Here is a 57,369-nt window from a genome sequence, read left to right as displayed (position 1 = left end):
CTCGGCCCGAGCACGAGCGCGCTCAGGAGGGCGAGCGCCCAGAACGCGGGGATGAGGAACTTCGTCTGCAGGGAGATCGCGGTGACGACGCCCGCCCAGACCAGCAGCCCGTCACTGCGGGTGCGGACCCAGCGGACGACCAGCCAGACGATCACCGTCCAGAGGAACGGATCGAGGACATAGGTGCCGGTCCAGTGGCTGACGATGATCACCCCGGACGCCGCGTAGAGCCCGGCCGCGAGCACCTGTGCGCCGCGTCCACCACCCAGTTCCCTGGCGATCAGGGCGGTGACGACCACCCCCGCCGCCGCGGCCAGCGTCATCGGCAGGCGCAGCATCACCAGCGAACCGGGGAACAGCGAGTCCATCGCCCCGGCCAGCGCCGGGATCGACGGCGGCTGGTCGAAATAGCCCCACGCCAGGTGTTCCCGTCCCGCCATCAGGAAGTACAGCTCGTCGAAGCCGTGCGCGTACCGGCCGCTCGTGGCCAGTAGCGCGGCTCCGGCCAGCGTGGCGACGGCGAACACCGGCAGGCCGGCGAAAGCCGCTTCCCGCACCTGTCCAGTTTGGACTGTCTGAGTCGCGTTGCTCATGATCCCCAGTCCACCGCGAACGCACCGCCCGGGAAACCGGGTAAGGAGGGTGACCGGATAACCGAAAGTTGCGGATCCCCGGCGTCAGTGTCCCCGGCTGGTTACCGTCGTCCCGTGGAGAAAAGCAGGCCGTTCCGGCCCGGTCCGGTCGACACCTTGTGGCTCACGCTGGCGTCGCTCGCGTTCGTGGGCCTGGACATCTCGCTGTACGTGTTCGGCGAGCCGACGACCGGCTGGGCGGGGCCCGCCGCCGGTGTCACCATGCAGGTGCTGCTCGATCTCTCGCTGATCCTGCTGTTCCGGTTCCCGCGGCTGATCGCGGGCCTGGTCACCGCGGGCGCGCTGCTGATGCTCGCCTCCGACCTGTTCTCCCCCGGGCTGCTGGTGCCGGAGCGGCAGCTGACGCTGATGACCGTCCCGACGATCACCCCGGTGGTACTGAGCCAGCTGGCCCGCCTGATGGACCGGCGGACGCTGCTCTGGCTGACCGCGATCCTGGTAATCTGCGCGTCCCGGCCGTGGGACGCGCAGTGGAACACCACCCCGTTCGGTTTGCTCGGCACGGCGTTCCCCACCGCGATCTCGCTGTACTTCGAGGCGCGGCGCCAGTTGCTGCGCTCGCTGCGGGACCGTGCCGAACGCGCCGAACGCGAGCAGCACCTGCTGGCCGAACGCGCCCGCGCCGAGGAACGGCGGAAGCTGGCCGAGGAGATGCACGACGTCGTCACCCACCGGCTGAGCCTGATGGTGCTGCACGCCGGCGCGCTCGGCGTCGTCTCGGCCGACGAAGCGGTGCGGGCCTCCGCCGAGGACATCCGGCGTGAGGGCGCGCTGGCACTGGACGAACTGCGCGATCTCGTCGGTGTGCTGCGCAACGGCGCGAACGCCGAGCCGCGCACGCTCACCGACGGCACGGCCGGCGACCCGGCGACACTGGTCGCGGAATCGGCGTCGGTGGGCATCCCGACCGAACTGACCGTGCACGGCGATCCCGGGCGGATCTCCCCGGCCGTCGCCCGCACCGCGTACCGCGTCGTGCAGGAAGCGCTGACGAACGTCCGCAAGCACGCGCCCGGCTCGAACGTCACCGTCGAACTCCGCTATCACGCGGGTGGTCTGGACGTGACGGTGGAGAACACGCGACGCGGTGCCGCGCCGGATCCGGCGCTGGCGGGCAGCGGGTCCGGCGCGGGGCTGGCCGGGCTGCGGCAACGCGTCGAGCTGATCGGCGGCCGGTTCGACGCGGGCCCGATGGCGGGCGGCGGGTACCGCGTCGATGCGATACTGCCCGCCTACGTCCCGACGACGGAGGGAAACGCGTGATCCGGGTGGTCGTCGTCGACGATGAACCGATGGTCTGCGCGCATCTGCGGACGATCCTCGGTTCCGCGGCCGACATCGAGGTGGTGGCGCAGGCACAGGACGGCGCCGAGGCGGTCGAAGCCGTGGTCCGGCACCGGCCGCGGGTGGTGCTGATGGACCTGCGGATGCCCGGCGTCGACGGGCTGACCGCCATCGAGCGGATCGCGAAACTCCCGGAACCGCCCGCCGTCGTCGCGCTGACGACGTTCGACGCGGACACCTACGTCATCCGCGCGCTGCGGGCAGGCGCAGCCGGGTTCCTGGTGAAGTCGACGCCGCCCGAGGACCTCATCGGGCTGGTCCGCGTCGCCGCCGACGGGCACACCGTGCTCTCCCCCGAAGCGGCGCAACGACTGGTGGCGATGTCGGCCGACGGACGGCGTCGCGGCGACGACGCGCGCCGGAAGACCGGAGGGCTGACAGAGCGGGAAAGAGACGTCATGACCTGTCTTGGCGAAGGGCTGTCCAATGCGGACATCGCGGCGCGGCTGCACCTGGCCGAGGCGACGGTGAAGAGCTACGTGTCGCGGATGCTGGTCAAACTGGACTGCGCGAACCGGACCCAGGCCGGGCTGCTGGCGCACGAGGCCGGTCTGGTCAAGCGCTGAGCTGCCCGTCGTGGCTCTTGCGGGAGTCGAGGACTTCGCCCATGTGGACGCGGGCCCACCGATCGAGCATCTCCAGTGGTTCGGCGAGATTGCGCCCGAGCGCGGTCAGCTCGTATTCGACGTGCGGCGGGATCTCCGGGTACGCGGTGCGCGTCAGGATGCCGTCGCGGACGAGGCTGCGGAGCGTCTGGGTGAGGACCTTCTGCGAGATGCCGCGCACCCGCTTGCCGATCTCGGTGAACCGGAGCGGGCCGTCGCCGAGCACACCGACGATCAGCACGGTCCACTGGTCGCCGATGCGGTCGAGCAGCGCGCGGGTGGGACAGTCGGGGTCGTACGGGTCTCCGAGCACGTGACCTCCTCACTCTCCCTGGGAGAGTAACATGCCTAGCGAGAGGGAGCGGGCTGCATCAGCGCTTCGAACAGCAGGATCAAGTGACGTCGGCCGCGCTCCCAGCGGGCTTCCAGTTCGGCCTGGTCACGGGTCGCCCAGCTGGCGATGAGGATGCCGCGGACGACGTCCATCGCCGTGTACACCGCGTGCAGGAACTCCGGATGCGCCGAATGGCCCGGAAGCAGCGCCTTGCCGAATTCGACAAGGCTGCTCGTCGCGATCGGCTCGACCACCGCCATCTGCGCACGCAGATCCGGGTCGGTGCGCGAGGCCACCCACAGTTCCACGGTCGCCGAGAAGACCGGGCCCTGATGCATCTCCCACATCAGCTGCAACGCGTCCCCGACCGGATCGGCCGACGCCTTGAGCCGGTCGATCTCCGCCATCGCGACCTCGGTGCGCCTGGCCGCGAGATGCCGGATCGCGGAGGTGACGAGATCGGTCTTGGTCGGGAAGTGATGCACCTGCGCACCGCGGGTCACCCCGGCGAGGTCTGCGACACGAGTGGTCGTGGTGCCCGCGTAGCCGTACTCGACGAGACAGTCGATCGTGGCGTCGAGCAGCCTGACGCGCATCGCGGCGCTGCGTTCCTCCTGCGTACGTCGTGGGGCTGGCATGCGCCTACTTTATGGGGCGCCGCGCGAGGAAGCGGCAGAGGGCGGGTCCCGTCTGGCATGTCGCGAAAGCCACTTTCGGGACATCTGACGTCTCGAAAGTGGCTTTCGCGACAACCACAGCGCCGGGGCCGTCGCCTATCGCAACCAGAGGACTAATTGCGGGGAGCGATCGGGACCGTAAGCGAGGTTCCAGCGAGATCGAAGGTCACCCGGGCGCCGGTCGCGGGCAGGGCCGGGTCGACCATGTCCGCGTCCGTCCCGCCGAGGACGAGCGCCAGCCGGTGCCCGGCGGGGACGACGTGGTCGAGGCTGCTCAACCGGAACGTCATCGTGTACGCCTTGCCTGGCACCACCGCTCGCCAGAGCGAGCGGTGGTGGCCGAGGTCGGCCCGGCCGGTCGCCACGATCCGGGTGTCCACAGTGGTCAGATCGGCGACGGTGTCGAGGAAACACCCGCTGTCCGCGGCCGTTCCCGCGCCCCAGCAGGAGCGGCTCGTCAGGTTCTGGAGGCCGAGTGCGGAGAACTTCGTGTTCCGCACCGTCGCGGGACCGTAGTCGCCCAGCATCGCGCCGAGCGCGCGCTCGGTTTGTCCGAGCGGCGGTCACCGTCACCGTGGCGGTTCCGGCGACCCGGGTGTCCGCACGCACAGGTTCACCCGCGAAGACGAGACGTTCCGGGCTGGCCTGCGACGGGTTCTCCACTCTTTGCGACACCCCGGGCGGTCGCGAACCTCGATGCCAGGGCCGAGGACCGGCGCAAAAGAAGCACAACGACTTCGCCGGCAACGCTGCTGGTCGAGCGGCCACCCGGCGAGGTCCCGGTCATCGCCGATCCGCGAAGGCTTCGCCAAGTCGTCGACGGGCTGGCCGAGAACACCCTTCGGGTGACTCCGGCAGGCGCTCCGGTCGTGTTCTCCCTGACGTCTTTCGAGGAGCAGGCGCGCCTGGCGGGTCCGGGCTGGCACCGGAGGATTACCCGGTCGCGTCCGGCCGCGGGGTGCTGAACAAGCGGTACCGCGACAGCCGCCCGGTCGGTTCGGCATCGGGCTCGCGCTGGCCAACGGTCTGGTCACCCGGATGGGCGGGACGCCGACCGCGGGCACGCACCGGAAGGCGGAGCCGCGTTCACGGTGACTTTCCGGTTAGGGTGATCACGTGGAGATGTTGCACCTGCGGTACTTCGTGGCCGTCGCGGAGGAACTGAACTTCTCCCAGGCGGCCAGGAAACTGCATATGGCCGCCTCCCCGCTGAGCCAGCGCGTCAAGGATCTCGAACACGAACTCGGCCACAAGCTGTTCGACCGCAGCACGCACCACGTGACGCTCACCGCGGCGGGCGCGGCGCTGCTGCCCATCGCGCGGGACGTCCTCGAACAGGTCAACGCCATTCCCTGGCGGCTGCGGGAAGCGGTGAAACCGCGGCGGAGCACGGTGTTCGTCGGGATGCCCGCCGGGGTGCACCCGGCACTGCGGGAGCGGGTCAAACGGCTCGAAGAACACTGTCACGACCGGTTCGAACTCAAACGCTGGCCGGGGACGACCCCCGACCTGGTCGCCGCGGTGCACGAGGGCAAACTCGCGTTGTCGCTGGTCCGGATGCCGGTGACCGATCCCGCGCTGGAGATGATCCCGGTGCAGGTCGAGCGGCTCGGCGCCGTCGTGCCCGCCGGCCGGTTCGCCGGGCGGGAAACGGTGGACATCGCCGAACTGAGTGATCTGTCCTACATCGCGTCCGCCTCGGAAAGCATTCCGGCCTATTCGGACGATATGGACCGCACCTTGTTCAACGCGGGGATCAAGAAAAGGCTCAAAGTCGGCGGAACCGAATATTCGGGCATTTCAGAATTGGTGGCGAACGGTTCGTCGTTCTCGATCACGATGCTCGATCCGGCCAGTCCGATGCACCTGTTCCTCGTCGACGGCGCCACCATCCTGCCGTTCACGGATTTCCGGCCCCGGCTGGAGACCGCCCTGGTCTGGCGCCGCGACCGCGCGGAGGACGGCGACCTCGCCGGACTCGTCGAAGGTGTCCGCGAGATCTTCGCCGAACCGCTTTCGACCTGAGCGGGAAGGTGCCGCATGCGGGTGAGATGGCGATCTGGGGTGGCGCGGCACCGCTGTCGCCTGATCACACGAATCACGCTTCGCCCCGGCTCCAACCCGGCGAACGAGCCGGTCACCGTGCTGAGCCGAGATCGACGATACAGGAATCGGTTCCGCCCTCTCCTGGATATTTACTTCTCACCAGAGCCCAATGGGGACACCAGAATGGTATGACCACTGTGGTCATACCATTCTTCTTTTCTTGATCATTCCCTTTATCACTATTCGCGCCTAACTTCGAAGGTAGAGCGAACAACGGCGAAGGGAAGCAATGATGACTCAGACCGCCACCGGACCACTGGACGGCGTTCGCGTGATCGACCTCTCGACGGTGGTCATGGGCCCGTATGCCGCGCAGATCCTCGGCGACCTCGGCGCCGACGTGATCAAGATCGAGTCCCCCGCCGACACCGTCCGGGTGGGCAAATTCCGCACGACGCCGGGAATGACCGCGCTCAACCTGAACGTGAACCGCAACAAACGCAGCGTCGCCCTCAACCTCAAGGACGAGGAGCAGCGCGAACAGGCACTCGAACTGATCGACACCGCCGACGTGCTCATCACCAACATGCGACCGGGCGCGCTGAGCAGGCTCGGCATGAACTACGCCGACGTCGCCGCGCGCAACCCCGGCCTGGTCTACGCCCACGCGCAGGGCTTCCGCAGCGACTCCGACCGCGCGGGCCACGCCGCCTACGACGAGACCGTGCAGGCCGCGTCCGGCCTGGTCGATATCGCGAACCGCGCGCTGGGCAAGCCGGTGTACCTGCCGACGATCATCGGCGACAAGGTCTCCTCCCTGACCATCGCCTACACCGTGCTCGCGGCGCTGGTGCACCGTGACAAGACCGGCGAGGGCCAGCGCGTCGAGATCCCGATGACCGACACGCTGATCGCGTTCAACCTCGTCGAACACCTGGCCGGGCACGTTTTCGAGCCCGCGGAAAGCCCGACCGGCTTCGGCCCGTCGATGAACCCCGGACACAAGGCCGTGCACACCAAGGACGGCATGGCCTGCGTGATCCCCTACAACCCGCAGAACTTCCGCGACTTCTTCCAGGCCGCGGGACGGCCGGACCTGACCGAGGACCCGCGGGTCAACGGCGACGCCATCGACGGCGCCGACCACGAAGCGCTCGCCGAGATGATCGCCGACTGCGCCCCGGCACTGACCACCGAAGAGTGGACCGAGGTCTGCGCGAAGCACAGCATCCCGATGGCCCCGGTCCTGGAACTGGACACCGCACAGGACGACGAGTACGTCCGCGACGGCCACCTGCTCGACGTCGTCGAGCACCCGAGCGAGGGCGCGATCCGCACCATCGGCATCCCGGTGAAGTTCTCCGCGACCCCCGGTTCCGTGCGGCGCCTGGCTCCCCTGCCGGGCCAGGACACCGAAGACGTCCTGCGCGAACTCACTTCTGTGAACTGAGGAAGACCATGAGCATCAACGAAGTAAGGACCGAAAAGGTCGGCGGCACCCTGCTGATCACGATCGACCGGCCGCAGGCCCGCAACGCGGTGAACGCCGCCGTCGCGGCCGGTCTGGCCGAAGCACTCGACCTCCTGGAATCCGATCCCGCGCTGCGGGCCGGGGTCCTGACCGGCGCGGACGGTTCGTTCAGCGCGGGCATGGACCTCAAGGCCGCGTTGAAGGGCGAGTCGCCCGAGATCCCCGGCCGCGGATTCGGCGGGCTGACCGAGGCCGAGTTGTCGAAACCGCTGATCGCCGCCGTCGAAGGCTGGGCCATGGGCGGCGGGTTCGAACTGGCGCTGGGCTGCGACCTGATCGTCGCCGCCGAAGACGCGAAGTTCGGGTTGCCCGAGGTGAAGCGCGGGCTGATCGCCGCCGGCGGTGGCGTGATCCGGCTGCCGAAGCGGATCCCGCACCACCTGGCGATGGAGTTCCTACTCACCGGCGAGCCGATCAGCGCCGAGCGCGCCGGAAGCCTTGGCCTGGTGAACCGCATCGTCCCGGCCGGTGAGGCCGCCGCCGTCGCACTGCAACTCGCCGAACAGGTCGCCGCCAACGCTCCCCTGGCGCTGGCACTGGTCAAGAAGATCGTCCGCGCCGCCGACGGCGTTCCGGACGCGCAAGCGTTTGCCACCCAGCGTTCGGAGTTGCCGGCGCTGATGAAGTCGGCCGACGTCCGCGAGGGCATGCAGGCCTTCGCCGAACGCCGCGCTCCACAGTGGACTTCAAGTGAGAGGACTGGTGAGTGACATGAAGCAGCAAGAAGTTCTCCAGCACGTGACCACCCCGCTCACGAACCCGGCGTACGCGCCGGTGGTGCCCCGGTTCACCAACCGCGAGTACCTCAACATCGTCTACCGCACCGACGCCGACGCCCTGCGCGCCGTCGTCCCGGAGCCCCTGGAAATCGACGAGCCGCTGGTGCGGTTCGAGGTGATGAAGATGGGCGACGTCAGCGGCTACGGGCCCTACACCGAGTCCGGCCAGGCGATCCCGGTGAGCTTCGAGGGCGAGCGCGGCGAATACCTGCACGCGATGTACCTCGACAACTTCCCGGCCACCGCGTCCGGCCGCGAGATCAGCGCCTACCCGAAGACCATCGGCTCGCCGGAGTTGTTCGCCGAGAACGGCGCACTCGTCGGGACACTCGACTACGGCAGCCAGCGCGTCGCGACCGCGACAATGGGCTACAAGCACCACCGGCTGGACGTCCGCGAAGCCGAAGCCCAGATCACGGTGCCGACGTTCATGCTCAAGACCATCCCGGACTACGACGGTTCGCCGCGGGTCTTCGAATTGGTCCGCACCGAGATCACCGACGTGGTGGTCAAGGAAGCGTGGACCGGACCCGCGCGGCTGCAACTGTTCCAGCACGTCCTGGCGCCGCTCGCCGATCTCCCCGTGCTGGAGGTCGTCGCCGCGAGCCACATCCTCACCGACCTGACACTCGCCCCGGTCAAACCGGTCTTCGACTACCTGAAGGGAGCGCGGTCATGACTTTTCGCACCGCCGCGGTGATCGGCGCGGGGACCATCGGCCTTTCGTGGACGGTGTTGTTCGCCTCGCACGGGATGGACGTCTGGGTCTCGGACCCGCGGCCGGACCTCGCCGACGCCGTCACCGGCGCACTGGAGGCCTACGCCCCGCATCTCGGCCAGGACGCCGCGGCCCTCGCCCCTCGCGTCCACCTCGCCACTGATATCACGGAAGCCGTCCGGCACGCCGATGTCGTACAGGAGAACGGACCCGAGAACGTCGAGTTCAAGAAGGACCTGTTCGCGACGCTGGTCCGCGAGGCGCCGTCGCACGCACTGCTGCTCAGCTCGTCTTCGGCGATCCCCTCGACGGCGTTCGCGGCGGACCTCGGCGACGCGTCGCGTGTCCTGATCGGGCACCCGTTCAACCCGCCGCACCTGATCCCGCTGGTCGAGGTCGTGCCCGGCGAGCGAACGAGTGCCGAGTCGGTGGACCGGGCCGTGGAGTTCTACCGGTTCGTCGGCCGCACGCCGGTGGTGGAACGCAAGGAGATCCCCGGCTTCGTCGGCAACCGGCTGCAGAACGCGCTGAGCCGCGAGGCGATCTACCTGGTGGAACAGGGCGTCGTTTCCCCGTCCGAAGTGGACACGGTGATGACGAACTCGCTCGGCATCCGCTGGTCGACCGTCGGGCCGTTCCTCGGCTCGCACCTGGGCGGCGGCCCCGGTGGCTACCGGCACATGGCCGAGCACATCGGCAAGTCGATGAAGAAGATGTGGGCGGGCCTCGGGCAGCCCTCGCAGGACCCGGAAGAACAGGAACGGCTCATCGAAGCCGTGGAATCCGCTTACGGCTCCTCCACGTACTCGGAACTCGCCGAGACGCGCGACCGCAAGCAGCTCGCGGTTCTGTCCGCTTTGGACAGTGCCCGGACGGAGGAGAACTGAGATGACCAGCACACTGAAAGAGCAGCTGACCGCCGACTTCTACGGCTACGAAGCCCTGCTGCCGGACGAGGAGCGCAAGCTGCTGCTCAAGGCACGCGATTTCATGCGCACCGAGGTCAAACCGCTCGTGAACGAGTACTGGGCGAAGGGTGAGTTCCCGCACGAGCTCGTCGGCAAGTTCCGTGAGCAGGGCCTCGCCGGGCTGCCCTACGAGGGCTACGGCGAGCACCTCCCGGCCACCAGCCACCTGCTCAGCGGCATGATGGCGATGGAGATGACCCGCACGGATCCCTCCGTGGCCACGTTCTTCGGTGTCCACAACGGACTCGCGATGTACAGCATCTACTCGGGTGGCGACCAGGAGCAGCGCGATCGCTGGCTCCCGTCGATGGCCGCGATGGACAAGATCGGCGCGTTCGCGATGACCGAGCCGCTCGGCGGTTCCGACGTCGCGGGCGGCATGCGCACCACGGCTCGACGTGAGGGTGACACCTGGATCCTCAACGGCGCCAAGAAGTGGATCGGGAACGCGACCTTCGCGGACCTGGTCATCGTGTGGGCCCGCGACGAGGGCGACAACAACGTCAAGGGTTTCGTCGTCGAGAAGGACTCACCCGGGTTCGTCCCGGTCAAGATCGAGAACAAGTTCGCGTTCCGGATCGTGGAGAACGCGGAGATCACGCTGACCGACGTCCGGGTGCCGGAGGCCAACCGGCTGCAGGGCATCGACTCGTTCCGCGACGTCGCGGAGATCCTGCGCGCGACCCGTGGCGGGGTGGCCTGGCAGGGACTGGGCGTGATGATCGGCGCCTACGAACTCGCGCTGGACTACGCCAAGGAGCGCGAGCAGTTCGGCCGTCCGATCGCGCGGTTCCAGATGGTGCAGGACATGCTGGTGAAGAGCCTCGGCAACATCACCGCGTCGTGGGGCATGCTGGTGCAACTGGCACGGCTGCAGGACGCGGGGATCTTCAAGGACGAGCACTCGTCGCTGGCCAAGGCGTTCGTTACCTCGCGGATGCGAGAGGTCGTCGCCTGGGGCCGGGAGATCTTCGGCGGCAACGGGATCGTGCTGGACAACGACATCATGCGGTTCTTCACCGACGCCGAGGCGATCTACTCGTTCGAAGGCACGCGCGAGATGAACACGCTGATCGTCGGAAAGGCCATCACCGGGCAAAGCGCTTTCGTGTGATCTGACGGACGACACGCGTGACTGGCCGTTCCCACGGTGCCTCGGTTGATGCCTCAAGGAGGCATGGGGACACGCGCCCTCTCGCGGTGCCGGGCCATGGTGGCTGACTGGGTGGATTTTGGGACGTCAGATGTCCCAAAATCCACACAGTCCTGCCGTACCGGCCCGATCGTGACAGTGAGCGGCCTGACGAGAAGGGGCCTTCACGTACTTAGCTGACGCAGCCGGCCGGCTCAGGCGGCACGGAAGACGACGAAGGCGGAGCGGCGACAGAGGAGGTCGCCGCGACCGGCTTGATCCCGATCCCGCCGGTCGGCTCCCCCACCGCGGCGACGCTCGTGGACGTCAGCGCGGACTCCACGAACGCCTTCACCTCGGCCGGGTCCACCTTCACCGCGTCGCCGTCGGACGGCGTCGGCAGGGAAAGGCTCTGGACCGGGATGGTCTGGAACTTCAGCGCTCCCGAACTCATCCCCCGCAGCTGTCGCGCGAAGCTCACCACATCCCAGCCGCGGTCGAGTACGACCGAGCCCTGGATCGCGCCTGCCAGGGCGCTCAGCCTCGCGGGATCGGTGAAGGTCCCGGCGTCCAGCATGGTCTTGGCCATGCTGGAGAGGAACGCCTGCTGCCGCGCGATGCGGTCGAGGTCGCTGGGCAGTCCATGCCGCTGCCGCACGAAAGCGAGCGCCTGTGGCCCGGAAAGCAACTGCTTCCCCGCGGGGAACGAAGCCCCGGAGCGCTTGTCCTGCACCGGTTCTTTGAGGCAGACCTCGACCCCGCCGACGGCTTCGCTCAGTGCGGAGAACCCGGCGAGGTTGACGGCGGCGTAGTGGTTGATGGACAGCCCGGTGAACTGCTCGATCGTCTGGATCGTGAGTTTGGCGGCCGCTTCGTTGGCCTTGACCTCGAGCTGCGCGCCGGTCAGGCCCTGTGCGCGCAGCGAACTCATCGCGGCGTTCTTGCCGCGGCTGTACGCCGAGTTGATCTTGTGCTTGCCGAAGCCACCCACGATGTCCACATAGGAATCGCGCGGGATGGAGATGGCAGTGGCCGCGGCCCCGCCCGCCGGGATGTGGACGACGATCATCGTGTCGGTGGTGTCGCCACCGGCGTCGCCGGCACCGGCGTGCAACGCGTCGAGGACGTTCTGCGGCAACGGATTCCCGTTGGTGTCGGTACGCGAGTCGATTCCGACGAGCAGGATGTTCTGCGCCACCTTCAGCGGCTCACCCGCCGGGCCGACGGGCACCTGGGCGGAGGGCGCGATCACATCGGCCGTGACGATCGCTTCGTCCAAACGACTCAACTGGGTCCACGCGTAACCCGTGATCCCCAGTACCGCCGTCGACACCAGGCCCAGTGCGACGCGGCCGCCGATCCGCCGTCCCCGCGACGTCAGCAGCACGACCTTCTCCCCGCTTCCGTGAACGATCCCCCACGTTCGAGGATCACCGCGTTAGCTGGGAATTACCTGAGAAACGTGTCATGAACGGGTCTTAAAGCCCGTTCGGACCAGCGAAAGTGATCAAGCAGACAACCCGTCGCGACACCGAGTGCCGGACTGACCGCGCTGCGCTTCCTATCGGGGCATCCGGCGCCAGATCGCGCGCGGCACCACCCGCATCACGGCGAACACCAGCCTCAGCAGTCCTGGCACCCACACCGTGTCCCGGCGCTTCCGGAGCGCGGCGACCGTCGCGTCGGCGACCTGATCGGGTGTGCTCGAGAACGGCGCCGGCGACATGCCCTCGGTCATCCGGCCGATCACGAAACCGGGCCGGACGAGCAGCAGGTGCACACCGGTGCCGTGCAGGGCGTCCGCCAGACCGCTCGCGAAACCGTCGAGGCCCGCCTTGGCCGATCCGTAGACGTAGTTCGCCCGCCGGACCCGCACCCCGGCGACCGACGAGAACACCACCAGGCTTCCGCTTCCTTGCTCACGAAGCACAGTGGCCACCTGAGTCAGCACACTCACGTGAGCCACATAGTCGATGTGCACGATCGCGACGGCGTGCCCGGCGTCCGCTTCGGCACGCGCCTGGTCGCCGAGAATCCCGAAAGCGGTGAGGACGACGTCCAGTGGTCCGTGCTCCGCGACGACCTTCTCGAGGAACGGACCGTGCCCGGCGAGGTCGTCGGCGTCGAACTCGACCGCGTCGACCGTCTCCGCGCCCGCGGCCTGTACTCGCTCGGACTCGGCTCCGAGGTCCGCACTCCGTCGCGCGGCCAGCACGATCTTGCGCGCCCCGCCCCTGGCGAGCCGCTCCGCGACCGCGAGGCCGATCTCGCTTCGCCCGCCCAGTACCAGCACCGTTCCGCTCACCCGCCGCAGTCTGCCAGGCGAGTCCCGGCCGTCCGGCAGTGGCACGGTTCACAAACTGCAATTTTGCAGTCTCTGCATCTTTAGGCGTATCGTGATGCTCGTGTCCGAACCCGTCAAAGGTCTCCGCGAGCGCAAGCGGCTGGAAACCCACCGCGCACTGGCGACCACCGCCGTCCGGCTCGTCGCCGAACGCGGTCTGGACCAAGTGACGGTCGAGGACATCAGCGCGGCGGCAGGGGTCTCGTCGCGCACCTTCTTCAACTACTTCGCGTCCAAAGAGGACGCTGTCGTCATCGCGCACGCCGACACCGCCGAGCGATCGCGGCGCACCATCGAAAAATTCCTTGCCACGCCGAAGGAAGTCGGCACTCCGCGCGCTTTCGTCGATGCACTGAAAGAGGAAATCGCCCACATCGACGAAAACCGCGAAGAGTGGCTCGGCCGAATGAAGGCGATCCACGAGAACGCCACCCTGCATTCGCGCGCGGTGGCTATGAATCACGACACCGTCGCGCCGACGATCGAGGCCATCGCGCGGCGCGCCGGCGTGGATCCCAAGGCGGATCTGTACCCGACGTTGCTGCTGTCCACGCTCGGCGGCGCGGTCAACGCCGCGCTCATCCTCTGGTACCAGCAGGACGGCCGGGTGTCCGCGCTCGAGCTACTGGACGAAGCCGTCGAAATGCTTCTCGCGGGGCTCCCGGAGCCCGGCGGCCGCGCGCACTGACGCGCCCGGCACCACAGAAACACGAAGGGGGACAGCTGTGTCCGTATCCATGACCGAACCACGAGAACCGGACGCCGCACCGGGCTCGATGGGCCGCAAACAGGTTCTCGAAGCCATGTCGGGGCTGATGATGGGCATGTTCGTGGCCATCCTCGCCTCGACGGTGGTCGCGAACGCCTTGCCGCGCATCGTTTCCGAACTCGGGGGCTCCCAGTCGTCCTACACCTGGGTGGTCACCACCGAACTGCTCGCGATGACCGCGACGGTTCCGCTCTGGGGCAAACTTTCCGACCTGTACAACAAGAAACTGCTGATCCAGCTCTCACTCGGGCTGTTCGTGGTCGGTTCGCTGGTCGCCGGGTTCGCGGGCAACATCGAGCTCCTGATCGGCAGCCGGGTCGCGCAGGGCATCGGCGCGGGCGGGCTCACCGCGCTCGCGCAGGTGATCATGGCGGCCATCGTCTCGCCACGTGAACTCGGAAAGTACTCGGGGATCTTCGGTGCCGTGTTCGCCGTCGGGACCATCGCGGGCCCGCTGATCGGCGGCGTCATGGTGGACACCTCGTGGCTCGGCTGGCGCTGGTGCTTCTTCCTCGGCGTCCCGTTCGCGATCGCGGCGATCCTGCTGCTGCAGCGCACCCTGAACCTGCCGACGATCCGGCGTGAGGTGAAGGTCGACTACCTCGGCGCGTTCCTGATCATGGCGGGCGTCTCGACACTGCTGGTCTGGTCTTCACTGGCCGGGCACCAGTTCGCGTGGGGTTCGTGGTGGACGGCCTGCCTGGTGACCGCGGGAGTGGTCATCCTCGCCCTCGCCGTCTACGTCGAATCGAAGGTGGCCGAGCCGATCCTGCCGCTGGGCCTGTTCCGCAACCGCACGATCACGCTGACCACCCTCGCGAGTTTCCTCGTCGGTGTCGCGATGTTCGGCGGGACAGTGTTCCTGTCGCAGTATTTCCAGCTGTCACTCGGCAAGTCGCCGACGGTCGCGGGGCTGCTGAGCCTGCCGATGATCTTCGGCCTCCTCGTCTCCTCCACGGTTTCGGGCCAGCTGATCAGCCGGACCGGCAAGTGGAAGAGCCACCTGCTGCTCGGGTCAGCCCTGATGACCGTGGGCCTCGCTCTGCTGGGCACGCTCGACGCGAAGACGAACCTCGTCGTACTCGGTGCGTACATGGTGGTCCTCGGGGTCGGCGTCGGCATGCTGATGCAGAACCTGGTCCTGGTGGCGCAGAACGACGTCGGCGCACACGATCTCGGCACGGCGACCTCCACGCTGTCGTTCTTCCGCAGTCTCGGCGGCTCGATCGGCGTGAGCGCGCTGGGCGCCGTGCTCGCGAACCGGGTCACCGCCCTGACCACCGAGGGCATCGGCCCGCTGCCTCAGGGTGGCGAGGGCGGCAACGCGGTGCCGAACATCGCCACGTTGCCCGAACCGGTCGCGAACGTCGTCCGCGAGGCCTACGGGGAGGCGACCAGCGAGTTGTTCCTGATCAGCGCGCCGATCGCGCTGCTGGTGATCGTCGCCGTCGCCTTCCTCAAGCACAAGCCGTTGAAGACCCAGTCTGGGAACGAGCGACTGGCCGAGGAGACCGTGGCGGACGCGGTCGCCTGACCCACCACGAAGAGGGGCCCGGTTCGCCGAACCGGGCCCCTCTTTTTTCGCGCACGAGATCCACAGAGGAAATTCAGTCGCGCGTTTGAGTGGTTTCAGGCGGCATTGCCGACGCGAACCAGGCGGCGCCGTTCACTGCCGGTCAGCCCGCCGAAAACGCCATCAGCCAGTCCGTTGTCCAGCGCGAAGGCCAGGCAGGCCGAAGTGACCGGGCACCGCGCGCAGACGGCTTTCGCCATGGCTGCCTGCCGTGCTCCGGGACCGGTCTCGGTGACCGGGAAGAACAGTTCGGGATCCTCACCTTGGCAAGCGGCCTCGCTCAGGGCACTCACCATCCTCGTTTCCATTTTCCTATCACCTCCTTTTCTCCGATTTTCCCTTCCGCGTCAAACGACTTCCGTTCGCAGCCGGGTAACCACGCACGGCGGGAACTCAAACATCACCTTTACCGAAACGTTACACTTGGCGGTCCGCTCACCGCACCTGTCCTGATGAGGGCATGCGCGTCAGGCGACTGAGAGCGGTGAGTGCGGGTGATGAGCCACGACGAGTTCGACGACTTCTTCCACGCCGAATTCGCGCTGCTCACCGGCTTTCTCTGCAAGGCGGGGTTCGCACTCGATCCGGCGCGGGACGCGGCGGCGGAGGCGATGCTCAACGCCTACGAGGACTGGCGGACCATCACCCAGCCGAAAATTTGGGTCCGCCGCGTCGGGCACCGGCGAGCGAAGGAGCAGACCGCGGTCCGGGGGAACTGGGCCTTCACCGACGCCGGCAGGGAGGACAAGCTCACGGTTCTCGCCGACGAGGCGTCGTCCGTCCTGACCATGCTGGGGCGGCTGCCGAAACGCCAGCAGCTCGGCATGGCCTGGGCACTGGACGGCTTCACGTCACGGGAGATCGCCGGGGTGCTCGGGATCGCGGACGAGGCGGTCAGCGCGACCTTGCGCCACGCGCGCGGCCGGCTGGAGGAGCACGACCCCGAGTTCGTCGGCCACCTGGACAACGCCAACGGAGCCTTCGTCGACGCGCTGAGGGTGGGGCTCGACGTCGAAGACACCCTGTCCCGGATCAAGAACCGCGCGATGATCCGGGAACTCGCACTGGTGGAGCCGGGCGCTCCGGCGAAGGCGGAGCCCGAACAGGTGACGCCGACCCACTGGCACTCCCTCGACGCGCCCGTCGAGGCCGCCGGACAAGGTGACCGCCGGGCGCTGGAGCACCTGCTGGCCACCATCCGCCCGCTCGTGATCAAGTACTGCCGGGCGCGGATCGGCAGACAGGAACGGACGTACGCCTCCGCGGACGACGTCGCGCAGGAGGTCTGCGTGGCGATCCTCCGCGCACTGCCCTCCTACCGCGAACGAGGACGGCCGTTCCTCGCCTTCGTCTACGGCATCGCCCAGCACAAGGTCGCCGACGCCCGCCGTGCCGCCGCCCGCAACCGCTCCGAGCCCGTCGCCGAAGTCCCCGACGGGGTCTCGGATTCAGCGGGCCCGGAACAGCACGCACTGCACAACGAATTGAGCGACCGGATGGGTGAGCTGCTGCGGATCCTGCCCGCCAAACAGCGCGAGATCGTCGTCCTGCGCATCGTCGTCGGTTTGTCGGCGGAGGAAACGGCCAAGTCGGTCGGTTCGACGGCGGGCGCGGTACGCGTCGCCCAGCACCGCGCTTTGACGCGACTCCGCAAAATCTTGCTGGAAAACCCGTGAGCGGTGCGCCTGCCACGTCTGACCAGCAAGATCTTGCCGCTCCGGCACAGCCGAGTGGGGAAGATCGGGAACGTTGAACGTCTTGGATCTTCCCCACTCGGCCCTGTCTCGCATCATCATCCCGGTGCGAGACGGGGTTGGCGGACAACCTGCTCAAGGGCGGCAGCGTTGCGCGGTCGCCGCGGCCGTCTTCAACTCGGGAGCCCCCAGGATGGCCGCGACCGGATCAAGTGCGCTGTGCGTGTCCTTCTGGGCGGCGATGAGCCCCTCGACCGCGCGACCTTGCGCCGCCGTGTCGTTCTTCCCCGCCGCGTCCAGGTCGGCCTTCGCTTTCACGGTCTTGTCACGTGCCGAGGTGTACTTCGCGAGGAAGTCCTGCTTCGCCACCTCTCCGGCCGGAACCGGCGCGGCGGGCAGAGCACCGAGGCCGTCGACCGTCTTGATCAGAATGGCCGCGTAGTGCCCGAGCTGGTCGCTCGTGCTCTTCTTGATGGCTTCGACGGTGTCGCCGCTCGCCGACTGCATCTTGTTGTTGCCGTCGATGAAATCCTTGACCGCGCCGCAGAATCCGTTCATCCAGGTCACCGCGGCGGCGGAATCCGCGACGGACGACGAAGGCGGTGCCTGCGCGGCCTGCGGGGCCGGGTCCGGCGCGCAACCGGCCAGAACCATCGCGGTCAGGACGCTTCCCGTCGAACCCAGGAGTCCGGCCGATGTCTTGTGGGCAGCGCACATGTCTGTTTCCCCTCTCCACCGGCTGGTGTTCCCCGCCGGCGAAAGGACTTTGACACGGCGGAACGGCCGCGGTCTGCGTCATCTGACTCAGAACGGGCGGCCCGCTCGAACTCGTAACGTTCGAGGCACGGCCCCCGGGTGGCGTAACGGGGTGCGGGCAGGCGGCGAGTACAGCATTACCCCTGTTCGCTTCGAGGGAACCCAGCCGAAGAGGTAGCACCATGGCCATCAAGATCATCGCAGCGCGGCTCGAAGGTGGGAAGTTCCACGAGAACATCGCAAAACTGCGCTGGATCAACCCCGGCAGCGGCGAAACCGGTGAGAGTTTCGTTTCGGCGATCGTGGCATGGATCGAGGACGACGACGGGAAGGCCTACGTTGACGAAGGAATCCACCGGGTGGCCGTGGAGATCATCAAGCCCACCTTCGGCCCCGAGTTCCTCCGCACGCGAGCCGACGGCATCTGGAAGAACAACCTGCTGGACCTTCCACGCTTCTGAGCGGGAAAGTCCACAATGGATGGTGGGTGTCGTGAGTGGTAAGGACGATTAGAACCGAAGCCGTCCTTATCACTCACGACTTTGCCTGACAGTGGGCCGGGTCGGGCTCGAACCGACGGCCAAATCTCTCACCGACCGCCGCACCGTCTACCGTCCGCCGGATCCAGGGCCGCCCGCTACCCCGGCGACCCCCGAACGGTTGCGCGTCTCCTGCCTCCCCCTGCCAGCTGCTCAACCTCCTCGCTGTGAGGTGGGTTCGGTGGCAGGCATGGAGTTCTCGTGCGCGGGCGGCGACCGCGATCAACGGGCACCCGGCGCGGCTGGGGTCGCCGGGTACGGGGCGGGACGGCCGGTGATGAGTTCCCATCGGTGTACGGCGGCGGTGTACTCACCCCAGTTCACCGGCCCGGGTTCACCGCGTGCTGTGCGGTGGGAGCGCGGTGCGCGGGCGGTCGTCACGGTCTTCACCTCTTTCCGCGCTCGGGGTTTCGACGTGGGTGTGGTGACGGCGATGACGACCGAGGGCAGCATCAGATCGCCTTTCGAGCCGCGCTGCGCGGGACAGCCTGTGGTGCCGTCGGTCGCGCGCGGGGTCGGCGGCAGTCGTGGAGTGGTCCTGACAGGGGAAGCCCGCCGTGAGCACCTCGACCGGTGCCACGGAGACGAAGTCGACCGCGCGCAAATCGCCCAGGTTCGGCACACCGGGCAGGCGCGCGGCGAGGATCGCGGCCGCGTGCGGGTCGACCTCGCAGTACCAGGCGACGCGCCCGCCGAGCACGGCCGCGACACCGAGGTCGAGACCGGCCACGCCGGTGCACAGCGACCCGATGACCGGACCGTCGGTGGCAACGAATCGCAGGTCTTCCCGGACCTCACCGGTGCGGGCGAGGGTGTCCTCGTGCGGGGTGTTCATCGCCGCTCCCCTCTCGTGCTGTCCGGCCGCGCGGGCGGGCGTGTTCGCTGAGTGCGGAGTAGGCCGGTATGCCCAGGCCTCGCACCAGCGGGCCCACGCGGTGAGGGTTGTGACGCGGCGCGCCGCCCGGTGTCGAGCTGGTGGTTCGGCCGGCGCAGGGTGTGCTGAAGCCGGGTGTGCCAGGCCAGGGCGTGGGTCAGGCAGTTGGACTCGCTGCGATGACTCGGAGAACATCCCGGCAGATAGCGGCCGCTGTAACTCCACGCGGCGGAGTCGCTGGAGCGGATCGCGTCGCCGTAGCGGGCCTGCCCGACTGTTTTGACACCGAAGCAGTGCAGCCGCAGGCCCCGCGCGCGTAGGGACCTCACGATGCGTTCGACCTGCCCGCTGTCCTGGCGCCGTTGTCGCGGCAGTGGCCATTCCTGTTGCGAGCGTGTCGCGTTGCTACCAGCGGTCGGACTCTGTCGGCGCCGGATAAGGCGACATTAGACGGTGAAGGGTGTCGACGACGGCCAGGTGGTGGCGTGCCGAGTTCGGTGAGGTGATGTGACTTTGCGGCGCCGTCTTCGTCTGCCGCCGTGCGATGCTGAGGATGGTCCAGCGGTGGCTATTGTGGGGCTGATGCGTGAAACACCCGAAGAACTCAATGAGCTCCAGGCCCTGCTCGACGCCTCCCTGTCCCGCTCCACCGATCACCTCCGTTCGATCGTCACCGAGCGCACTTTGACCGCCGAGCAGCTCACCCAGATCCTGATCGGCATGTGCACTCTCGCCCTGTCCACCGTGACGGCGAAGGGCGAGCCGCGGATCAGCGGCGTGGACGGGCACTTCCTGCACGGCAAGTGGTACTTCGGCACAGCACGCAACGCCGCCAAGGCCCGCCACCTCGCGGCCCGCCCCGCCGCCAGCGTCGCGCACATGCGCGGCGAGGACCTGGGAGTGTTCACGCACGGCACGGTGGAGATACTCAACCCCGAGGACGACGAGACGGCCGCAGAATGGCCAGACCTGCTCACGTACTTCAAGGACTTCTACGGCGATCACACCGAGTGGGACAAGGACGTGTTCTACTACCGGCTGCGTCCGCACTGGATGACCGTCTACGCCGCCGATGCCGCGAAGCTCATCGCCAAGTGACCGCTGGCTCATGAAACAGGCCCTCTGGGCGGCTGGTGTCGAACTCCCCAACACCAGCCACCCGCTGATCCTCGGCTACCTGACGGTGGGGAGGTTGCGGACGTTGTTCGGCGAGTTGGCGGGCTGTCGAAGCCGGAGGATCTCTCCGTGCTGCGCGGCGAGTTGTGACAACGCGGGCTCCTTGTACGCGGTTCGAGTATGCGAGGCGCCGAAGCGGTTCGCCATCAACCGGTGAAGACCGACATCCCGAACACGAGCAACGATGCCACCGAGCCCGCGCTGAAACCTGACGCGATACACCTAGGGGCGTGTCTGACAAATAGGCAGGGTTCAGGTGGACAGACAGGTGCACCGACCGAGCCCGTCCGCGACCGCAGACGGCGGCCCTGTCGGGACAGGCGATACGACGGAGGTCGGGAATGGCCGCGACGTACAATCGCGGCGAGGGCGAAGCGCCAGGCCGAGATTCCGGGCACCGGGGTGAGGGAGGGGTCGGGATGTTCGGTCGGAAGAAGAATCTCAACGATCTGATGGCGCAGCTCAGGCCCGACCTGAGTCGGGAATCGCTCGGCGTCGGGCCCGCCTTCCCGGGCGTCGCCCCGAACCCGCTCCTGAGCAGTGATGCGTGGAGGCGCAATGCGGAACTGCGTACGGGGGCGCTTGCGCTCGGCGTACTCGTCGACTGGCGGGAGGTCAGCAGCGACGGCAGTCCACGCGTGGTCCTGATGTTCGACGTGGAGACCGCCGGCGGCATCTCGTTCCGCGGTATCGCAGACGAAGACCTCACGATCACCGAGCTCACCCGACTCGCCCCAGGACAGACGTTGCCCGTGCGCTACCGGCCGGCCGTCATGGACCACTACGTCTCCCTTGCCCGGGACGCGGACCCCGCCCACGTGCGGCAGCTCTCTGACCAGATCGCAAGCCGCAAGCGGACCTGACCCGAAGCCATCGGCCGGATCCCTAGTCCGCGCGCAGGACCGCCCCCTGGGGCAACCGGTCCTGCGCGCGGACTTCTCATGACTCCGGTGCGCTGGTCCAGCCCCCCGCTAGCGCCGCGATCGCCTACGCCACGGGGTTAAGCGGGCGATGCCCGCGATGACCACCAGCAGATCCAGGCTGTCCGGGTCGGTGTCGGCGGCGGTACCGAAGTACTGGAAGAGCTTCTGAGTCTGGCGGGAACCGTGTCCGGCGGCTTGCGGCAGCGCGGTGGTGAACGCCTGCGAACCGGCGGCGTGCCGGGCCCGGTAGCCGGCGCGCAGGGCCTCGCCGAGCAGAGTCGGCGCGAGGGCGCTCTTGCCCGCGGCGCCGGTGACCACCACCACGGCCCTTACCCCGTCCTCGTCGGCGAGGCACCGCCGCACGTGGCTGAGGACGGCCTGCTGACCGTCGGCAGAGCGAACACGCCGGCGTGGGTGAGCGAGTGCCCCGCGGGTCGGGCCGATCTGGAATTCCGTCGGTATCCACCCGGGTGGATATTGGCTGGCCTGTCCACCGAGGGAGGCGTTGACCCGTTGGGTTTGATCATGCCATTCGACCCCTCGAATTTCCGGTCCAGGTGGTGTCCGGTGCGTGACCGACCCGCCCCCTGATACGGGGTTCCGGCGTCGAGTACCCGGCCCTTCCCGCAAAGACCGGTCCCCGTACCGCCACGGCACCGGGCACCCACCCATGATCCTGGCAGTCCACATCAGCAAAGTCGATCTTCTTCCGAACGCGTCAAATGAGTCAGAGAGGACCCGATTCGTCGCTGTTGCCGGAGGCAAACGGGGGGTGAAAAGGCTTGCCCGCCTGAGTGGCTTCGGCGAAGACGCTCACGCCGCCAAAGGTCGCTTCGTTGAACCAGGCCCCGCCACTGAAGACCACCTGGTGGAACCAGGCGTCACCCGTGAAGGCCGCTTCGTTGAACCAAGCACTACGAGTGAAGGTCGCCTCGTGGAACCAGACGTCACCCGCGAAGGCCGCTTTTTGGAAGGAGGCTTCGCGGGTGAAGGTCGCCGCATAGAACCAGGCGTCACCCGCGAAAGCTGCCTTATGGAAAGAGGCTTCGCGGGTGAAGGTCGCCTTGTTGAAGAAGACGTCGCCAGCGAAGGTCACCTCGGAGAACGTGGCGTCGCCGACAAAAGTGACCTGCTGAAAGGCGCTGCTTCCGATCCAGGCGTTGGTCAACGTGAAGTTGATGAGCTGGGCGCCGGTGAGGTCGAGTTCGAGAGGCCCCCAGTAGCGAGTGTTGTCTTGAGGTTTGAGGTGATCGCCGAGTAGGCGTTGGGCGGTGAGCCGGACTTCGCGTTCCTGCGACCTCTCACGGTAGAGCAAGCGTTGCTCGGCGCTGGCGCCGTCTTCGCGGTCCTGTTCGTCCGGGAGATCGTAGGACATGCGCAGGTAGGCACAGCAGACGTTGACGATGGTCTGGCGCAAGGTCTCGTTGTTCTGGGCGAGGCGTTCGAGAGCGTAGAGGCCTCCGAGACGGACAGGGGCTTTGTCGGAGCCGAGCTGTTCGACGGCCTTGAGGTAAAGCTCGTTGACCCGGCGCTCGACCGCGTCGGCACGGGCATCGTCAGCGACGCGCTCCTGGTAGGCATGAGTAGTGGCGGCGACGTTCTGCTGGTGAGCGAGGACTTCGTACTGCTGGGCGAGAGCGCGTTCGCGGTTGTCGAGGTCGGCTTCGGTTGAGTGCTGGCGGCGCCACGCGAGGTAGAGCGCGACCACACCGCCGCTGCCAACGCCGACGCTCAACCCGATCTTCAGCGCGTTCAGCCGCGCATTCACCAGGTCCGCGTTGTTCAGCCCCTTAGTCGCCGCCCACCACAGTGCGATCACCGCGCCCGCGGTGAGGATCGTGATCACGATGGCGGTCGTCCACATCGCGGCCGGCGTCAGCTCCCGCAGCCGTCTCCCCGAGGTGCTGCTGGGCGCGGGGCGTTCGTCGTCGGTCATGACCATCAACATCGCGGAAACCGGCCGGGATGTTGCAGAGCGTGCACCCGGACCGCTTACTTCGTCCGGGAGGGCGTCGGGGGCGCCGGGTACTACGCGGGCATAGGTGTCTTGATCTTGGGCCGTGGTCGAAGGCTGAGTGGGGTTCCCCGCGGCTGAACAAGGAACCCGGCGGGTACACGTCCGGACCATCGAACAGTGAGCACCGGCACAGCGCAGCGGCTGCAAGAGACATTCCATCCGCGCCAGGCTGCGGGTGCTGTCCGCGTTCTGCGACATCTTTGGCTGCACTCCGGCCGATCTGGTGGCCACCACCGCGGAGAACGCCGGCGTCCGTAAGACCGCCACCGGCGACCGGCCCGCACCATCAACCACGGTCACGAAGCTGCGCCCCGCGCCGCCCGCATCCTGCCGGACGCGTGAACCAACCCTACGCCACCGACGAACAATACGAGCGGTGGCACAAGCGAACCGCGCACGCTGCGACCGGTTCGGATTCTTCGCCGCCGTCTGGCCGGAAGGACCGGTCTGCCGCACCTGCGAGTGCCGCGCCCTGCGCGTCCACGGGCGCTGCCCGAGTGCGGAGAGCACCGGATCCTCCCCGGTCTCCGGCCCGCCGACGCCGTCGCGATCTGCACCAGCTGCACCGGATTCCGCCCGTCCTACGCCTGTTCACATTGCGGCCAGGAGAGCCGGCTGCGCGCGGGCCGCCTCTGCCTTCGCTGCGCCCTGTCCGACCGAGTCGCCGCGCTGCTGGACGACGGCACCGGCCGCCAATCAATTCCACAAGCAACCCGCCGCCGGAGGCTGGCCACCGGCCACCGAGCCCGGTGGCCGGGCAGGTGCTGCCGCGTCCGGTCCGGCACCCCACTCCTCCTCCGCCGCGGCGTCCCCAGGCAGCTTCCCATCGTTGGGCACGAGGGCCATGCGCGTCCGCAACGAGAGTTCGGCCAGAGCGGCGATGCTCGAGGCGTAGGGCGCGTCTTCCCGCATCGGCGTGGACCAGCGGGTTCGCCGAGGAAGCTTTCCCCTGTTGCGTTGACATCGGCAAAAGCGGTCCCGCTGCCCATTCGAACCCGTTCCCATACGAAGAATGCCAACCCCGATCAGTCGGTTCTGCGTCAAAAGATGAGCCAGTCACAGCAGTATCGAGTTGACGCGAGGAACCCTGCCCAGCACCCACGAGCAACGCGGCTCACAACCGGTGCAGTCCCTGACGGACTGAATGATCGGCACTTCACCTCGTCGCCGCATCCTGGCCTGCGGTGACGTCGGGCAGTTGCGGCTGTGTTTCGGGATTTCCGGCTAGAGAGGCTAAGTAGGCGGCAAACAGGTCTGAAAAGGACACTGCGGAGCCGAGGAGGTCAAGGTGGGAGATCCGCCACGACAGCTCGGCCGACTTGCGCCACGGCACCTCGTCACGCACGTTTGTCAACCAGTGGTAGAACGAAAGCCGCTGCGTCGGCGAGACGCCCGCGACGTTGAGGCCCACCAGCGCGTCAAGCACCGTAGGCTCGTTGCGCATGGCCCATCGCACCAGGTTGGAGTTCGCCAGGAACCGCTGCTCGGCCGCGGTCGGCGGTGCGCCGTGGGAGACGGCGACCACTGCCGCGTGGTCGATGGCGGCCTGCTCGCCACGGCTCCACGCTGCGTCGTGTGCCGAACGGGAGTCCAACTCACCCGCTCGTAACGCGCGCAGGTACTCCGCCCAGGTGCGGGACCCCGGATTGTCGTAATCCCCGCCGGAAAGTCCTAACACCAGTGCCGTGCCACGCTCCAGCGCCTCCAGGCCGACGGCGTTGACCACTGACACCCAATTCCCGCGCGCGCCCAAGCGCTCGTCCCGAAAGAACCACGTCACACCACGAATAGCCTGGAACCGATCGAATCCCGGCACGACCCGGCCGGCGGTGGCCTGCACCTGACTCAGGAACTCCATCCGCCCGGACATGCTCATGGCGTCGAAGACCTGCCACCGGCAGTCCAACGCCGCCGCGCACTCCGCGGGGGTCCGCACCTGCGGCTCGGCGACGGCCGACGCCGGCGTCAGCACGCTCGTGAACACAGCTACCCCGAGCATCACGGCCACCAGACGGGAAACTCTGCCGCTGAGCGCCCGGCCGACCTCGAAACCCGCCGATCGTGTGTCAGTACGCCACATAGGCGGCGACCCTACTGCCCCGGTCCTCAGGCGGAATACGGCCGCGAGGCCGGGTTCACCTCAAAAGGTGACCCGATCGCCGACGCCCACCCGCGCGGGTCTTGCCTACCGCGGTCGGCGACACGGTTTGCCGATGAGTGACATCCCGTCGGCCTCACGACTGGGAACTGCGCCAGATCCGGGGCCACCACCGAGCGCCTGGTTTCGAATACGCCGAACAGCGGCTGCCTCAAACACCGACCATCAAAGGGGATAGCGAGCTAGCCGGCCCAGTCGTACTCCCACCGGTCCGTGCGCCGACGCCGACCGTCGATTCAGGACACTGAGACAAGGTAGAGCTGCGTGGTGCGGGACAAGGGTGCGGAAATGGTCCAGGTTGCGAGGTAGTTCGGTGGTGGGGCGCCGTGGATCCGCAGCAGAGCGAGGTCGGGTTCACGTGGCCGCATGGTGTAGTCGAAAAACGCGAAGTTGACTCTGAGCAGTCCGCGGGTGAATCGTCCGGTACGCGCTTCGAGTTCGACGATCGCTGATGGCATCCGTCCGCGGTCGGAGAACACGTCGAGGATCGCGCAGTCGCAGGTGTAGGCCAGCACACCGATCTCGTCGGCGCTGGCAATGGACCGGCCACTGGCCAGGCGGGCCAGGTCACGTCCGATCCGGGCGTACTGTTCGCTGGAGGTGTAGTTCGTGGTCAAGGGGGCGAAGTCGCGGGGCAGACCGGCATGGGCGTAGCCCGCCACGCTGGTGACAAGCAACGCCGTGACAACGATCAGGCTCAATCCCCGTTCGGCCCGACGGGCGAACCCGGCCGCGACCGCGCAGGCGAACACAGTCGCCGCGACGATGCCGGGTCCGTAATACCAATGGTAGGGCGGCACCTGTAACTGGACGTATGCCAGGCTGTACACCGCCCCGGCCACGGCGAGCACGGCGAACGAAAGCAGCCGACGACTGGCTGTGTCTTTTCGCACCACCAAGCTCAGCCAGCGGATCCCGGCTGGCAACGCCAGCATCACGGGCAGGAACGCCAGCACCGTCTGCCCCGGCATGCCCTGCCAGTAAAGTCCGAGGCCGTTGCCGAATTCCCACTCTCCCCAGGCCCGCTTCGCGCCCTGCAGGGTCTTGATGATCAAGGTGTCCGGGACCGCCGCGCCCAACGCTACCCAGCTGAACACGAACCACGGTGCCGCTACCAGCACGGCACCACGCACGCTGCGTCGGCCACCGACCCAGAATTGTCGCCGGGCCACGAAGATCAACGTCACGAAGATCAGGAGGTCGAGGCGGACCAGCGTCAGTGTCCCGGCGACCACACCGAAGGCGAAGGGACGCCTTTCCACCGAGAGGACGAGCAGCCAGACGAGTCCCGCCGCACCCAGTCCGACCTCCATCCCGATCGAGGACAACAGCAGCGGGTTCACCGTCAGCGCGGTGATCGTGAGAACCGGGAACCAACCGGGCAATCCGGTGGCCACACCGAGTCTGCGCAGGGCGAGCACCAGCACCGCCTGGCACGCCACATACAACACGCCCGCGGCGAGTACCGCGTCCCGCACCACGAACGTCAACACCGCGAGGCAAAGCACATTCAGCGGCGAGGTCGCCGTGTTGGTCGTGCCCTCGGCCAGCAACCCCCAATGCCCATGGAACGCGAGATTGCGGGCATAGCTCAACGCGATGTACGTGTCGTCGATGAGATGGGCGCGCACCAGCATGAACACCAGTGCCGAGGCCATGGCCACCCCGATCGGCAGCCACCCCGCCTGGGGGAGAAAGACCCGCGACCGATCGAGCACCGACCGATCAGTGCTCGATCGGCGCGACATTATTTCAGTCACCATTATTGCTTTGTTCCTCACGAATCCTGTGCACGAGCAATCGCCTGCATCGCCGAAAAGAACAGTGCGGCACGAGAAGCCCTGGCCGGCACTACTGGCACGAGCCATTGATAACCTGGCCGTTCTTCAGGTGATTCGGGCCACCACACCCTTCACGAAACCGAAGTGTCCTGCACCACCCCGGTTCGCCCACTGGTAGCCGGAGGGATTCTCCGGGCTCTTCAGCCATTCCTTGACGTTGGTGACCCGGCTTCGGTGATCGCGTGTCGCTTCCGGTCCGGACCCCCCGCCTCGACGCCGCTCGTCTTCGACGAGGCCGTTCTTCAGCAGGCGGTTCAGCGTCGAGTAGACCTGCCCGTAGTGCAGTGGGCGTTCTTGCCGGAACTGCTTTGTCGTAGAGCTGTTTGAGGTCGTAACCGTGCTTCGAGCAGGCCCGAGCAGGGCGTTCCCGATGGACATGCGGCAACTATACACAGTGTGTATACACTCGGTCTATACATCGAGTGCCTAGTTGCTGAAGGGGACTTTCCCCGCATGTCACGCGGTGAAGGGAGCTTTCATCGCGTTGCCCTACGACAGGGTGCCCACTACATCTCCCGTGCCGCGTCTGCGACGCGCGTCAGGGTGTCGACGCAGAGCCGTTGCAGCAGTTCGTCCTTGGTGCGATAGCGCCGGTAAAGGCTTCCCCGTCAGCGGCACCGTCTATCGCGGCTCTCCCGATCGCGTGCTCGCGGACGAGTAAGTGATAGCGATATCGTCCCTTTGCCCGTGTTCTGCAGGAGTCGCGTCGATCTCGCCGCCTTCCTGGCCCGAACCGGCGTCGTCGACCGACCGCGCCTCGCTGGTCAGGCGGCGAGGATGAAAGATAGAAAGAAGCCTCCCGCCGTGGCGAACGCGTTCAGCGGCCGGCCGTGCTCGAACGCCTCAGGCATCAGCGTGTCAGCCAGCGACGCCAGCACCGCCCCGCCGGCGAAGGACAGCGCCACGGCCAGCGCCGCAGCGCTCAACTCCCCCGCGACGAGCCTGCCGAGCACTACCGCGGCGGCCAGCAGCAGCGCACAGATAGCCCACGTCGTGATGACGGCTCGCCTGCTCCGCCCCGACTCCCGCATGGCGACGGCGCCGACCAGCGACTCCGGGAGGTTGGAGAAGAAGATCGCTACGAGCAGCGTCAACGACACCCCACTGGCCAGCGACACGCCGAGCGCGAGGTTCTCCGGTACCCCGTCGAGAGTCACCGCGGCGAGCAACGCGAACCCGACGCCGCCGCGCGCCCCGGCTTTCGTCACTTCCCGCTGCTGGGGCCCGGAATGGCCGGTGACATAGCGATCGAGCGCGGAGTCGGCGAGCACGAACACAGCCGCCCCGGCCAGCAGGCCAAGCCCGGACCGAACCGCGCCGCCGAGATGGAACGCCTCCTCGAACAGTTCGAAGGCCAGAGCCGAGATCAGCGCCCCACTGGCGAAGGCCAGCAGTACCCCGGTGACCCGCCGCGGCGGGCGCCACAACGAACCGGCGATCGAACCGATCACCAGCGCGCTGGAGGCAGCCAGTCCGTACAGCACCGCGGTTAGCATGCCGACCATTCTGGCGCCCAACCCCTCGTCCGCACCAGCCGAACCGAGCGCGCACCAGCGCCACCCAACCCGGATAGCAGGAAACGCACAATCGAAGCCCCGTGTCCGAACATTGAATACCGCCGTTCACGAAGCGATGCGGCACTGGGTCGATGTCCTCGTCACGCACGACCCGAACGATCTACCCGGTGTTCCGGCGCAGCGGGTGACCTGATGACGGCACTTCTCTCTCGCGTGCAGCCAGATCACAGTGTGCGGCTCGCCGACGAGGCCTACGGCAAGGACTACAAGTTCCGCACCTGGCTGGAAACCAGGCGCATCAGCTTCGTCGTGGCAGTGGCCCGCCCACCAGACCATCCCTGCCACGGCCGGCACGTCACGGGCTGACCTTCTGGCAGCACAGCGGCGATCGGGTCGCGCAGCTCGGCGTCGCCGCGTGAGGTGCCGTAGTCGAGTGCCATGTCCGCGAACTCGCCAAGGGCGGCCAGATCAGTTCTGCCCGTGCTCACCCACCCAGCCACCGCGTCCTCCATTCGCAGTGCTGGACCGTCGGTCAGCCGCCGTTCGTCAGCCGCGCTCGTAGCTCGCGCCGGACTTGTCCCTGCGCAGCATGCCCTCGTCCACCAGGGCGCGGCGCAGGGTCACCCAGTCGTCGAACCACTCGCCGCAGATCGCGTTGACCTTGGCTTCGGGATAGGACACGCCGGGTTCGAACGAGTCGCTCACCACCTCCAGCACCCGGCTTCGCACTGTCTTGTCGCCAGGGATGGAGGTCAGGCGGCCGCGCCGGAAGTAGGCGCCTGCTCCGTCCCCGCCTGCTCGCCCGGCGAGCCTGGCTTCCGCTTGGACGGCCAGCTGGAAGGTGTCGTCGATCAGACCGCAGACATGCTTCTCAGGGTCGAAAGAAGCGATTCTGACGTTCGCCAGCTTCTGCAGGGCCGCGGCGGCGGCCGGTGGGCGCAGCCCGGCACGATCGGCGACTTCGGCCACTGTCGTCGCACCGAGGGCGAGGGCCGCGTAGGCGGCGCGCCGGTCGTTCTGGGCGAGCGCGCCCACCAGATCGCGGCAGGAGGGCTGAGGCTGGTCCGCGGGAGGCGTGTTCATGATGTCCGTTCTGGTTGTCGTTCGGGCACCGGGCGGGGGGAGAAGGAATCGCGGGCGTGACTTCCCGATGCTCGCCTCTGCTTGCCGCCCGGTTCGCATGCTTTACGAGTCCGCCTTTCCGGTGCGGTACTGGCGTACGATCGTTGCCGCACCGGCGCTAGTTCGAGCGCTCGCGGTGATAATGACGAGCCGCTTTTGCCCGGTTCCCGCAGGCGGTCATCGAACACCAACGCCGGGTGCCGTTGCGAGTCGTGTCCTCGAAGTACAGCGTGCAAGCCGGATACGCGGAGCACCGCTTGATGCGTTGGGGACGCGCGCGCAGCAACGTCAAGTAGCTGTAGGCGGCGAGCCACGCGGGCCGCCATGCCACCTGCTCGACCTCGAACACGTCTCCGGGTTCACCCCGGCGCAACTCTGGCCGCAGCCGCCCGCGTTTCAGTACCGCGTTCAGCGCACGCTCGGCCGTCTCACTGTGGTTGTCGAGTACCTCGCGTAGCACGGACCGGGTGTGGCGTAACGGTTCTTCCGCGCCGGGAGTGTCCGAGAGACCATGTTCAGCCAGCCACGCAGCGACGCCTGCGGGTTCACCGAACACGTCGTGGTGAACACCACGTTCCGGCCACGTGGTGTTCAACAGGTCGAGCGCGAGCGGTTCACCGGCCAAGGGACGTTGCAGCACACCGATCACCCTACCCTCCGTCGTCGTCTTGACAGGTTAGGTCCCACCATGATCTAGTCTAACCGTTCTAAGAACTTTAGACAGTTAGAAATGATCGGCCAGGCCGACCTTGAGGAGTGCCACATCCATGTCTGATATCACCCCGGCCACTGTGCACCACCGAACCGTGACCATCGACGGCCGGCGCGTGTTCTATCGCGAAGCCGGTGACCCAGCCGCTCCCGCGATCGTTCTGCTGCACGGCTTTCCGACGTCGTCCTACATGTTCCGCACGCTGATTCCCGGGCTGGCCGACCGGCACCACGTCATCGCTCCCGACCATCTCGGCTTCGGCTTCTCCGACGCCCCGCCGGTGGATCAGTTCGACTACTCGTTCGAGAACCTGACCACGACCACACTCGGCCTCCTCGACAAACTCGGACTGGACCGCTTCGCCCTCTACATCCAGGACTACGGCGCTCCCATCGGGCTTCGCATCGCCAGCCGGGATCCGGAACGGGTCAGCGCCCTGCTGGTGCAATCCGGAAACGCCTACTTGGAGGGCTTCACGCCGTTCTGGGACGTACTTTTCGCGCACGCCAAGGATCGCGAGACACATGAAGCGGAGGTCCGCCGCCTCCTGGAGCCCGCCGCGACCCGATGGCAGTACACCCACGGCGTCCCCGCAGGCCGAGCCGACCGACTCAGCCCGGACACCTGGACCCTCGACCAAGCCCTGCTCGACCGCCCTGGGAATAAGGACGTCCAGCTCCAGCTGTTCTGGGACTACCAGTTCAATCTTGACGCTTACCCAGCTTTCCAGCGGTACTTCCGCGAGCACCGTCCGCCGACCTTGATCACCTGGGGCGAGCACGATGAGATTTTCGGCGCCGACGGGGCCCACGCCTTCCTCCGCGATCTGCCCGACGCCGAACTTCACCTCCTCGATGCCGGCCACTTCGCCTTGGAAACACACGGATCGGAGATCACCGCCCTCATCCGGAACTTCCTCGAGCGCAACCTACGGTGACTACAGCACCGACGTTCGGCGGGCCGGTTCAGGAATCGGGCTGAGGTTGCCCCGGTGAACCGGACACGCTGATCCCAGACAGTCGTCTGGGAAGGACGTCCCCCGTGTCGCGTTTGCCGGCAAGGACGCGGTCGAGTTGGTTCGTTCCTCGGATCGGCCGTCTGCGTCAGGTCGCTCGCGAGCTCGGGGTGAATTACGAGCCCCTGCGTAACTGGGTCAAGGTCGCTTGTAGGGTCTCACCGCTGATGACATACCGCCCTTCTGCGACCTGCGGTTTCTCAGCTGTCTCACCGCGATGTCATTCAAGATCAGTCTCGCGACCGCTTCATTTCTTCCCCTAGCCCGTGCCACGCCGCTGCGGCGCAACGCGCTGAACTGCGGGTCCGGCCTGATCGCTGAAGCACTCGGCAGAGATCGGTGCTGTAACCGACGGCACAACCATCGCTGTCACATCCGACGTCCGTCAGGTGTCCTTCCTACAGCTGGGCCGGAGGGCTGGCAATGGCAGAATGGAGCCGACACATGGAAACCGTGACCGTGCAGAGAGTGATCGCGGCGCCGATCGACGAGGTCTTCGATTGGTGCGCCACCACGACCAACTACACCCGCAGCCCGCTCGTGCTGCGCGCACGCCTGGCTCGCCATGGCCAGGGCGCGCCGTATGGTGTCGGCGCCATCCGTCTGCACACCTGGCTCATCGGCTGGTTCCGGGAGCGCATCACCGCCTACCACCCGCCGCACGAGTTCGCCTATGTAGTCGAACGCAGCTTTCCCCCGACCCGCCATGAGCTCGGCCGGATGACCTTCACCGAGGTGCTGGATGGCACCCAGGTCGTGTGGACCACCCGCGTCGGACTTCCCGTCCCGTTCGGCGACGCGCTCATCCGCCGGGTCGCCAGGCCCGTGGTGGCCCGCGTCTTCGGCAGGATCCTCGACGCGGCCAGCATCGCACTCACCGGCAGCCCTGGCCGCCGCGCATAACCCAGACAACCGAAAGCGCAAGTCTCATCTGCACCTCATTCATGAAGTGCAGATGAAGTCTGCTCTGAGAAAATGAAGTCAAATTTGAGAACCTACGACCAACCGGCCGTAGCGCAGCTGGTGGGCGACGGTAGTCATTGCGGTAGGGCCATGTTCGTGTTTGGCAAGGATGAGGTCAACCCCGCCCGCGCGCGGGTCGTCGCGGTCCCAAGCGTCGGGCCGGTGGAGGAGCACAACGTAGTCGGCCACGTGCGCGATGGTGCCGGAGTCCCGGAGATCGGCCAGAGACGGCCTGGCCGGGATGGGTTGGTGGGGGCCCGGGTTGGTAGACAGCTGTGCGGTGACGACGATCGTTCCGTATCGAGGGCCAGACGTTTGACGACGGGCAATCTCCGCCACCTCCCGTTCTCGATTCTCGTAGGGCAAATCTCGCCGAGCGGTGACGAGGTGGAGCGAATCGATGACCACAAGCCGTACGTCTCGTCGCAGGGAAAGTTCGTTGACCACAGTGCTGAGGGGGCCGATCTCGACTTCCCTCGGACGCATGATCACGATCGGGGCTTCGCTGATCTCGGTCATCCGCTTCGCGACGCGTATCCAGTCTTGGTCGTCCATCCGCCCTGATTCGCATGTCGGCCAACCGCACACGAGCCTCAGCGCTGACGACGCGCTGGGTGACGGTCTCGAGCTGGTCGAGGGAACTGGCGTCGACTCCGACGAGATCTCCCTCGCCCCATCGATCCCCGCCTACATCGAGTACGGCCCCGTTGCCGCCCGACCCGCGAAAGATGAACCGGCTCACTTCCACCTCGACATCGGATTCGCGTTCACCACCACGAACGCGGACATCGGCGTCCTGCAAGAAACTGAAGTACCGGGTGCCTCCTGGCGTTCGCTCGCGGACGCGGAAGACTGGTTGGACGCCGCATCGCTCGCGCCGTCAGCACCCCTGCACGAATCGCCCGAACGCTGTCGGCCCCGCGGGGTACCGCGCAAACCGAGAGCTCGACTCGTTCCCTGGTCTCGGCCGGTTCAACCAGGCCCGGTTCCACGTTCTGTGGGTGCGCTGGCGACAAGGTTGCGGCAGCTAATCGACGCGGAGGGCGGGGATGTCCGCGCGGCTCGATGTCGGAAGCGGTGGCCTCCCTCGCGCGACGGAGGCCACCGCTTCAGTCGGTCGGTCTACTTCAGGCCGTAGGCCCTGGTGATGGTTTGTTCGGTGGTGCCGCCGCGATTGTCGGTCGCTTTGGCTTTGAGTGACACGAAACCCGGCCCGGCGGGATGCCGGAGATAGGTAGCCCACTGCGAGGCCCCGGCGGGAATGGCGGTGGTCGTTTGCCAGGTTTTGCCGTCGTCGTAGGAGACCGACAGCTCCAGGCGGGAGACCCAGGTCTGCGAGTTGCTCTTCTGGGTCTGCACCTGGATCGGCAGCCGGAACCATCCACCCGCCTTGGCGTGGTTGTCCAGGTCCACAGCCGGGTTGAACCGGATCACCGAGACCGGCAGGGCGGTCGCGGTGTCGGTGTGGCGGGAGCGGAAGATCTGCGCCAGTTGGATATGGGTGGAGAAGTCCGTGGCGCTCTGCCGCATTTCCGATTCCACCCGGTAGGTCGCCTCTGCCTCGGGTACCTCCCATTGGCCTTGGCCTGCGACCTTGGTGTCGTCGCCCACCTTGACGCCGTTGCGGAACAACGAGCTCCGCGCCGAGTCCCATTGCACGATCTCGCCGGTGCGGTTCGGGGCGTCGCTGAACACCGGTGTGCGGTAGGCGATCTGGCCCTTGTCGCGGATCACCCCGGTCCTGGAGTCGGGCAGGGACGGGCCGAAGACCGCGGTGTTCCAGCTCTCGCGATAGTTCCTGCCCGGTTCGTACCTGGTCTCGGCACCGGTGGTAGTCGTGGTGAGCCGGCCATCGGAGATCTGGAGGAAGTCACCGAACCAGCTCAGCCCGCCGCTGGTGTAGACGTACTCGGTGCGCGTGCTGGGCTGGGAGACCAAGTCCCCCAATCCTGCCCCCTGGGCTGTCCCCACCTTCGGCGTCATCAGCTTCACACCGAAGCTGCCGGCTTTGGTGAGGTGGTACTCGTTGCGCACGGCGGCGAGCTCACGATCGGCGACGGTGCGGTCCAGGCCGTGGAACATGCGGCCGGTCTGGACCCAGCCCACGTGGTAGGAGTCATCACCGCCAAGGTACATACCGGTGATACCCGCGGTGAACGCCGCGGCGGGTGCCTCCGGGCCCAGGGGCGCGATCAGGATGTCGTCGAAACTCGGGGCGGCCAAAGAGTCCTGGAAGCGATTTGGGCCCGCCGCCCACTCGGTGGAAACCGCGACGATTGCCGGTGTCAGTCCCTGTTTGTCGAACTTCACCGAGATCGGCTTGGCCTGCCGAGCGTCCAACGCCATCGATTCGTTCTTCGTCACCGACAGCAACGGCTGGACGAATCGGCTGAGCGAGCCGCCGTCCCAGACATCGGCCTGGACGTAGTAGTCGCCCTTGGGCGACCGCCTGGTGGTTTTGCCGTCGGGGTTGTAGAAGTAGAAGGACCTTCCGGTCTTGATGTTCATCGCGAACCCGGACACGTAGGCGGGCTTGCCGTCGCGGCCGACGGCCGTGAACGACATGTCGTAGCTTTCGGCCTCCCTGTCCACCCCGAACGGGGTGACCACCACCTGATCGCCCGCGGTCGCGGTGACCTGGCCGCCGTAGTAGCCGTCAGCGGTGTTGACCGCGGTGTCGGCGGTGAGATCCGCGCTTGCTTCCCCGCCCGCGGGCACGGTCAGCTGATTCGTGCTGAGGCCGAACATCGCGGCCGGGGCGGGTTTGCCGTCCGGTCCGGTGGCGGTCAGCGCGAGCTGGAAGGTCACCGGCTGGGAACCGGCGTTGCGGTAGGTGACCTTCTTGGTGATCTTCGGGTCGTCCTGGTGCGGCCAGATCGCACGGCCCAGCGACACCGCGGGCGGATCGGCCGACACCGACTGCCCGACAGCACGTGCGACGTCGACGCGTCCCGCGCCCTGGGCGTGCACGCCGAGTGCCGGGTTCGGCTTGGCCGAGCCCATCAGCAGACTCTTGTACTGCGCCGCCGACAGGTCCGGGCGCTGCCCGGCCAGGATCGCCGCCGCCCCAGCCACGTGCGGCGTGGCCATCGACGTGCCCGACATCGCCTGGTAACCATCCGGGCCGGGACCGTTCATCGCGCCGTTGCGATCCTTGGCCGCGACGATGTCCACCCCGGGCGCGGTGATCTCCGGCTTCACCGCCGAGTCACCCAGCCTGGGGCCACGGCTGGAAAACCACGCCAACTGGTCGTTCTTGTCCACCGCGCCGACGGCCAGGGCGGCATCCGCGCTCGCGGGCGAGCCGACCGTCTCGTCACCGCCCGAATTGCCCGCGGCGACCACGAACAACGTGCCATGGCGTGCGGTGAGCTGGTTGACCGCCTCCTCCATCGGATCGACCTCGGGCACGTCCAGACCACCGAGGCTCATGTTGACGACCCGCGCGCCGGACTCCGCCGCCCACTGCATCCCGGCCATGATCGCCGACTCCGGGCAGCCCCAGTAGCCGCACACCTTGCCGTTGAGCAGCGACGCCTCCGGAGCCACACCCTTGAACTTGCCGCCCGACTTCGCCCCGGTGCCCGCGATCGTCGACGCCACGTGCGTGCCATGCCCGTGCGTGTCGTCGGGATTGTTCTCGCCGGTGAAGTCGTTCGCGTCGACCACCTTGCCCGCCAGGTCGGGGTGCGTGGCGTCGACGCCGGTGTCCAGCACGGCGACCTTCACACCCTTGCCGGTGTGCCCGGCCTCCCACGCCTTCGGCGCGCCGATCTGCGGCACGCTCACATCCAGCGAGGGCTTGCGCATGCCGTCCAACCAGATCTTGTCCACACTCCCGCGCGCGTTCCACAACGCGCTCGCGGAGGACTTGTCCTGGCGCGCCGCCACCGCGTTGATGCTGCCGAACCGGTGCCCGACCCTCGTGCCGGAGCGCTCCAGCGCACCCGAGCGAGCGTTGTCGCCCTTCACGATCAACGGTAGATCACTACGACGGGCGTCGTCATAGCCGTAGTCCAACAGCGCTTTCACATCGAACAGGCGGCGGTCCAGCTTGCCCGAACCGACCTCCGCCATCGCGTCCCGCGGCAGCACGAACAGCCCCGTGGGAGTCTGCTGAATCTGGAACGACATGCGCTCCCGGCCCTTGGCAGGCCGCACCAGCGGAGAGAGCCGACCGTCCCGCTTCTCGACCACGGTGACCTTGTCTCCCGACAACAGTGTCACTTGCCCGCGCACACCGTCTGCCTGCTCCGCGTGGACAACACCCGCCTGCGGCTGCACCGCCTGGCCCGTTGCCGCGGACGGTGACAGTGCACCACCCGCCAACGCAACTGCCGACACCGAGGCGATCACCGCTGTGCGGCCACGCGCGGAACCGGGTATTCCGGCTCGGAATTTAAACATCAATCACCCTCCAGAAAGACGAAATACGAAAGGGAAAGACGGAATTCAAAACGGGCCACAAAGCGAACGATCCACCGCCCGACTACCCGAAAGTAACGAAGGGTACAAGTGTGAACAATGTCTGCGGCCACACATCTTGCAGTCCGAGGCTGTACGCCGGATCACCGCGACGGAGCCCTGAACAGCGGTCGCGAACAGACTTGGACGCCGACGTCGCGCGACGACTCAGCCGACAAAGAGCGGCTCCTTGACGGATCAGAATCAAGGGTGTGGTTTTTGACATGCGGGGACGGCTCAAAAGTGTGTATCGAGCCATGGTGTCGCCGTTTGCACCTTCGTAGCATCAGCGCGACAGCGTGACCTGGATCACCTGTCGATTCCCCACCTCACCCCCGGTCCCTGGAGGCTGTCCGATGTCCACGAAGAACGCACGCGCCGTTATCCGCCGGCGCGGTCCGGCACTGCTCGCGGTGCTGACCTCGGTGGCGGCCGCGGTGTCCCTGGTCGGGTTCTCGTCCCAGGCCAGCGCCGGCCTCGCCGACACCGCCTCGGCGGCCGTCGAGCACGACCCGGTGATCATCATCCCTGGCATGACCGGCACCACCCAGTACATGGAACCGATGAAGACCAAATTCGTCTCCGCAGGGTGGCGGTCGGACCGGGTCGAGACCTGGACCGACAGCACCAGCATGACCGGTGACCTCACCAAGGCCGGACAAGAAATGAGCCAGAAGGTCGACAGCGTGCTGGCCAAAACCGGCGCCCGCAAGGTCGTCCTGGTCACCTGGTCGGCATCTACCCTCGCCGCCCGCTCCTACCTGAAGAAGGTCACCGGCGCGCAGGACAAGGTGTCGCTGTACTTCTCGATGGCCGGGCCGCACCACGGCACCACCACCGCCGCGCCCTGGTGCCAGAACCTGTACCCCTCCTGCAAGCAGTTCGCCATCGGCTCGCCCTGGCTGGCCGACCTGAACTCCGGCACCGAGGTGCCGGGTTCCCCCGGTGTCCGCTACACCACCCAGCGCTCCACCTGTGACACCAACGTCAACCCCAGCACCTCCGCCGAACTCGCCGGCGCCACCAACCTCCAGACACCGACCTGCATCACCCACGGCAGCTTCCCCAGCGACACCGGCGTGTTCACCCAGATCAAGAACATCATCATCGAACACGAAAAGCAGACACCCACCACCACTCCCACCCCGACCACCACCGGCACCTCGACCAGCACGAGCAGCCCCACCACGACCACCACCACCCCGCCTGCCTCGCCCTGCTCGTCGGTCAACGGCCAGTGGGGCACCGCGGGCCCGTTCGCGGTGACCTCGGCCTCCAACGGACGTGGCACCACCGTCGTCCGACCGGTCAACCCCGGCACCCTCGGCTGCACCACGCACCCGGTCGTGCTGTGGAACAACGGCGCCCAATCCAAGCTGGACCGGTATCTCCCGCTGCTCAACCACCTCGCCTCCCACGGCTTCGTCATCGCCGCCGCCGAAGGCAACACGGGCACCGGAACCGCCATGCTTCAGGGCCTGGACTACGTGACCGCGGAGAACAACCGCGCCGGCAGCCCCTTGCAGGGCAAAGTCGACCTGACCAACGTCGGCGCCACCGGCCACTCCTTCGGCGGCGGCGCGGCGGTCGACGCCGGAGCCGACCCCCGGGTGGACACCATCGCGCCGATCTATCCCCTGGCGTTCAGCAGCGGCAGCCGCGTGCGCGGTTCGGCGGTGTTCTTCGCCGGGCAGAACGACACCATCGTTTCGCCCTCGACGGTCCGCAGGACCTACAACCAGGCCACCCAGGTGCCTGCCATCTACGCCGAACAACGCGGCGCGGACCACTACGGCATTCCGAACCTGCACGGCCCCGTCACCGCTTGGTTCCGTCTCCACCTCATGCGCGACGAACAAGCCCGAGGCCTCTACTTCGGCCCGAACTGCACCTACTGCTCCTCACAGTTCTGGTCGATCTACGAACGCAACGCCAAAGCCCAGGCCGTCCCCGGCGCCTGACCACACCCGCACACGACGAGCGGCGAGCCCGACACCGGTCGGGCTCCCCGCTCGTCTCTCTGCGGCACAACACATCGACGGCGCGCCCGGCTCGGTGCCGAATGGCGACCTGGGCGGCGCCTATCGCGGCCAAGACAATCGGTGCGGCGCAGCTGTACGACGCCCCGGGCCAAGACTACGGTAAGGCGTTGGGTCGGCAGCCCGCGCTCGAGTCCACATTGCGGCACCTGCTGCCGTTACTGCCGCCGCGGGCCAAGATTCTCGACGCCGGTTCTGGCACCGGCGCTCTGGTCGCGCTGACCTGTGCCAACGCCGGACACGACGTGACCGGCTACGACGTGTCGGAGAAGATGATCGAACTCCCCCGGGCCCGTGTACCCGCCGCCCGCTTCACAAAGAAGGACATGCGCGACCTGACGTTCGATGAAGGCATCTGGGACGCGGTCCTGGCGTTCTTCTCGATGTTGCAGCTGCCGCGTGTCGATCAGGACGCGATGATCGCCCGGTTCGCGCACTGGCTCGCACCCGGCGGCCACTTCGTCCTGGCAACAATTCCGCAGGACGATTCCGGCCGACTGGAGGAGTGGACGGGGCACTGGGTGCAGACTTTCAGCTACCCGGTTTCCGTTCTGCGGCAACGGATCGAGGACACCGGACTGGAGATCGCACGGGAGGACGTCGTCGACTTCACCCCGGCTGGCGACCAGGCGCAGCCCGAACCCCAGGTACTTCACCGCCCGGAAACCGCACGGGTCGTGAACCCGTCGCGTTCACTCGCCGGACGTGAGGGCGTGCCAATCGGCCTGGAGCGCCGCGACCTTGCGCAGATCCAGCTCTCGGAGACGGAACAACGCGCGCTCTATGTAGTCGCAGACATTGTGCCTTTTCGAAGACCTCCTTACTGTCGGATCAAGCGACGGCTCGTATCTTTCTTCTGTCTGTCCGGGACGTCCTTCTTCGACCGAGGAGAACTCATGAGCTACATGTCTTTTCTGCGAAACGCTGACGTGGGCGCGGCACCACAGGCACGGCCTTCGCAACCTTGGCTCTGCTGGCGGCGAGTGGCGCCACAGGGACGATCGCGAACGCCGCGCCGGCAACCCTCGCCCGGCACGCCCCGCTAGTGAAGCACCTCGCCTCGCATGGCTTCATCGTCGCCGCGGCAGAGGGCAAAGCTGGCACCGCAGGCCTCATGCTTGAGGACTTGGACTACTTGACCATCGAGAACAGCCGGCCTGGCAGCCCGCTCTAGGCAGAGTCAACCTGGCCGACGTCGGTGCCACCGGCCGCTCCTTCCATGGCGGGGCGGCGGTCGACGCCGGAGCCGATCTCCCGCGTGGACACCATCGCGCCGATCTATCGCCTGGCGTTCAGCAGCGGCAGCCTGGTGCGGGGCCCGGTTGTGTATCACGTCGGCCAGAACGACGCCATCGCTTCGCCTTCCACGGTCCGTAGAACCTGATACACCGACCACCCAGGTACCCGCCATCCACATCGAACAACGCGGCGCGGACCGCTACGGCACCCGGTCCGCACGGCCCCATCACCGTGGTTCCGCGTTCACCTCTTGCCCGACGGACCGCTCCAGGCTTCTGATTCGGCCCGAACCGCGCCTACTGCTCACCCTCTTTTCTGGTGGCGATTCGAGCACGCCGGCGCCTGCGGCGAATAAACTCATAGATTTCGCCGCATTAGTGTGATGACCGCTTGGGTACGGTCTTTGACTTCAAGTTTCACGAAGACAGAGTGCAGGTGGTTTTTCACAGTACGCTCGGATATAGTCAGCTCGCGGGCGATCTGTCGATTAGTTTTTCCTTGAATCAGCAGCTCGGCGACGCGACATTCCCGATCGGTCAACGACCGCTGCCTCGCGGCGCGAACATCCGAATTCTTTTCGATCACTTGCACACGCTCCAACGCGGCCACGACTTGCTCGGAGTGCTCGAGGAGATCTCGAATCGCGCCGCGACAGGCGCGTGCCATGCGCAGCAACTCCCCGGAATCGACGTCGCCTTCACTGTCGTCGGGAAAGCGCAAAATCATGTGCCGTCCCCCTGTTGAATAAGCCATATGAGATCTGATGGCGAAATTCATACCGACCGGCGCGAAGTAAAACGCTTGTCGTCGCAACGTATTATTTCATTGACTCATCCTAAACCCAACACCTACTTGAGACGAGCGGCGACCGGGTGCATCTCACGCTGCTTGGGCATGGCCGGCTGACGCAGAGTGCACGATCATGCGGATGACCGTGCATTCGCACGCTAGCACAGGAGCATTAACAATCCGAGACCGTTGAGGCCAGATGTGCCGACGCGGCGTGGGCAGCCACCCGCACAGTGGTCGCGACATGGGACACGACTTCGCCGTGCGGGCTGCTCACCGATATCACGGCGACGGCCTGGAGGTTTTCGTCCAGGACAGGTGCGGCGACGGTGTGAATGCTCTCGTTGCCTGTCTCTCTGCCGACACCGAAACCCCGTCGGCGGATACCTTCGATTTCGAGGGAGAGCTTTGAAGTCCTCTGCCGGCCGCGCCGATTGGACATCGATGGCGGCGGGAACCGGGCGGAATAGGCCAGTAGGGTTCTCCCACTCACCGTGTTCGCGGCGTGTGACCTCTCGACGAGACGGAGGGCCAGGGCGACCGACTCGTGCCCGCACAGGCTGTCGGCGGTGACGACGAAGTCGCCGCGCAGGACGTTCAATTGCACGACGCTTCGGGTGAGGGCGTAGAGTTCCTGCAGCCAAGGATGCACGAGAACACGCAGTCTCGCCGGCTGGAGCACGCAGGCGAGTTCGGCCAGGTCGAGCAATCGAGAGGCAGGCTGATACTTCCCGTCGCAGTGGTCCGCCAGCCAGTATTTCCGGAGCACTTGCAGCAATCGGTGTGTTGTCGACTTCGGCAGTCCACATTTCCTCGACAACTCCGCTACCCCCCTCGCTCCACTTTCCGAAGCGAGCGTCTCCAACAGGATGAGCACTTTCTCCGCCGCAGGCAAAGCATCATTACCCATCCCCGCTCCCGTCGAGTACCGACCACAGTTTCGATGATCGAAGTGTGCCCGTTCCCAATGTGGACGACCATGGTACGGCGGTGCCGGGAAGTTGGATGCAGTCCTTGACAAGGAATGAGGCGTCCTCTAGGCATCCTCAGCTGGAGGGATCACGCGTCCTTGCGTCCGCGGTTGCGCCAGCTGAGCGCCGCCGCTCCGGCCAACGCCGCCAACGCGTACTCGGGAAGGCGACCGCTAAACTGCGCCCGGGTCGGGGAATCCGCGGTGAACCGCGTCTCGCGGTTGGCTAGATCCCGAAGCACTCCCCGAGCCTGGTTGAACCCCTGATCCGCAGTCAGCATGAGTTCCAGTGCTCCCCTGGCCGCATAGCCGTCGGACAACATCTCGCAGGCCAGATCCATCAGGATGTCGATCAGCTCCGTGCGCAGGACCTCCGCGGCGGACAATTCCGGGGCCAAATGCCGGATCGAGCCCTCCATGTTAGCGAAAGACTTACCCAAGAGGGGCACCAAAGGGTGAGTCTTGATGCCCCGCTTGGTGGAGTGGCCCAGCACTGTGGTCAAGGCGATTCCGAAGTTCAGCTCCTCCAGCGACGCGGTCGCGACCTTGGGCACCAAGCTCACCATGTCGGCGGCGAAACCCTCGATGTCGGCCCAGGCGGTGGCCTTGCCCAGTTCAACCCAGGCGCCCGCGGCACCGTCTCCGTCGTTCTGTGCGATGTTCGCGAGAACCAGAGCCAATTTCAGGCTCATCGAACGGTCCATCCGGCCGATCATGCCCCAGTCGATCAGGGTGGCTCGGCCGTCCCGGTGCACGAAGATGTTGCCAGGGTGGGGATCAGCGTGGAACACGCGGCCGACGAAATACCCGTGGTACATATAGGCTAACAGGTCCTGTGCAATCGCCTGTCGCTGTGCCGTGGACAACCCCACGCGCCGGACGTGGCGGATCGAGCATCCTGGGGCCATCTCCTGCACGAGCACCCGTGGAGTGGCCAGGACGACGCCCGGTACGGTGAGTAGCTCGAACCCCTCCGCCATCCGGGTGCCCAGCTCCATGTTCGCAGCCTCGATGGTGAAGTCCAGCTCGCCCACCATCGCGTCGAAGATCACGTCGAGCATGCCGTCGATGTCGACGACCTCGGCGAACCCGGGTTTGAGTAGAGACAACAGTTGCCCTGCCCGGCGCAGCACCGCCATGTCGGCACGCACGACCGAGGAAATTCCAGGGCGTTGCATCTTCAAAGCCGCACTGCGGCCATCGGACAGGATCACGGCGTAGACTTGGGCAAGCGACGCGGACCCTAGTGGGCGATTGACGTCGATGTCGCGGAATTCGCGGTGCCACCGGCGCCCCAGTTCCGCTTCCAATACGGGTTCGAAGGTGCGGAACGGCGCGACGGGCACGCTGTCGTGCAGGGCGCACAGCTCCTCGATGGTGGCTGGGGATACGAAATCCGGCCGGGTGGACAGGATCTGCCCGACCTTGATGTAGAAGGGCCCTAGGCTCTCGAACATTTCGCGCACCGCCCGCGCCCGCATGTGCTCCCTGGACGGGCCGCTCTCCGCAGCGGTGAACCGACCTACCTCGCCCGCCAGCAAACCCGCCAGAGCCTTGGCGACCACGCGGACGCGTCTCTGGCTCATCGTGGTGCCTCACATCCGGTTTCCGAGTAGTAACTCTCGAACGCATCACGCACACGACGTTCACGGTGGCGAGAAAGCGGCTTTAGCCGCCTCTGCTCAAAAACCCGGATCAAAATCCCCGGAACCCTTGCCCTACGCGGATTCGTGTGGCGGTAGTCATGCGGGGAAGGCGATCGTGGCACCCCAACGGCGGTGTACCGCATCCGCATCCTCCCCTGTGATGGATGGGTGACCCAGAAACTAGTCGCGGATCGGTGCCGCTCCGACGAGAACACCAACACCACGGACGCCGATTCCGAAGGCGTGTTGAGGACGGATGTTCCAGCAGATCCCTTGATCGAGCACGCCGTTCGGTGCGCGGAGCAGGCGATAGCGGCGGTGTCGGAACTGTTAGGCGTCTTGGAAATGCTGGCCGGGACCGAGAGGGAAAGCCAGCACTCGGTCCCGGAGCGCCGCCGCCCGCCTGCCACCGGCATCCATCTGACCAATCAGGAACGCCGAGTGCTGACGATGCTCGCCGCGGGCCTGCCGAACCGCAAGATTGCGGTGAACCTGGATATTTCCGACAAGACGGTCAAGAACTACGTACACAGCCTGTTGGTAAAGCTCGACGTCACCTCGCGCACCGAAGCGGCGTCAAAGGCATTCGGCGAGCGACTGGTGGACCCGGTGGTATGCCGCAGCATCCGCACCCGCAACATCGCTGGTGGGGATCTCGTGCCCGCGCCCAGACACGGTGGCACCAACAGCTTCGACCGCCCGAGGTGAGACAGCGGGTGAAGGCTCCGCTGACCTTGGGAGTCATCGTGGCCGCGTACGCGGTCGCGACGACTCCCATGGCTCACCTTTGCGATCATTCCCGACAACGAGATGGGTTGGTGATCGGTCCTGACAGCGATTCCCACAGGCCATGCCCTCGGCGATCACGGTTGCCGAACAGTGTTGTTCGGAGTACTTCGCCGAGGACTTCGCCCGTGCAGTCCGCCCCGGTGCTGTCCCGGCGCACCCGGAACGTTTTTCCTGCGCGAAGCCCGTCGATCAGTTCCTCGATGGTGACCTCGCACCGGGTGTGCGGATCACGCAGTCCGCCGTCGACGTCGCGCAGTAGCAGCCGGCGGGCGCACCGGGCGAGGGCGTTCATTTGGCTTCCTTACTCCCGCTTCGCGCGGTCACCTCGTTGCGGTCCAGTCGTTCGAGCCGCTTGCTGAGCCGGTCCAGTTCCTCTTTCAGCGCAGGGATGTCCTCGTCGTCGCGCACGAACTTCTGTGCGGTGTCGCGCACTTCGCGCTCGGCGTCGCGGCCACGGTCCAACAGATCATCGAGGAAATCCTTGGTGTCGTCGACGATGTTGCCGATGTACCCGGTGAGACCATTCCGGCGTCGGGATGTCCTGCTCGTAACCATGTGTCTATCTCCTCGTGTTGATGTTGCTCGGTCGAACTGGTGTGAGTGTGCGGTTCAGCCGAGGGCGACGGTGGCCCGGCGGATGTCGATGCCGAACTTCGCGGCGAAGGGCAGGAGCGAGCGCGGCCACGGCGCGGGTTCCACGCCACCGCCCGACTCGTCCCGGTACCGCACCAGGGCGACGGTCTGGCGTCCCTTGGCGACGAGCTTTTCCCCTCCCTCGATTCTGCGGTGGTACTCGAAGACCAGCTCCGAGGTGTGGAACCTCATGGGGCCGAAGAACATGCGGACCACCACCCGGTCCAGCGGCCGCAGGTCGTCCATGTACTCGCAGGAACAGGATGCGGTCATGAGCGCGAGCCCGGTACTCAAGTCCTGTTGCAGGCTCGGGACGTGCTCGGCCAGGCAGCGTTCCCGGCATTCTCCCTGCCACAGGATGTAGGAGGCGAAGTACACGTTCCCCACTGCGTTCGTGTCCTGCAGGGTGACGAGCTTCTCCAGCTCAAACGGTTTGGAGAGCGCCATGCGCACGAGCCTCCTCGGGTCGAAGTGCGGCCTGAGTGTTCTTCCCGCCCAGGTCGTTGCCGGACAAGCAGGAAGGAGGCAAGGTGGTCACCACACGACCTTCGATACCGCGCAACTCCGCGACGACCACACCGTCCGGTGACGTGGCCACACACGTGTCCTGCTCGGCGAAGTAGGACAGCTCCAGCCCGGTGGGGAATCGGCGCATGAGCTCGGTGTCGCTGCCGTGGACGTGCCATCGATGGGACTTCATGCGATTGGGCACGGCGATCGGGATCCGGCCGTCCTCGGTCACCCTGAGCAGGCTGAGCTGTCCCATCGCGTCGATGAGCGTCACGGCTTCGGGGAGGACTGCGAAGAACTCGTCCGACTTCACCCGGGACACCCAGCGGCCCTTGTTGCCATCAGGGTGGAGCTGAATGTCGAATAAGGTGTCGAAGCTTCCGGTTACCTGGATCAGGGAGCCGGCCGTGGAATACGGGTTCTGGATCGGTCGCGCGGCAGAGGGCAGGTCGAGTCGTGGCCACGACGACGCCCGCTCGGGGGCGGTGGCGAAGACGATGGTGATACCGACGTGCCACCGGTCCCGGCGCAGCACCTTGCCCTGTGGATCAGTCACGTCCGAGGTGCACCAGACGCGCACACGCTGTGGGTCCTTGCGCTCAGCGTGGAGCGAGAACAGCTGCGGCGTGTGGCGGACGTCGGCGAACATGAACTCGGAGAACTCGGCGTCCTCGGTTTCGGCCGGGAGGCCGGGACCGCGGTGCAGGCGTTGCGCGGCCTGGACCGCCATCGAGCAGAATTCGGCTCCTGGGATGACCGGGTATCCCCGGTACACGTGGTCCAGGAGATAGCGGTCGCGGCGGGCGTCGGGTCGCCACTCCCAGCGTGCGTAGTCCTCACGGCGTTCGACCGGGTCGTGCTGGACGGGCGAGAGCAGTTCTCGGACAGCGGTCGCCGATCCGATGGCCATCATGGAGGTGAGCACCGCGTGCTCTTTCTCCCCGGCGTAGACCGAGACCGCTTCCGGGTTGCTGGTCGTGGCCAGTTCGGCGGCGAAGTGCCGCACTCCCTCCGCTGTGGGCATCGCGCTCAGCACCCCTCGGCGCGAGATGGCCTTGCGCAGTGACGGTTCGGCGCCGATACCCACGTCGCGCCACAGGCTCCAGCCGATGGCCATCTCATCCTCGCCCGCTGCGCGTGCGTAGCGGGCCGAGGACATCAGGAACTCGTTCGCCGCGGTGTAGTCCACCTCGCCGTCCCCACCCATTACGGCGACCAGGGAACCGAAACTGCACCACCGGGCGGGTCGCAGGTCGGCGAGGCTGCGCTTCAGGACGGTGTAACCCAGCACCTTTGTGTCGCGGACCTCCCGGAACTGCTCCAGTGTCTTCGTCGCCAGCGTCCCTGCGCGGTTCCGCCCCGCTGCGTGCACGACCAGGTCGACGTGGCCGTCCTCGCCGCGAATCCGGTCGACGAGCGCGGCGACCGCGTGTTCGTCTCGGATGTCGCAGGCGGCGTACCGCACCCGGTCATCGACGGCGAGCCGTTGCATCCGGCGCAGGTTGGCCAGTGCTTCGCGTTTGTGCCAGAGTCCGTCGAAGCGGCGCACCAAGTCCGGGAACGCGCTGTCCGGTTCGCTCATCCGCCAGGTCGTGAGGTACTTGGACCGCAGCAGCACTTCCTCGGAGTCCGCCGCGGTGGCGATGTCGTCCGGCACGTCGTCCAGCGAGCTGCTGCCCACCAGCCACAGTTTCGCCCGGGTCCGCTCGGCGAGCATCGCCATGGCCTCGGCCGTGATACCGCGGGCGCCGCCGGTGGCGAGGACGACGGTGTCATCGGCACCCAGCAGGGCGTCCGCGCCGCCCGGCTGAGGCAACGGGGCCGGGTAGAGACACTCGACGTGCCTGCGGCCGGACCGGTGGCGGACGACGCTGCGCCTGCCGCTGGTCGTGGTCTCGTGTTCCCACTCCTCCAGCGCGCCGCCTGGACCGTTGTCCGACACCACCGCGAGCACCGGTGTGCCGGTCAGCTCCAGGGTCAAGGCCCGAGCGAGACCGGTGAACAGCGTCAGGTTCGGGTGGATGTCGAAATTGACCAGGTCGTCGAGCAACACCATGCCGACGGAGCCGTGCTCCAGTCTCGGCCCGAATTTCTTCAACAGCAGGAAAGTCAGGTCGTGCAGGCGCAGCAGGGCAGGCGAGGGTGCGGGGGCCGCGCGCGAGGTCGCGCGGGAGACGACCCGGAGGTGTGGTTCCGCGTCCGCGAGGCCGTCCAGCAGGGCTGCCACGGAGTCGACGCTGTCGATCTCGTCCACGACCTGTGCGCCCTCGGGCGCACGCGCTCCTTCCGTGGTCAGCAGCACGGCCCCGGCTCGGCGGACCCGGTCGATCAGTTCGGCGGCGAGGTCGTCGGAATCCGTCAGGATCACGCCACCCGGAGGGATGGCGGGAAGCGCCTTCCGCACGGACGGCTCATCCTCCCGGTGGATCTTCACGACGTAGCGCGCGGCGGTGTCCGCTTGGTCGATCGCGGCGAGGTGTTCGATCGGTGCGCCGGTCGGCCGCGTCACCACGCCGTTGTCCTCCGCTGTGCTTGTGCGACGCACAGACACTGTGGGAGCGCCGGTCCCGGTCAGGCGTACCGCCGGCATCTCCGTGAGCAGTGCCCGCAGCAGCGCGACGGCACCGTCCGCGCCGAGGTACGTGGGCTCGTCGGAGGCGGTGCCCCACTCGGCGACGGGGATCGCGGTGTCCTCGTGGCGGTGGGTGGTCGACACTCGGGCCAGCACGGGCCACCCCTTCTCCTGGGCGGTCGAGGCGCGGCTGAGCATGAGGAGGAAGGCGCCTTCGGCGACCTCGTCCTGGGGACGCCCGGCGACCTCGGCTCCCGTTTTCGTGCTGTTGCCGTTGGTGCTCAGCACGAGCGCCACGTCGAGTTCGTCGAACCGCAGATGCTGCGCAGCGACGTGCAGGGCCGCGTTGGTCGACGAGCGCCCCGCGCTGACGGTCATGCACGGACCGTGCAGGTCGAACCGATTCGCGACCCGCGACGCGACGATGTTCGGCAGCAGTCCCGGCATCGAGTCGTGGTTGGCGGCGGGAACCCGCAACCGCAATTGCGCCATCGCGTCGGTGAAGGCCTGACGGGTGGCCTCGAGCCGGTCGTCATCCTCGCCGGGCTGCAGTATTCGCCGCACCCAGGCCGACGTCACGCGCAGGGTGTAGTCGACCAGCGCCCGCGAAGGGCCGCTATGCGCCGCGATCACGCCCGTGCGGTCGCGGAGATCCGCCCACAGCTCGCCGTTCTCTTCGATGAACCCGTGTACTGCGCTGATGCCCATGAGTTGGCATCGATCGACCGTCTGGGCGGTGACCGGGGGCATGGGCAGCAGGCTCAGCGGTGGCGGCGGGTAGGTCTGCCCGAAAGAGCGCAGTGGTCCGGGACCGTGGTCGCCGAGCCACCGCTCGACGTCCGCGCGGGTGAAGTCATCCGGGAGGTGGCTGCTCCATCCGACAAGCACGATGTCGTCGTCCTGCGGTGTGGGTGCGGACCGGGTCGGCCGGCCGGGATCGGGCGTGGTGTCACGCACGAGCAGGTGTGCGTTGGTGCCCCCGAAACCGAACCCGGAAATGGCGGCCATGCGGGGTTTCGCACCAGAGGGCCATGGCACGGATTCGCGGGGAACACGCACCCGGCTCCCGTCGATACCGGCGGGGAGTTCGGTGAAGTAGGGCTGCGCGGGGATCTCGCCATGTCGCATGGCCAAGAGTGCGTGGATGAGCGAAACCACGCCCGCCGTCCACCCGCCGTGCCCGACGACCGCCTTGTTCGAGGTGCACACCACGCCACCGGGTGGAGAGAGTTCGGCGATGGTCTGCAACTCAGCTGAGTCCCCGGCGGGAGTGCCAGTGCCGTGCCCGACGATCCAGTCCACCTCACCCGCGCGCGTGCCGTTGACCGCACGTGCGCGGGTGAGGGCTAATCGCTGCCCCTCCGGGTTCGGCGCGGCGATGGACTTGCCCCGGCCGTCCGAGGAACCGCCGAACCCGGCGAGCAGCCCGAGGACGTGGTCACCGTCTTCCTGGGCCTGGCTCAGTCGTTTCAACGCCACCACGCCCGCGCACTCGCTGAACAAGACACCATCGGCGCCGCGGTCGTAGGCCCGCACCTGCCCGTTGTGCGAGAGCCCGTGCAGCTTGGCGAAGAGCACCATGTCCCGTCGGGCGCCGGAGTTCACTCCACCGCAGTAGGCGATGTCGCACTCCCCGGTCAGCAAGTCCTTTACCGCGAGGTCCACCGCATTGACCGATGAGGCGCACGCGGTGTCCACGACCACTCGCGCCACGTCGTCGGGCAGGATCCCGAAGATGGCGCGCCGGATGACGGCCTCGGGCATTGTGGCCGCGAGACTGTCACTCGCGGCGGGGAAGTGTTGGCCGAGCAGACGCGCCAGCCGACGGCGGTACGCGGCCGCGGCTTCGTCGTCGTCTTCGCCGGGGCGCGCCGCCGAACCGGCCACGGTCGACTTCAGGACCGTCTCCTCCAGCGCTCGAAAGCCCCCTGGCCACGCCCCGACGTAGCAGGCCTGCCGGTGTTCGGGGCGCCGGCGCGTGGTGTCCAGCGCTTGCAGGAGGCTGTGCCGTAGCCACAGCGCGGCGCCGTCGTGGCCGGTTTCGCCCTCGATGGACTGCTCGGCCGCGATCCGGGGGTGCGGGACGAAGTTCCGGATGCCTCCGAAGACCTTGCAGTACCCGCGGTCCTCTGCTTTCGGATCGGGTGAGTAGATGTCCTCCTGGACAAGGAAGTCGGGTTCGAAGAACTGGTGCTCGCCGCGGCGCAACAGATCCCAGAACTCATCCGGGCTGTTGGCGCCCGGGACGACGAGCCCCATCCCCACGACAGCGATGATCTGGTCCGGGTCACCCGCTTCGTCGCTCCATGGAGCCGGTACGGCAGTGGTACGGCTCGCAGGCGCGGCGTCTGGCGAGTCGGTCCCGGGCAGGTTGTCGAGCCGGGGGCCAGAGCCCTCGGATTCAGCGCTGTCTGACTCGACACCGTCGTCGTGGCCGGATTCGTCGGCCGGTCGGAGCCCGACGGACACACCCGGTGTGCGCTCGGTCCACGCGGGTGCGCGGCCATTCGGCGTGGCCATCATCCGGCTGCCCAGGCCGATCCCGCCGTCGACCACCAGTGCCTGCCCGGTGATCGACGCCGCTCTGGTCGAGGCCAGAAAAACCACCGCGTCGGCCAGGTCCTGCTCAGACGGCCTACCCAAGGGGGTCGCCGCGTCGCACAATTCCTGCACCTGCCGGGCGGCGGGGAAGGCGTCGGCGACCGGATTGCGCAGCAGCGAACCGGACGCGGTGTTCACCCGGATGCCCGCAGGGCCCAACTCGGCCGCGAAGTACCGGGTCAGCGCTTCGACAGCCGCCTTGGAAGAACCGACGGCCGCGTACGACCCGACCGCGTGCGTGGACCCGATCGAAGACAGGTTGACGACGGCCTTGCCGTCGCGAGCCTCGAGCAGCGGGACGGCGTACTCGGTACACCAGCGCACCCCGTGCACGTTGGTGCGGTAGGTCTTTTCCCACTCCAGGTCGGTCAGTTCGTCCATTGCCCGCAGCACGCCCTGGGCCGCGTTGTTGACCAGTACATCGATCCCGCCGTGGCGTTCGCGGACGGCAGCGAACATGCCGCGCAGAGCGTCGCGCTTGGCCACCGACGCCCGGATGGCCTCACCCGAGCCTCCTGCCGCGCGGATCATCTCCACGGTCTGCTCTGCGGCCTCCTGCGAGTGAAAGTAGTTGACGATCACGTGGCCGCCGCGCCTGGCGAACTCCAGGGCGGTCGCCCTGCCCACGTTGCGGCCGCCGCCGGTGATCAGGATGATTCTGTTGTCGAATTCTCTTTCCATCGTTGGCCTCGTTGCTCCCTGTCTTCGGCGGTCAGGCGACTTTCGCGGCAGCGTCGTCCAATTCGCGGAGGAACGCGGCGATGTGCGTCAGCGTGGGGAACAGGCCGGGGCGGATGTCCGCGGCCGGGGTGGGCAGGTCGTACCGGTCGAGGACCGTGGTGAACAGCTCGATCTGCTTGATCGAGGAGATCCCGAGGTCCGCTTCGAGGTCGACGTCGTCAGTCAGGACGTCGGGCGGATAGCCGAGTGTCTCAGCGAAAATTCCACGCAACTCCGCGACGAGGACCTCGGTTTCCGGCAGCCGACCGCCGTTGGTCCCCGGCGCGTCGACAGCGGGCACCGCCGCGACCGGGCCCGCGGCGCCGTTGGACTGGGGTTGCGCGGCCATCGGCTCGGCGGCTCGCGGCGCTGGCACCTGGGACGGGGCGTGTGAGGTCTCGATCGGCGCCTGTGTGCGAGGTGCCTCAGCGGCAGCGGAGGCCGGGGTGAGCGTCGAGAGGACCCCGGCAGCGTCGGCCCTGCGCGCCAGCGGAGCGACAGAGCTGACCGAACCGGGCGTGTTGTGGCGCGTCAGGTCCACCAGGGTGGACTTCGCCCCGCACTCGACGAACCGCTCCACGCCGTCGGCCAGCAGCTCGGACACGGCGGTGCGGAAGCGCACGGGGTGGACGAGGTGACCACGCAGCACGGCCATGGCATCCGCGACGGTATCCACCTGGCGCCCCAGAATGGGGGAAAATACGGGGCGCCGCCCGCGCTGCGCTTCGACCGTGTCCACGACCAGACCGAACGCCCTGCTCACCTCCGCCAGCAGCGGCCCGTGGAACGGGTACGGCGTCTGCAGCCGGACCGACCGCACATCCAGCGCGCCGGCTACTTTCGCCGCCACGGCGAGCCCGTCCGCGGTTCCGGAGAGAACCGTCTGCCTCGGGCCGTTGTCGGAAGCCAAGGCCACGGACGGATCACCCGTCGCCGCCACCAGTCCCTCGGCTCGGCGGACACCGAGTTCGACCGCGAGCAAGCCACCGGCGGGAGCGTGCGCGTCCAGCAGGGCCTCCCGTTCACACAGGAGGCGCACTCCCTCCTCGAGGGATAGCCAGCCACCGGCGACCAGGGCAGCCAACTCCCCCACACTGTGGCCGACCAGGACATCGGATGGCTGTCCGCTGGCGCAGAGGAACTCATTCAGCGCCACCGACGTCGCGAAGATGGCCACCGAGACCGTTCCGGGTGAATCCAGCGCCGTCTCCCTGCTCCGAAGGTCGTCACCGATGAGGAAAGACCGGACGCTGCTGTAGCCGAATCGGGACGCCACCGCGTCGATGTGCCGGAGGACATCCGCGACGGTTTCTTCGCCGGCGAGATCACGGAGGATGCCGGGAACGCACGAACCCTGACCCGGGAACAGAAATGCTGTCTTCGTCATTTCACCGAACTTTCGGTTGGAGTCGGACACGCCGCCACAAAGCCTGTATCCAGGTTGGGCAGACACGCCACTCCGGTCAAGGCGCGTTCCGTCCGATGGAATACGAACTGCTTTCGTTCCGCAGAGCAGAATGCTTATTGCGCACTCCACAGCGACGCTGATTAGCTGCGGGCTCAACCACTCCTCCAGTCGATTCCACCCATCAACGACACGACGAAGAGGACATGATGACGGATCCCAAGAAATTGCACGTGCACTTCGTCGAGGAGGTGTGGACGAAATCCAACATCGACGTGGTGGACGAGGTCGTACACGAAACGTTCGTCGGCCACGACCCGATTGCCAAGGACGTGCACGGACCCGCGGAATTCAAGCTTTTCCTGCAGATGATGCTGACCTCGTTCCCCGACCAGACCATGGACATCCACGACGTCATCCAGGAAGGCAACCGCACCGCCTTACGCTGGCACAGCGTCGGCACCCACACGCGGAACGAGCTGTTCGGCATCCGGCCCGCCGGTCGACGGTTCGCCACCTACGGGCTCACCTTCATCGACTGGAGCGGCGGCAGGATGCGAGAACTGTGGTTCGGCTATGACCTCAACAACGTCCTACGGCAACTCGCCTGAACGCAGGCTCCTGGAATAAACATCGCGCGAAACCACGACATGACGGCAGGGCGGCGGCGGCACACCGGCCGGAGCCAGACGCCCGCGCCAGTAACGCAGCCTCCTACAACCGCACCATACTTACCACTTCACTTCTCCTCCAGTTCATCCAACGCGACCCCTGCCGCGGCCGCTTTCGGTGCCGTATAGATCGGTTTCACATCCCTCCTCAACGCATCCCAGTCTCGCTTCGACGCGAGCCGGAAACGTATTCCGCAGCACATGCACCACGCACGTCTGCACGATCGCCGCCGGCCACACATTCCCGACCACCTCGGGCAACCCTTTCAGCCCATCACAAACCACGAAGAACACATCGCCCAGACCACGGTTCTTCATGTCCACCAACACGTGCATCCAAAACTTCGCACCCTCACCACCCTGGCCCGCCCACAGCCCGAGCACATCCCGGCGACCTTCCAGCGTGACACCGATCGCCGCGTAGATCGGCCGGTTCGCAACCTGACCATCCCGCATTTTCACCTGCACCGCGTCCATGAACACCGCCGCATACACCGAATCCAACGGCCACGACCGCCACTCGGCCACCTCACCAAGAACCTGATCGGTGATCCGGGACACCGTCTCCTTTGAGGTTCCCCCTTCGGACCGGGCACCCTATTCCCAGACACTGGTCTGGGGAAGGATGTCCCCGTGTCTCGTTTGTCGAAGTATCCGGAGCAGTTCCGCAAAAACGCGGTCGAGTGTGAGCGATAACTGTCACTAGTACGGCAGCCGCAGTGTGTGATGTGGCGGCGTGTCGTGGGTATGGAGACGGCCACCGCGTGATCGACTTTAAGGTGTGGTGGATGTCGGAGAGGACGCGGTGGCCGCGTCGTGGGCTGTGGTGGATGATCGTCTCGCTCGGTGGCAGGCCGGGTTCGATGACGCGTTCGCGCTGGTGGCGGGGCGTTTCGCGCAAGCGGACTCGCGTCGTCGGGCCCGGATGTATGTGCTGGGGCTGTTGTCGCGGGCGGAGCGGAAGAACTCGTGGACGCTGGCCGAGCAGGCCGGTGACCTGACTCCGGACGGTATGCGGCGGTTGCTGAACTTCTATCGCTGGGACGCCGACGCGGCACGCGACGACGTCCGCTCTTATGTGCTGGGCAATCTCGGTGACCCGGGCGGGATCGTGGTGGCCGATGAGACAGGTTTTCTGAAGAAGGGCACCAAATCCGCCGGTGTGCAGCGGCAGTATTCCGGCACCGCCGGGCGGATCGAGAACTGCCAGCTCGGGGTGTTCTTGACCTATGTCTCGGCCAAAGGCCGGGCCTTGATTGACCGCGAGCTCTACCTCCCGGTGTCCTGGACTGATGATCGGGAACGTCGTGCGGAGGCCGGAATCGGTGCGGAGATCGAGTTCGCGACCAAACCCAGCTCGCCCGAGCCTGTCAAGTTTTCTGTGTAAGTGATCGTAAAAATGGGTTCTATTTGACGTAGTGGGCGATGCGTTCGGGGAAGGCCATGGCCAGGGAGCCGAGTGCTGGTTTCCAGCCCTGGACGGTGGCGCCTTCGACAAGCTTCGGGGGTGCTTTGCGCTGGCCTGCTGGCAGGCCTTTCTCCTTGTCGCGTTGACGTGCTCGCTTGTCTTCGATGTCGCGGATGGCCAGCCAGAGCAGCTTGATGATCGCGTCGTCGTTGGGGAAATGCCCCCGATTCTTGATGATCTTGCGGAGTTGGTAGTTCAGCGATTCGATCGCGTTCGTCGTATCAATGATCTTGCGGACCTCGGGGCCGAATTCCAGGAAAGGAACGAACCTTTCCCAGGCGTTTTCCCAGGTCATGACCGCCGCCGGATAACGTTTCCCCAGATCGGAGGCGGCGAACGCATCCAGTTCCAGGCGGGCGGCTTCGGCGGTAGGAGCGGTGTAGATCGGCTTGAGCGCGGCGGCGATCTTCTTGCGGTCCTGGTAGGACACGAACCGCATCGCCGCCCGGATCAGGTGGACAGTGCAGGTCTGCACGATCGCGAGATTCCAGGTCGCCTCGATGGCCTCGGGGAACCCGGTGAGGCCGTCGCAGCACACGATGAGCACGTCCCGGACTCCGCGGTTACGCAGCTCGGCACAGACCCCCGCCCAGAATTTGGCGCCCTCGGTGGCCTGGACCCTGCGGGGTTCCACAAGTCTGCCGACGGCTCTGACCAGTAGGGTTTATGCCGCCCGTTCGTACTCGTTGATCAGGCCTCCGAGAAGCTGCTGTCGCCTGATCCGCTGAGAGTTGAGGTCTGCCACGGGGTGGGTCGGCTGTGGTGGGCGAAGCTCGCGGGAACGGTGCGGCCGTCGACCGTTGTAGTGCCGGAGGTACTCGGCGAGCACGGCGCGCAGATGCCGCTCGCTCAGAATCAACATACGGTCGGTGAGCTCGGTTCTGGCCGTGAGCACAAACCGTTCCGCGTAGCAGTTCGCCCGCGGGCAACGCGGAGGAATCCTTACCGCCTCCATGCCGACGTCGGCCAGGACGGCGTCGAATGAGGACGCGAACTGGCCAGCCCGATCACGGATGAGAAACCTGAACTCGTCGATGCGATCATCGAGATCCATCACGAGGTTGCGGATCTGCTGCGTAGTCCACTCGCCGTCCGGATTCGTTGTCGTGCCCAGAATGTGCACGTAGCGGCTGCCGACCTCCAGCACGAAGAACACGTAGATTCTTCTGAGGGTGAGCGCACAGTCGATATGGAAGAAGTCGCACGCCAGCATCGTCGAGGCCTGCGTGCGCAGGAACTGCCGCCAGGTCGTGTCGGTGTCCCGGACCGGCACGGTAGGTACGCGTGCCCGCTTCAGGATCCGCCGGATCGTCGACGCGCCGACCCGGTGTCCAAGCTTGAGCAGCTCACCCTGGATCCTCTTGTAGCCCCAGCTGTGGTTCTCCCTGGCCATCCGTTCGATCAACCCAACGATCGCGTCGTCGACCGGTGGACGACCGACCCGGTGAGGATAGGTCCACTTCGCAGCTATCAGGCGCCGATGCCAGCGCAGGACCGTGCCCGGGGTGACCAACCGATGCAGCCGCAGCGCCTTGGGCAGCAGGCGGACCAACGCGGCGAACACAGCCCGGTCAGCCCAATCGAGGCGAGGTTTCGGGTTGCCTCTGCGCAGTACGGCGACCTCATGGCGCAGTACCAGCAACTCGACATTCTTGGACGCCGACGAGCGGCCGAGCAACACCACCAAACCCGCCAGCCGAAAGAAGATCAGATAGAGCAAACGCAACGACATGGCCGGCGATCATGCCCTACCCGCCGAACGCGCCTGTCGCCGCAGGTCTGATGCATGAACCGACTTCTGGAACCCCACACGCTCAAGATCCCCTTGAGCTGGGTGGGTACCCGGTTGGGCGGCGTCGCTCCCAGCTACGTCGCCCAGCGCCCGTGCCTATACATCCAGCGGGGTAGATAAAGCTGTTAAGCCCCGGGTTTCGTGGAGACTGGATTAGGGCGTGTTTCAGATGTTAGAGCCATTCGTTGATCGCGGCGATGGTGACGGTGGCTTCGTAGCGGACGGCGAGTTTGTCGTATCGGGTGGCGACGGCTCGGTAGCGTTTGAGCCGGTTGATGCCG

At 66.8% G+C, this 57,369-nt stretch carries 49 protein-coding genes and 6 pseudogenes (1 of these 55 only partly in view); 24 read left to right on the top strand and 31 right to left on the bottom strand.

Going from position 1 to position 57,369, the window contains the following annotated elements; all coding sequences use genetic code 11:
* On the bottom strand, positions 1 to 593 hold the 5' portion of the coding sequence (locus ACM6LU_RS09085) for an ArnT family glycosyltransferase (RefSeq protein ID WP_414937184.1). The gene continues 868 nt to the left of window position 1, outside the view; only the first 593 of its 1,461 coding nucleotides appear in the window; its start codon is at positions 591 to 593; the stop codon falls past the left edge of the window.
* Positions 594 to 707: 114 nt separating this feature from the next.
* Here ACM6LU_RS09085 and ACM6LU_RS09080 point away from each other — a divergent pair, with 114 nt between their 5' ends.
* Complete coding sequence (locus ACM6LU_RS09080) at positions 708 to 1,916, top strand: sensor histidine kinase (RefSeq protein ID WP_414937183.1); 1,209 nt, start codon at positions 708 to 710, stop codon at positions 1,914 to 1,916.
* A complete protein-coding gene (locus ACM6LU_RS09075) occupies positions 1,913 to 2,563 on the top strand; it encodes a response regulator transcription factor (protein ID WP_414937182.1) in 651 nt (216 codons plus the stop codon). Before ACM6LU_RS09080 ends, ACM6LU_RS09075 begins: the two co-directional genes overlap by 4 nt.
* Here ACM6LU_RS09075 and ACM6LU_RS09070 read toward each other — a convergent pair.
* The 3 genes from ACM6LU_RS09070 to ACM6LU_RS09060 form a co-directional block, all read right to left on the bottom strand.
* Positions 2,553 to 2,915, bottom strand: a complete 363-nt coding sequence (locus tag ACM6LU_RS09070; protein ID WP_414937181.1) for a winged helix-turn-helix transcriptional regulator — start codon at positions 2,913 to 2,915, stop codon at positions 2,553 to 2,555. The genes ACM6LU_RS09075 and ACM6LU_RS09070 overlap by 11 nt on opposite strands.
* Positions 2,916 to 2,950: 35 nt before the next feature.
* A complete protein-coding gene (locus ACM6LU_RS09065) occupies positions 2,951 to 3,532 on the bottom strand; it encodes a TetR/AcrR family transcriptional regulator (protein ID WP_414937932.1) in 582 nt (193 codons plus the stop codon).
* 194 nt (positions 3,533 to 3,726) lie between these two features.
* Positions 3,727 to 4,140 carry a CocE/NonD family hydrolase C-terminal non-catalytic domain-containing protein gene (locus tag ACM6LU_RS09060; RefSeq protein WP_414937180.1) on the bottom strand — a complete coding sequence of 138 codons (414 nt, stop codon included), beginning with the start codon at positions 4,138 to 4,140 and terminating at the stop codon, positions 3,727 to 3,729.
* Between the two features lie 219 nt (positions 4,141 to 4,359).
* Here ACM6LU_RS09060 and ACM6LU_RS09055 point away from each other — a divergent pair.
* From ACM6LU_RS09055 to ACM6LU_RS09025, 7 genes and pseudogenes are all read left to right on the top strand, one after another.
* Positions 4,360 to 4,725 (top strand): annotated as a pseudogene (locus ACM6LU_RS09055) (ATP-binding protein); the annotation flags it as partial.
* 4 nt (positions 4,726 to 4,729) lie between these two features.
* Entirely contained in the window at positions 4,730 to 5,638 is a 909-nt protein-coding gene (locus ACM6LU_RS09050; RefSeq protein WP_414937179.1) for a LysR family transcriptional regulator, read from the top strand.
* A gap of 313 nt (positions 5,639 to 5,951) precedes the next feature.
* Complete coding sequence (locus tag ACM6LU_RS09045) at positions 5,952 to 7,109, top strand: CaiB/BaiF CoA transferase family protein (RefSeq protein ID WP_414937178.1); 1,158 nt, start codon at positions 5,952 to 5,954, stop codon at positions 7,107 to 7,109.
* Positions 7,110 to 7,117: 8 nt separating this feature from the next.
* Entirely contained in the window at positions 7,118 to 7,900 is a 783-nt protein-coding gene (locus ACM6LU_RS09040; protein WP_414937177.1) for a crotonase/enoyl-CoA hydratase family protein, read from the top strand.
* Between the two features lies 1 nt (position 7,901).
* Complete coding sequence (locus tag ACM6LU_RS09035) at positions 7,902 to 8,648, top strand: acetoacetate decarboxylase (protein ID WP_414937176.1); 747 nt, start codon at positions 7,902 to 7,904, stop codon at positions 8,646 to 8,648.
* Positions 8,645 to 9,574 carry a 3-hydroxyacyl-CoA dehydrogenase NAD-binding domain-containing protein gene (locus tag ACM6LU_RS09030; protein ID WP_414937175.1) on the top strand — a complete coding sequence of 310 codons (930 nt, stop codon included), beginning with the start codon at positions 8,645 to 8,647 and terminating at the stop codon, positions 9,572 to 9,574. Before ACM6LU_RS09035 ends, ACM6LU_RS09030 begins: the two co-directional genes overlap by 4 nt.
* Position 9,575: 1 nt before the next feature.
* Positions 9,576 to 10,769, top strand: a complete 1,194-nt coding sequence (locus ACM6LU_RS09025; RefSeq protein WP_414937174.1) for an acyl-CoA dehydrogenase family protein — start codon at positions 9,576 to 9,578, stop codon at positions 10,767 to 10,769.
* A gap of 211 nt (positions 10,770 to 10,980) precedes the next feature.
* Here ACM6LU_RS09025 and ACM6LU_RS09020 read toward each other — a convergent pair whose 3' ends face one another.
* On the bottom strand, positions 10,981 to 12,174 hold the full coding sequence (locus ACM6LU_RS09020) for an LCP family protein (RefSeq protein WP_414937173.1): 1,194 nt from the start codon (positions 12,172 to 12,174) through the stop codon (positions 10,981 to 10,983).
* Between the two features lie 174 nt (positions 12,175 to 12,348).
* A complete protein-coding gene (locus ACM6LU_RS09015; RefSeq protein WP_414937172.1) occupies positions 12,349 to 13,092 on the bottom strand; it encodes an SDR family NAD(P)-dependent oxidoreductase in 744 nt (247 codons plus the stop codon).
* Between the two features lie 94 nt (positions 13,093 to 13,186).
* On the opposite strand from ACM6LU_RS09015, the gene ACM6LU_RS09010 reads away from it, so the two are divergent.
* Both ACM6LU_RS09010 and ACM6LU_RS09005 read left to right on the top strand, forming a co-directional pair.
* Positions 13,187 to 13,819 carry a TetR/AcrR family transcriptional regulator gene (locus ACM6LU_RS09010; protein WP_414937171.1) on the top strand — a complete coding sequence of 211 codons (633 nt, stop codon included), beginning with the start codon at positions 13,187 to 13,189 and terminating at the stop codon, positions 13,817 to 13,819.
* Positions 13,820 to 13,907: 88 nt separating this feature from the next.
* The gene (locus ACM6LU_RS09005) at positions 13,908 to 15,434 is read left to right on the top strand and encodes an MDR family MFS transporter (protein WP_414937931.1); all 1,527 of its coding nucleotides are present in this window, start codon (positions 13,908 to 13,910) and stop codon (positions 15,432 to 15,434) included.
* Positions 15,435 to 15,529: 95 nt separating this feature from the next.
* Here the strand turns inward: ACM6LU_RS09005 and ACM6LU_RS09000 are convergent, their stop codons facing one another.
* On the bottom strand, positions 15,530 to 15,781 hold the full coding sequence (locus tag ACM6LU_RS09000; protein WP_414937170.1) for a WhiB family transcriptional regulator: 252 nt from the start codon (positions 15,779 to 15,781) through the stop codon (positions 15,530 to 15,532).
* Positions 15,782 to 15,970: 189 nt separating this feature from the next.
* On the opposite strand from ACM6LU_RS09000, the gene shbA reads away from it, so the two are divergent.
* Entirely contained in the window at positions 15,971 to 17,149 is a 1,179-nt protein-coding gene (shbA, locus tag ACM6LU_RS08995; RefSeq protein ID WP_414937169.1) for an RNA polymerase sigma factor ShbA, read from the top strand.
* A gap of 153 nt (positions 17,150 to 17,302) precedes the next feature.
* Here shbA and ACM6LU_RS08990 read toward each other — a convergent pair whose 3' ends face one another.
* Positions 17,303 to 17,884: a hypothetical protein gene (locus ACM6LU_RS08990; protein ID WP_414937168.1), complete on the bottom strand. Its 582-nt coding sequence runs from the start codon at positions 17,882 to 17,884 to the stop codon at positions 17,303 to 17,305.
* A 221-nt stretch (positions 17,885 to 18,105) separates the two neighbouring features.
* Here ACM6LU_RS08990 and ACM6LU_RS08985 point away from each other — a divergent pair, with 221 nt between their 5' ends.
* Entirely contained in the window at positions 18,106 to 18,384 is a 279-nt protein-coding gene (locus ACM6LU_RS08985) for a DUF3892 domain-containing protein (protein ID WP_414937167.1), read from the top strand.
* A gap of 412 nt (positions 18,385 to 18,796) precedes the next feature.
* On the opposite strand, the gene ACM6LU_RS08980 is transcribed toward ACM6LU_RS08985, so the two are convergent.
* The gene (locus tag ACM6LU_RS08980) at positions 18,797 to 19,297 is read right to left on the bottom strand and encodes a DNA cytosine methyltransferase (RefSeq protein ID WP_414937166.1); all 501 of its coding nucleotides are present in this window, start codon (positions 19,295 to 19,297) and stop codon (positions 18,797 to 18,799) included.
* A gap of 621 nt (positions 19,298 to 19,918) precedes the next feature.
* On the opposite strand from ACM6LU_RS08980, the gene ACM6LU_RS08975 reads away from it, so the two are divergent.
* A complete protein-coding gene (locus tag ACM6LU_RS08975; protein ID WP_414937165.1) occupies positions 19,919 to 20,434 on the top strand; it encodes a pyridoxamine 5'-phosphate oxidase family protein in 516 nt (171 codons plus the stop codon).
* 497 nt (positions 20,435 to 20,931) lie between these two features.
* Positions 20,932 to 21,375: a hypothetical protein gene (locus tag ACM6LU_RS08970; RefSeq protein WP_414937164.1), complete on the top strand. Its 444-nt coding sequence runs from the start codon at positions 20,932 to 20,934 to the stop codon at positions 21,373 to 21,375.
* 108 nt (positions 21,376 to 21,483) lie between these two features.
* Here the strand turns inward: ACM6LU_RS08970 and ACM6LU_RS08965 are convergent, their stop codons facing one another.
* The 7 genes and pseudogenes from ACM6LU_RS08965 to ACM6LU_RS08935 all read right to left on the bottom strand — a co-directional run bounded on the left by ACM6LU_RS08965 (position 21,484) and on the right by ACM6LU_RS08935 (position 28,947).
* On the bottom strand, positions 21,484 to 21,759 hold the full coding sequence (locus tag ACM6LU_RS08965) for a hypothetical protein (protein ID WP_414937163.1): 276 nt from the start codon (positions 21,757 to 21,759) through the stop codon (positions 21,484 to 21,486).
* Positions 21,760 to 22,162: 403 nt separating this feature from the next.
* Complete coding sequence (locus tag ACM6LU_RS08960) at positions 22,163 to 23,371, bottom strand: pentapeptide repeat-containing protein (protein WP_414937162.1); 1,209 nt, start codon at positions 23,369 to 23,371, stop codon at positions 22,163 to 22,165.
* A 777-nt stretch (positions 23,372 to 24,148) separates the two neighbouring features.
* Positions 24,149 to 24,364, bottom strand: coding sequence for a hypothetical protein (locus ACM6LU_RS08955; protein ID WP_414937161.1), 216 nt, complete (start codon positions 24,362 to 24,364; stop codon positions 24,149 to 24,151).
* Positions 24,365 to 24,608: 244 nt separating this feature from the next.
* A complete protein-coding gene (locus ACM6LU_RS08950; RefSeq protein WP_414937160.1) occupies positions 24,609 to 25,460 on the bottom strand; it encodes a hypothetical protein in 852 nt (283 codons plus the stop codon).
* A 386-nt stretch (positions 25,461 to 25,846) separates the two neighbouring features.
* Positions 25,847 to 27,391, bottom strand: a complete 1,545-nt coding sequence (locus tag ACM6LU_RS08945; protein ID WP_414937159.1) for a hypothetical protein — start codon at positions 27,389 to 27,391, stop codon at positions 25,847 to 25,849.
* 174 nt (positions 27,392 to 27,565) lie between these two features.
* Positions 27,566 to 27,829, bottom strand: a pseudogene (locus tag ACM6LU_RS08940) (PadR family transcriptional regulator); the annotation flags it as partial.
* 386 nt (positions 27,830 to 28,215) lie between these two features.
* Positions 28,216 to 28,947 carry a ZIP family metal transporter gene (locus ACM6LU_RS08935; RefSeq protein WP_414937158.1) on the bottom strand — a complete coding sequence of 244 codons (732 nt, stop codon included), beginning with the start codon at positions 28,945 to 28,947 and terminating at the stop codon, positions 28,216 to 28,218.
* A gap of 213 nt (positions 28,948 to 29,160) precedes the next feature.
* On the opposite strand from ACM6LU_RS08935, the gene ACM6LU_RS08930 reads away from it, so the two are divergent.
* Positions 29,161 to 29,334 (top strand): hypothetical protein, encoded by a 174-nt coding sequence (locus ACM6LU_RS08930; RefSeq protein WP_414937157.1) that lies wholly within the window; start codon positions 29,161 to 29,163, stop codon positions 29,332 to 29,334.
* 180 nt (positions 29,335 to 29,514) lie between these two features.
* Here the strand turns inward: ACM6LU_RS08930 and ACM6LU_RS08925 are convergent, their stop codons facing one another.
* Together ACM6LU_RS08925 and ACM6LU_RS08920 are read right to left on the bottom strand one after the other, a co-directional pair.
* Positions 29,515 to 30,051 (bottom strand): DUF2087 domain-containing protein, encoded by a 537-nt coding sequence (locus tag ACM6LU_RS08925; RefSeq protein ID WP_414937156.1) that lies wholly within the window; start codon positions 30,049 to 30,051, stop codon positions 29,515 to 29,517.
* A 157-nt stretch (positions 30,052 to 30,208) separates the two neighbouring features.
* Positions 30,209 to 30,730: a CGNR zinc finger domain-containing protein gene (locus tag ACM6LU_RS08920; protein ID WP_414937155.1), complete on the bottom strand. Its 522-nt coding sequence runs from the start codon at positions 30,728 to 30,730 to the stop codon at positions 30,209 to 30,211.
* 127 nt (positions 30,731 to 30,857) lie between these two features.
* Between ACM6LU_RS08920 and ACM6LU_RS08915 the strand changes: the two genes are divergently transcribed.
* Entirely contained in the window at positions 30,858 to 31,739 is an 882-nt protein-coding gene (locus ACM6LU_RS08915) for an alpha/beta fold hydrolase (RefSeq protein WP_414937154.1), read from the top strand.
* A gap of 522 nt (positions 31,740 to 32,261) precedes the next feature.
* A complete protein-coding gene (locus ACM6LU_RS08910; RefSeq protein WP_414937153.1) occupies positions 32,262 to 32,720 on the top strand; it encodes an SRPBCC family protein in 459 nt (152 codons plus the stop codon).
* A 78-nt stretch (positions 32,721 to 32,798) separates the two neighbouring features.
* On the opposite strand, the gene ACM6LU_RS08905 is transcribed toward ACM6LU_RS08910, so the two are convergent.
* Positions 32,799 to 33,335, bottom strand: a complete 537-nt coding sequence (locus ACM6LU_RS08905; RefSeq protein ID WP_414937152.1) for a DnaB-like helicase C-terminal domain-containing protein — start codon at positions 33,333 to 33,335, stop codon at positions 32,799 to 32,801.
* 567 nt (positions 33,336 to 33,902) lie between these two features.
* On the bottom strand, positions 33,903 to 37,007 hold the full coding sequence (locus ACM6LU_RS08900) for a S8 family serine peptidase (protein ID WP_414937151.1): 3,105 nt from the start codon (positions 37,005 to 37,007) through the stop codon (positions 33,903 to 33,905).
* Between the two features lie 593 nt (positions 37,008 to 37,600).
* Between ACM6LU_RS08900 and ACM6LU_RS08895 the strand changes: the two genes are divergently transcribed.
* On the top strand, positions 37,601 to 39,205 hold the full coding sequence (locus tag ACM6LU_RS08895) for a hypothetical protein (RefSeq protein ID WP_414937150.1): 1,605 nt from the start codon (positions 37,601 to 37,603) through the stop codon (positions 39,203 to 39,205).
* A 101-nt stretch (positions 39,206 to 39,306) separates the two neighbouring features.
* Positions 39,307 to 40,329, top strand: a complete 1,023-nt coding sequence (locus ACM6LU_RS08890) for a class I SAM-dependent methyltransferase (RefSeq protein WP_414937149.1) — start codon at positions 39,307 to 39,309, stop codon at positions 40,327 to 40,329.
* Positions 40,330 to 40,879: 550 nt separating this feature from the next.
* On the opposite strand, the gene ACM6LU_RS08885 is transcribed toward ACM6LU_RS08890, so the two are convergent.
* From ACM6LU_RS08885 to ACM6LU_RS08875, 3 genes are all read right to left on the bottom strand, one after another.
* Positions 40,880 to 41,335, bottom strand: coding sequence for a response regulator transcription factor (locus ACM6LU_RS08885; protein ID WP_414937148.1), 456 nt, complete (start codon positions 41,333 to 41,335; stop codon positions 40,880 to 40,882).
* A gap of 148 nt (positions 41,336 to 41,483) precedes the next feature.
* On the bottom strand, positions 41,484 to 42,221 hold the full coding sequence (locus tag ACM6LU_RS08880; protein ID WP_414937147.1) for an IclR family transcriptional regulator: 738 nt from the start codon (positions 42,219 to 42,221) through the stop codon (positions 41,484 to 41,486).
* Positions 42,222 to 42,370: 149 nt separating this feature from the next.
* Positions 42,371 to 43,867, bottom strand: coding sequence for an ABC1 kinase family protein (locus ACM6LU_RS08875; RefSeq protein ID WP_414937146.1), 1,497 nt, complete (start codon positions 43,865 to 43,867; stop codon positions 42,371 to 42,373).
* A 228-nt stretch (positions 43,868 to 44,095) separates the two neighbouring features.
* On the opposite strand from ACM6LU_RS08875, the gene ACM6LU_RS08870 reads away from it, so the two are divergent.
* Positions 44,096 to 44,635, top strand: coding sequence for a helix-turn-helix transcriptional regulator (locus ACM6LU_RS08870; protein WP_414937145.1), 540 nt, complete (start codon positions 44,096 to 44,098; stop codon positions 44,633 to 44,635).
* A 142-nt stretch (positions 44,636 to 44,777) separates the two neighbouring features.
* Positions 44,778 to 44,975 (top strand): hypothetical protein, encoded by a 198-nt coding sequence (locus tag ACM6LU_RS08865; RefSeq protein ID WP_414937144.1) that lies wholly within the window; start codon positions 44,778 to 44,780, stop codon positions 44,973 to 44,975.
* Positions 44,976 to 45,004: 29 nt separating this feature from the next.
* Here the strand turns inward: ACM6LU_RS08865 and ACM6LU_RS08860 are convergent, their stop codons facing one another.
* Genes ACM6LU_RS08860 through ACM6LU_RS08845 form a run of 4 tightly spaced genes read right to left on the bottom strand, consistent with a single transcriptional unit; the run spans position 45,005 to position 53,139 of the window.
* Positions 45,005 to 45,271, bottom strand: a complete 267-nt coding sequence (locus tag ACM6LU_RS08860; RefSeq protein ID WP_414937143.1) for a hypothetical protein — start codon at positions 45,269 to 45,271, stop codon at positions 45,005 to 45,007.
* Between the two features lie 54 nt (positions 45,272 to 45,325).
* A complete protein-coding gene (locus ACM6LU_RS08855) occupies positions 45,326 to 45,796 on the bottom strand; it encodes an acyl-CoA thioesterase (RefSeq protein ID WP_414937142.1) in 471 nt (156 codons plus the stop codon).
* Positions 45,774 to 51,713, bottom strand: a complete 5,940-nt coding sequence (locus ACM6LU_RS08850; protein WP_414937141.1) for an SDR family oxidoreductase — start codon at positions 51,711 to 51,713, stop codon at positions 45,774 to 45,776. Before ACM6LU_RS08850 ends, ACM6LU_RS08855 begins: the two co-directional genes overlap by 23 nt.
* A gap of 31 nt (positions 51,714 to 51,744) precedes the next feature.
* A complete protein-coding gene (locus ACM6LU_RS08845) occupies positions 51,745 to 53,139 on the bottom strand; it encodes an acyltransferase domain-containing protein (protein ID WP_414937140.1) in 1,395 nt (464 codons plus the stop codon).
* 227 nt (positions 53,140 to 53,366) lie between these two features.
* Between ACM6LU_RS08845 and ACM6LU_RS08840 the strand changes: the two genes are divergently transcribed.
* Complete coding sequence (locus ACM6LU_RS08840) at positions 53,367 to 53,768, top strand: ester cyclase (RefSeq protein ID WP_414937139.1); 402 nt, start codon at positions 53,367 to 53,369, stop codon at positions 53,766 to 53,768.
* Between the two features lie 131 nt (positions 53,769 to 53,899).
* Here ACM6LU_RS08840 and ACM6LU_RS08835 read toward each other — a convergent pair.
* A pseudogene (locus ACM6LU_RS08835) lies at positions 53,900 to 54,401 on the bottom strand (IS256 family transposase); the annotation flags it as partial.
* 253 nt (positions 54,402 to 54,654) lie between these two features.
* Between ACM6LU_RS08835 and ACM6LU_RS08830 the strand changes: the two are divergent.
* A pseudogene (locus ACM6LU_RS08830) lies at positions 54,655 to 55,182 on the top strand (IS701 family transposase); the annotation flags it as partial.
* Between the two features lie 52 nt (positions 55,183 to 55,234).
* Here the strand turns inward: ACM6LU_RS08830 and ACM6LU_RS08825 are convergent.
* From ACM6LU_RS08825 to ACM6LU_RS08815, 3 genes and pseudogenes are all read right to left on the bottom strand, one after another.
* A pseudogene (locus ACM6LU_RS08825) lies at positions 55,235 to 55,915 on the bottom strand (IS256 family transposase); the annotation flags it as partial.
* A 45-nt stretch (positions 55,916 to 55,960) separates the two neighbouring features.
* The gene (locus ACM6LU_RS08820) at positions 55,961 to 57,016 is read right to left on the bottom strand and encodes an integrase core domain-containing protein (protein ID WP_414937138.1); all 1,056 of its coding nucleotides are present in this window, start codon (positions 57,014 to 57,016) and stop codon (positions 55,961 to 55,963) included.
* Between the two features lie 244 nt (positions 57,017 to 57,260).
* Positions 57,261 to 57,369, bottom strand: a pseudogene (locus ACM6LU_RS08815) (IS5/IS1182 family transposase); the annotation flags it as partial.

The sequence above is a fragment of the Amycolatopsis sp. cmx-11-51 genome, assembly GCF_047608665.1.
GTDB lineage: Bacteria > Actinomycetota > Actinomycetes > Mycobacteriales > Pseudonocardiaceae > Amycolatopsis.
The sequence above is the reverse complement of the archived record's forward strand: the minus strand, read 5'-3'. Positions and strand labels throughout refer to the sequence as shown.

Coding starts and splice junctions, on each gene's coding strand:
- ACM6LU_RS09065 (WP_414937932.1), bottom strand. CDS start 3,532: ATGCGCGTCAGGCTGCTCGACGCCACGATCGACTGTCTCGTCGAGTAC.
- ACM6LU_RS09060 (WP_414937180.1), bottom strand. CDS start 4,140: ATGCTGGGCGACTACGGTCCCGCGACGGTGCGGAACACGAAGTTCTCC.
- ACM6LU_RS09045 (WP_414937178.1), top strand. CDS start 5,952: ATGACTCAGACCGCCACCGGACCACTGGACGGCGTTCGCGTGATCGAC.
- ACM6LU_RS09040 (WP_414937177.1), top strand. CDS start 7,118: ATGAGCATCAACGAAGTAAGGACCGAAAAGGTCGGCGGCACCCTGCTG.
- ACM6LU_RS09035 (WP_414937176.1), top strand. CDS start 7,902: ATGAAGCAGCAAGAAGTTCTCCAGCACGTGACCACCCCGCTCACGAAC.
- ACM6LU_RS09030 (WP_414937175.1), top strand. CDS start 8,645: ATGACTTTTCGCACCGCCGCGGTGATCGGCGCGGGGACCATCGGCCTT.
- ACM6LU_RS09025 (WP_414937174.1), top strand. CDS start 9,576: ATGACCAGCACACTGAAAGAGCAGCTGACCGCCGACTTCTACGGCTAC.
- ACM6LU_RS09010 (WP_414937171.1), top strand. CDS start 13,187: ATGCTCGTGTCCGAACCCGTCAAAGGTCTCCGCGAGCGCAAGCGGCTG.
- ACM6LU_RS09005 (WP_414937931.1), top strand. CDS start 13,908: ATGGGCCGCAAACAGGTTCTCGAAGCCATGTCGGGGCTGATGATGGGC.
- ACM6LU_RS09000 (WP_414937170.1), bottom strand. CDS start 15,781: ATGGAAACGAGGATGGTGAGTGCCCTGAGCGAGGCCGCTTGCCAAGGT.
- shbA (WP_414937169.1), top strand. CDS start 15,971: ATGAGCCACGACGAGTTCGACGACTTCTTCCACGCCGAATTCGCGCTG.
- ACM6LU_RS08990 (WP_414937168.1), bottom strand. CDS start 17,884: ATGTGCGCTGCCCACAAGACATCGGCCGGACTCCTGGGTTCGACGGGA.
- ACM6LU_RS08985 (WP_414937167.1), top strand. CDS start 18,106: ATGGCCATCAAGATCATCGCAGCGCGGCTCGAAGGTGGGAAGTTCCAC.
- ACM6LU_RS08980 (WP_414937166.1), bottom strand. CDS start 19,297: ATGAACACCCCGCACGAGGACACCCTCGCCCGCACCGGTGAGGTCCGG.
- ACM6LU_RS08975 (WP_414937165.1), top strand. CDS start 19,919: ATGCGTGAAACACCCGAAGAACTCAATGAGCTCCAGGCCCTGCTCGAC.
- ACM6LU_RS08970 (WP_414937164.1), top strand. CDS start 20,932: ATGTTCGGTCGGAAGAAGAATCTCAACGATCTGATGGCGCAGCTCAGG.
- ACM6LU_RS08960 (WP_414937162.1), bottom strand. CDS start 23,371: ATGACCGACGACGAACGCCCCGCGCCCAGCAGCACCTCGGGGAGACGG.
- ACM6LU_RS08955 (WP_414937161.1), bottom strand. CDS start 24,364: ATGCGGGAAGACGCGCCCTACGCCTCGAGCATCGCCGCTCTGGCCGAA.
- ACM6LU_RS08935 (WP_414937158.1), bottom strand. CDS start 28,947: ATGCTAACCGCGGTGCTGTACGGACTGGCTGCCTCCAGCGCGCTGGTG.
- ACM6LU_RS08930 (WP_414937157.1), top strand. CDS start 29,161: ATGACGGCACTTCTCTCTCGCGTGCAGCCAGATCACAGTGTGCGGCTC.
- ACM6LU_RS08925 (WP_414937156.1), bottom strand. CDS start 30,051: ATGAACACGCCTCCCGCGGACCAGCCTCAGCCCTCCTGCCGCGATCTG.
- ACM6LU_RS08915 (WP_414937154.1), top strand. CDS start 30,858: ATGTCTGATATCACCCCGGCCACTGTGCACCACCGAACCGTGACCATC.
- ACM6LU_RS08910 (WP_414937153.1), top strand. CDS start 32,262: ATGGAAACCGTGACCGTGCAGAGAGTGATCGCGGCGCCGATCGACGAG.
- ACM6LU_RS08905 (WP_414937152.1), bottom strand. CDS start 33,335: ATGGACGACCAAGACTGGATACGCGTCGCGAAGCGGATGACCGAGATC.
- ACM6LU_RS08895 (WP_414937150.1), top strand. CDS start 37,601: ATGTCCACGAAGAACGCACGCGCCGTTATCCGCCGGCGCGGTCCGGCA.
- ACM6LU_RS08890 (WP_414937149.1), top strand. CDS start 39,307: ATGGCGACCTGGGCGGCGCCTATCGCGGCCAAGACAATCGGTGCGGCG.
- ACM6LU_RS08880 (WP_414937147.1), bottom strand. CDS start 42,221: ATGGGTAATGATGCTTTGCCTGCGGCGGAGAAAGTGCTCATCCTGTTG.
- ACM6LU_RS08875 (WP_414937146.1), bottom strand. CDS start 43,867: ATGAGCCAGAGACGCGTCCGCGTGGTCGCCAAGGCTCTGGCGGGTTTG.
- ACM6LU_RS08865 (WP_414937144.1), top strand. CDS start 44,778: ATGCCCTCGGCGATCACGGTTGCCGAACAGTGTTGTTCGGAGTACTTC.
- ACM6LU_RS08860 (WP_414937143.1), bottom strand. CDS start 45,271: ATGGTTACGAGCAGGACATCCCGACGCCGGAATGGTCTCACCGGGTAC.
- ACM6LU_RS08855 (WP_414937142.1), bottom strand. CDS start 45,796: ATGGCGCTCTCCAAACCGTTTGAGCTGGAGAAGCTCGTCACCCTGCAG.
- ACM6LU_RS08850 (WP_414937141.1), bottom strand. CDS start 51,713: ATGGAAAGAGAATTCGACAACAGAATCATCCTGATCACCGGCGGCGGC.
- ACM6LU_RS08845 (WP_414937140.1), bottom strand. CDS start 53,139: ATGACGAAGACAGCATTTCTGTTCCCGGGTCAGGGTTCGTGCGTTCCC.
- ACM6LU_RS08840 (WP_414937139.1), top strand. CDS start 53,367: ATGACGGATCCCAAGAAATTGCACGTGCACTTCGTCGAGGAGGTGTGG.